Source organism: Mesorhizobium sp. B2-4-6, from assembly GCF_006442775.1.
Classification (GTDB): Bacteria; Pseudomonadota; Alphaproteobacteria; order Rhizobiales; family Rhizobiaceae; genus Mesorhizobium.
Map to the genome: position 1 here is coordinate 1 of NZ_VFVI01000006.1, position 57671 is coordinate 57671.

Below are 57671 nucleotides of genomic sequence, written 5' to 3' on the forward strand. Positions count from 1 at the left end.
CCCATGCAGAACCTGGCCCATAGCGCATCCTTTGATTCGGAAGATAAGGATGCCCCATCAAAGCCTGGGATCAAACATCTAGTTGGCAAACAGGCGCTGGAGCTGGAGTTTCTAAAGGGGGCTCTGAAAAGAGCACCACGGCTGAGAAGCGGAACCACATCCGTCATTACCGGCCCGCTGGTATCTCCGTCGCCGAAGGATGCCGGCTGATGGGGATCGCACGCTCTACCTACTATGACGGCCCCGAAAAGCCTGTCGATGACACCTCGATCGTGGAGGCCATGTTTGCCATTTGCGATGAGTTTGAATTTTACGGCTATTGTCGCGTTGGTGCCGCGCTGCGCCAGCAGGGCCTGATCATCAACCATAAGAAGATCAGGCGGTTAATGCGTCAACACGACCTGCATCCGAAGATCCGCCGTAGGTTCGTCGCGACCACAGACAGCAATCATGACGGCCCGATCTTCCCGAACCTGGCCAAGGATATCGTACCGACCGGCCCCCATCAGCTCTGGGTTTGCGACATCACTTACGTCGCGCTGCCAACCCGCTGCGTCTACGTCGCGGTCGTCCTCGATGCCTGGTCACGGTTGATCGTCGGTTATGCCATCAGTCGCAGCATCGACGCGCGTCTGACGGTTGCAGCTTTGAAGGCAGCGATAGAGCGTCGCCGGCCACCACGGGGCTGCGTCCATCATTCCGACCGCGGCTCCCAATACGCAGCTCAGGCATATCGGGATGCACTGGCTGGCGCTGAACTCGTCGGCTCGATGGGCCGCAAAGGCAATCCCTATGACAACGCCAGGGCCGAAAGCCTTATGAAGACGCTGAAGGTCGAAGCGGTCTATCCGATGGCCTATGAAACATTCGAAGACGTCACCGAACACCTTCCCCGCTTCATAGAGGAGGTTTACAACACCCGCAGACTTCATTCAGCGCTCGGTTATCTGAGCCCGCAGCAGTTCGAGGATCAACACATCCGGCAGACTGGCAAACAGCGGCCTGATCATTGTCCACCCCCAGGGGCGCACTCCATTGCTCGAACTAACAATAACCGTCCCATCCAGCGATACGCCCCTTGCAAGGCTGGAACGATATGATCCAGCCGGGTCAAGAAAGCCCAAACCAACCATTCCACCTGCACGGGTCCGTTTGAATGCCTCTTGGTACCCAACTGCATTGACGCTTAACCCAACGATCGTAGCGCCACCTGGGGAGATGCTGTAGGCAACGCTATCTATTCTTGAAGGGTTGAGGCCGCCCAGTAACCTCCATGCCGCCTGAACTCGTCCACCGAAATGCTTCTTCAGAGTTGGTTATTTGGCTAAGCCGACAACGACCGATCCATCCGAAGAAACGTCGTAGGCTCCACTGGCTGGACTGCTCGGATCGAATAAACCCAGTTCAGTCAGACTGGGGTCAGCCCGGGCATGCCCGCACCAAAACAGGGCCGCCGAACAAAGCAGAAATGCGGCAAGGCCAGCATTCATTAAAAATCACCGAAAGGCTCGGTGGGCTGGAAAGGGTCACGATCGCTACATTTGTGCGCAGGCGTTGGATCGCACATCACCCATTTGGGTGATGTGCAGGCTTTCCAGCAGGTCACCAGTGTGTTCAAATATAAGTTGCGGTACACACGCGGAGGGAAGTGGCCGTCGTGCAGATCAACCCCCTTCTCCTCGATGACGCCCTTGATCAGGTGCTTGGGGCGGCCCTCGCGCCGGAGCGTTGGAACTCGGTGCTGGAGAGGATCTGCGAGGCGACAGGGTCGTTCGGCGCGCATATCCTACCCCTACGCGGCAAGTTCTCACCCGGAGTGCCTGCAACGCCGAGCTTGTCCGAGGCGTTTGAGGCCTACTTTCGAGAGGGGTGGCATCTTCAAGACATACGCTTCGGTTGTGTGCCGCACGTTCTGCGAAAGGGCGTCGCGATAGAGCACGATATTTCATCCGAAGACGATTTTCGCAGGTCGAGCTACTATAATGATTTCCTGGGCCGCTTCGGGTTCCGATATTCTGCTATGATAGGCTTCACAACCGGCGACACGCTTTTGTCGTTAGGCCTTCAGCGTACGATGCGGGACATGCCTTTCGATCGCGAGGAAGAGCGTATCCTGACCAGGATGCGCAGCCGACTATCGCTGGCGGCTGACATCATGCGAGGCATTTCTTTCGAGCGGCTCGATGGCATGAGCGACGCCTTCGATATGGCGAATACACCTTGTGCTTTTTACGACAGGCACGGTCGCGTCACCCGTTTGAACAAGCTCTGCGAGAGCCTGCTCGATCAGGACATTCGTCTTGTCCAGGGAGAACTGACATCGCGCTGGGTCGAGGAAGGCGTAGCATTGCGTGGCCACATCAAGGCTGTCGTGCACTCGGTAGCAATCGCCGATAAGCTGGCCTCGACTCCAGTCCGCTTGTCCAGGCCGGGGAAAAGGCCATTGATTGTAAGGGCACAACGTCTACGCGGCATGCCTGCAGAAATCTTTTCCCATTCTATCGCGGTCGCCACTGTCACCAACCTTGAGGATCGTCCCGTACCGGCCGGCAAGATCTTGCAGATCTTATTCGCGCTCACGGCTCAGGAAGCAGTTGTCGCTATCCAGCTTGCTCGGGGTCTCAATCACAAAGAGATCGCTGAGGCGCTTGACCTAGGGTATGAGACAGTCCGGACGCACACAAAATCTATTATGGCAAAAACCGACACCAAGCGTCAGTCCGAGATCGCCGCTCTATTGTCCGGTATCCGGCTGTCCTAGTCTAGTAGAGGGTATCCATCCAAGGCCGAACGCGAATTGCGTCATCGCCACCGGGGAGTTTCTCCAGAAGCTCCGTGGAGGAAACCTGGATATGTTTCCGCCATACGCGCTCCGAGGAAACTCCATCCTCTTCATAAAGGGAGTTGGGCAGGTTCGCGTATTTCTCAACCGTCGTATCGAAAGCGTCGTGTTCGATCTTTATCCTGCTGACGAGCGATTGTATCTCGACCGTCAACCGGTCGAAGCGGCGATACACGCGGGGCAGGGAAGCCGCCAGCATCGTCGCCGATTGAATACGAAATTCCTGTTCGATGATCTCTGATGACTTCGCCCCTGACAGAGATCGCAGTTTCGCGAACTCGCCGGTTCGTATCCCGTCGATGCGGATTTGGACGATAGCCTTCCCGTCTTCCGAAAAGTGATACTGTCCGATCAGGTTACGGATTGCGATGAGCCCCAGCGAACCCCGGATGGCATAGACCTCCAACACGTCGTCGGCGCTTACCGCCGATACGATTGCGCCTCTGTTAGGCATCTCGTCTTCGTGCGGGATGCGTAGCGCCTCGCGCACCGGGCCGCGGGAAACGGCCATCTGAGCGGCGATGTCGGATTCGATCAGACGCGTACCAGCCACCAGAGAGCCGCTGATGATCGCTTTCCTCAGTTCGCTCGCGACTTCGGTAGCCGCATTCAATGGCTGCATGCGTCTGAGATGAACCATCTCCCTTTGGAGGGTTTCCTTCATGCAGGCTTCGCTCTCCGTCTGACCGCTTCCGATGCCGTTGAAAAGAACATGCGCACCGTGCCGGCCTTCCTCAAAAGTGGACGCATAGACGCAACGCGTCCAGCATGGCGGCGTGAACCGAGCGGCTGGCCACGGCATCGCCGATCCGATGCAGCGCGAATCCTGACTCGGACTTCTCCCGCAGAGGATACGGGCCAGCGGCCATGGCGCGGCTGTTCGCGCGCTCACTGGAGCGGCGTTTGAAGCCGATCGGCGTCTTGCCCGCGCAGCTTCCGATCTTGCTAGCGCTCTCGGAAGGGAACGCCCTGTCGCAAAAGGCGCTGGTCGAAGCCGCGTTTGTCGAGCAACCGAGCATGGTGGTCGTCTCAAGCGGATGGAGCGTGATGGTATCGTCGCACGGTCCGCCGATCCGGAGGATTGACGCGGTGTGCTCTACGCGCTGCCTCCAGAGGCGCTTTCGAAGCTCGAAGAGGTCAAGGCGACCATGGCTGAAGGCAATGCCGAGGCAATGGCCGGGTTCACCTATAAGGAACAGGCGATGTTCCTGACGATGCTTCGGCGGGTGGTCGACAATCTGTCCCGAACGCCGAAGGACTGAGCTCATGGCTTCCAGCGCGACGTAGCGAGACAAAAGTGCCGTGCCTTCACGCCAGAAATTTTGCCAGATTGGCAAGAGTCGATCGCAGGCCGATATCGTGATCTTCCTTGCTGATCCCGACCGGCACGTTCTCGCAGATGATCGAGACTTTCGTTCCTTCCGGCACAGGCTCAAGGCCCCACGTCATCCGGATCTCGCCTGCGAAGGCGGGATCGTCAGACTGAAACGTGACGGCGTGAACCACCTTCACGTCGGTCACGAGATCCACAAAGCGCCCTTCGACGACATCGGTGTCATCCGACGACTTGCCGCGGTTGGCGTGTTCGCCGCGATAGGTCAGCGCCATCTTGTAGCGGCCACCCGGACGCGCCTCGAACTTTTCAATGCGGCCGGTCATACCCTCTGGCGGCAACCATCGCTCCCATGCGCTGCCGTCGATAAACGCGGAGTAGATGGCGTGCGGTGACGCAGCGATCACAAGCGACGCGGAATCGACTCGTGGCTCTGTGGTGGATGTGGTCATCCTACGTTTTTCCTCCTCTCCTGGTTTCGAACATCTAGCCAAGTTCGTCGAATGAGATCGGCGATCTATTGCAGGCTGTCGCGATCGTTGGCGAGAATCCTGCGATAGACCGTGTGTGTCATCCAGTGTGTCCTCTTTAAATAATCCTCCCAGCAGCGACGGGTGCGCTCAGGTTCGGCCGCGGGATCACGGTGCAGAACGATCTTCGCCACCTCTTGCCAGTTTGCGCCGTCCCTCTCCGCATCAAGTAGCCGCATATAGGTGACGTAATGAGCTTCGTCGTATGGTGTGATCCTGTCGGACCACGGCACTTCGTCGGCGACTTCAGGGTCCAGCTCTCTCGCCAAGACAAACTCCTCTTGACCGGTCCTCCCCGTTCGGGCGACCGCCCTAAATTGCGAATTCTAAGTCTGCTGTGCGGTCCGTTCCATATCTCCGGCAAGATACCTGGTCAGGCTATCCAGCACCGTGTTCCGCCCGCGCTCGCGGCCTTCCGCGCCGTCATTCGGCGGGATCACGCACATCTGTTCGGCATAGGTCAGTCGCGTTCCGCCGTTCGCATCCTCAAACAGGATCGTCGCCAGCGAAACCGTGTGGACGCGCCCGTTCACGGCCATCGAATAGGCCAGCACGGTACGCTGCCCTTCCTTGATCTCAAAATAGCGGCCCTCGTTGGTATGCTCGCCCATGGCGTCGCGGAAACTGCTCCGCTCGGCGCCGCCGGCAGAGAAATCCATCTCCAACCCCTCGCTTCCGAGCCAGGCTGCTTTCTTCTCCCGGACGCTTCAGGCCGCCCAAACATGCTCCTTGCAATTCGGGTAGAGCCGTTCGAGCGTCAATTCGCGATGATGCTGTGATTGCTCGTTCATCAATTATCTCCATGAGCCAGAAAGGAGCCCAGGCTGTCGAGCCGATGCTCCCATTGCTGTCGGTGCTGGCTGACCCATTCGTCCACCCATTGCAGCGCGTTCGGCACCAGCATGACCGACCGCACACGTCCCTTTTTTCCGACCGGACGAGCCCTGCATTCTCCAACACCTTCATGTGCTTGAGAAAGGACGGGCCTGCCATATCGAACGGCGCGGAAAGCTCGGAGATCGACGCAGGCCCCTCCAATGGATCGCTGCCGGTACCGTATCCGCCATAGCGTCGACCCGATATGATCCCACAAGGACCTGCTTGTGGATCGACCTGCGGGACGGCGCTAGGCTTGTCGACAGCGGTAATGTCATCAGCCTGCGCGGCCGGCTCACCTCGAACGCTGCTCTGGAAACCGCAGCGGCGGCCGAGCGTCATGGCTGGGGCCGAGGTGCACGTGTATGGCGACCAAGCCTACAAGGATGCGGTTAGCGTGGCTGCCATGCTGCGCGGCATCGCGGTCACCAATCACCAACTTTCGCTCAGGGCGAAGGCCGAGCTTGATCGGTTGCTTGCAGAACGTGCAGAGGAACAAATCGCGACCTTGAAGCCGGAGCAGGGTGTGGATCGTCCATACAAACACTCCCCTCGTAAGCGATCGAGCAGCGACATCCATCGGCAGCTCTCAAAGCAAGCTTTCTCAGAGAGTGAAACTCCGTCTGCCAATCCCGACACGGAGAACGTCGCTCCGGTGCTGAAACCGCGCTTTCGCAGGATTGCAGCTTCACAGCAGCTATCACGGGGCACGGTTGCGTAACCCAAATGGGTCATGCGCCTCTTGTACAGTCACAGCATAGTGCCTCGCCCGCCTTGCGAGGGGAAGTTCAAACAGGTGGCCATTCAACCAGGAGCAGGGACGGCGCACGACCACGGAGGAGCGACATGCATTTCCCATCAACTTCCATCAGGGCAGTTATTTCCATTAGTGCAGTTATTCTCGGGGCGACTACGGTTGCCGCCATGGCTGTCAAGCTACCAAAGGGGGCGACCCCGCTCTCGGCAGATGAAGTACGCTTGATCTACAGTGGCAAGACCGGCGTCTACAGGGGCGCTGACACCTACTACGACCCCAACGGCACCACCAGGGGTGTATTCGGCAAACCCAAGGCGGTTGGCACCTTCAAGGGGACGTGGACCGTCAAAGGGAACGAACTATGCGAGTACAACAAGTCGAAGACCGACACCAAGGCCTCCACCAACTGCAACGCATTCTGGCGCGTGGGCAACAAAATTTACGCGTTATGGTCTGTCCATTTCGACGGGTCCAAGCCGGACAAGGTCAACGATTATTGGGTAGGCGAGGTGAAGCAACACAAGAAAGGAGACCTCGTCTCCAAGAAGTACGCCGCGATGGGTGGCGAGTGAGCATGTGCTTGCGCAGGCGCGCCAGCGTCGTGTGAATTCATCGTCAGGGCGGCAGGAGCCTTGGCCTGGCATCTAAAGTCATGAGCCACACCGGATGCATCTGACGCGGCATCGAGGCGCGCCGGTCCAAGTGTCCGCGAAGCGTCGCCTGCACGGATCGTTAGCTGGTCTTCGAGTTCACAGAGGGGGAACTGACCGTGCTCAATGGTTCGCTGCAGCGAGAACTCCCAGCGGCAAGGCATACATAACTCAAATGGGGGATGCCCTACGTGGCTGGATGGCTAGTCTATGGGTACAGGAGGCGTGTCACAGGTGCGCAACGGAGGCTAGGATCAGAATCTTGACCTTAAGGGGCGGGGGCCCCTACGAACCGCTGTGCGATCCCGCCGGCAATTGGTTGGTTTGGGACGCTGTACAAGAGAACGTAGCCGAATTCGATGGCAACATTCTTTTTGGCCTCCAACCGGGAGAGGCGCTGAGGATCTCCACGCTGATGAACGACGGAGTAAGGCTTTCGGCAGGCGTGGGTTCACCCTGCCGAACTGCGCAGCAGGCGTGAGATGCCGAAGCGGGACCGTGCGGGAAAGCGAATGGGCCCTTTGAAAATCACGCTAATACCAACCTAGCGCACGGTGTCAGATGCGGGGAGAACGTCGCATTCGGCCGACGCTGATCGCGCTGGACTTTCTCGGTGCGAATCGTCCTCGCAATTCTCTACCGACCAAGGATACGCGGCAGAAGCAGCGCGTCGCGGATTCCGGCCGTTCGCAGCACCGCCCCTCGGATCGGTGCTAGCGAGGCGGCGCGTTGGCCAACCTGGCGAGGAGGGCAACCAGTTCCGATTGACGGTGGGTCTGGGTCTTTGCGAAGACCGCCTTCAGATGGTTGCGGGCGGTCTCATAACGAATCCCAAGCTCGTCGGCGATGGACTCGAGCTTCCGGCCGGACGAGATATGGCGAGCCAATCCCGCTTCCGCAGCCGTCAGGCCAAAGCAGGACCGCAATATCGCCTCCGGCGGTTGTGGATCGGAGTCGGGGTCAAGGATGACAACCACCGCCTGGCATGGAGCGAGGGCGTTCGGCGAGACCGCGCCGAGGCGCATCGGATACGCTATCAAGGAACGGCCTTCGATGCGGGGGAGCGCAACTGGAGGCATCGTGGCCGACGGAGTTCTGACCCACAGGAGCTCACGTAACGATCGGTCGAGCGCATCCGTAGCGTCCTTGTTCCAGGACACCAGCCGGCCGCAACGGACCTGGAGGCTCAAGCCCAGCAGCGCTTCAGCGGCTGGGTTTACGAGAACTACCTTCCCGCCCCCGTCCAGCAGGACGGCCGCCCTTCCGCTGGCGCCGAAGGCGTCGGAACTGGATTCCGCCCGGGCGAAGCCGAGAGCCCGAGCAACCGCTACAGACGGCCCCAGATGCCTTGACAGCCTTGCCAGTTCTTCGAGTTCGCTGGGTGAGAAGGGACCCTTGTCGATCGACCGTTGCAACGACAGACACCAGAAATCGTCGCCGGCGCCCACTTTCACTCCCGCGTACCAAAGCAGGCCTTGGGACGAAAGAAAATCCTGGTAGTACGGGTGCCTGGTAATCTCGTCGGGCGTAAAAATGTCGAAATCAGTGGCGACCCCGCGCCGTGCAAGGAATGGGAGCAGGCGGTATCGCTCATCCCGGTGGATCCATCCGCCTTTGACATATGTCTCGAATCCTTCCGCAGATCCTTGGCTGTGGGGAATGCGCGGCGAATGTCGTCTCACGTCGAACAGGAGAGCCCCGGCGCTTTCGGTGGCCCTCTCCGCCACCTCCATCGCCGCATCCCACTGCGACGGATCAAGCGCAGCGGCCGAGAAGGCAACGCTAATGGCTCCCAAGTCGAATGTCGTGCCCATCCCAACCCCCGGAATGAGGCAGTAGCTAAGCGCAGGGAGATGGAGAATTCAAGCGATGGAAAGGGATTCAGCCTTTTGGGGCTTTAGCCGCGCTCATCGGCCCTCTGACCCGCTGGGATTGCTTTGCTTACCCACGACGCGCTTAACGCGCCGAGAGCGTCACGGATTGCGGCCGTTCACGGCGACGCTCGTCGGATCGGCGCTAGCGAGGCGGCGCGTTGGCCAACCTGGCAAGGACGGCGACAAGCTCCGACTGGCGGTGAGTCTGGGTCTTTGCGAAGACCGCCTTCAGATGGTTGCGGGCGGTTTCGTAGCGAATGCCAAGTTCGTCGGCGATGGACTCGAGCTTCCGGCCGGACGAGATATGGCGAGCCAATCCCGCCTCAGCGGCCGTGAGGCCAAAGCAGGATCGCAATATCGCCTCCGGCGGTTGCGGATCGGAGTCGGGGTCAAGGATGACAACCACCGCCTGGCAAGGAGCGAGGGCGTTCGGCGAGACCGCGCCGAGGCGCATCGGATACGCTATCAAGGGACGGCCCTCGATGCGGGGGAGCGCAACTGGAGGCATCGTCGCCGAGGGCGCCCTGATCCACAGGAGTTCCTTCAACGACTTCTCTAGCGTATCGGTGGCATCCTTGTTCCATGACGCTAGCCGGCCGCAGTGGACCCGGAGGTTCGACCCCAGCAGCGCCTCCGCAGCCGGGTTCACTAGAAGCACCTTCCCATATCCGTCCAGCATGACGGCCGCGCTTCCGCTGGCGCCAAAGGCTTCGATTCCGGCCTCAGCCCGAGCGAGGCCGAGTGCTCGGGCAACTGCAACCGACGACCCTAGAATTCTGGACAGTTCCTCCAGTTGCGCGATTTCGGGGGGCAAGAATGGACCTCGCTCGATCGAGCGCTGCAGCGAGATGCACCAGCAAGCGTCGCCCGCCGCGATTTTCACGGCGGCGTACCATCGGAGACCCAGAGGCGACAGGAACTCCTGATAGTATGGATGATTCGCGATGTCCTCAGCGGTAAAGAGGTCAAGGTCCGTGGTGACGCCCCGCCGTGACAGGAAGGGGAGCAGGCGGTATCGCTCATCCCGGTGGATCCATCCGCCTTCCACATAGCTTTCGAAGGCCTCCACCGCCGCCTGACTGTGGGGAATGCGCGGGAAATGGCCTTTCAGGTCGAACAGGAGAGCCCCGGCGCTTCCCGTGGCCCTCTCCGCCACCTCCATCGCCGCATCCCACTGGGACGGATCAAGCGCTGCGGCCGAGAAGGCAGCGCTAATGGCTTCCAAGTCGAATGTCGTGCCCATCCCAACCCCCGGAATGAGGCAGTAGCTAAGCGCGGGGAGCTTGATAATTCAAGTGATGGACAAGGGATTGCTACAAGTTCGGCTTTGACCGTGAAATCGCTTCCACAATTGACCCGTAGAGAGGCTGCTTAGGGCTGAGGTCCTGGTTGAACACTCCAGGCCGAGCTCCAGAGTAGGGTTCGACACCTAAAGTCCCTGTTTCGATGGTGTTCATTCGATCAATCGGTGCGAAGAATGTGACCTCCCGCAGCCTCTTAAGCTCGCATAGGAATTTGAAAGCTCGAACGTATCGGTCAGCGACAATGCGATTATTTTCTTCTATCGACCTTGGCCACCAGCCATCACGCTTCGGCTCTCCCCGGATACCGTAGATCTGAGTGAGTTCGGTTATGTGAATGTCGTAGTCCAGGTTCGCAATCCGTTGGAAAAACGGAACCCTGAGTGTCAGGTCTGGGTGCATAAAGCCACCAAGCGCGGCGCCAGTTATCGGCACATTCCGCTTGCGCAGCCGCTCTAGCAAGGACAGATAGTCCTTTGTCTTGCGCTTAAACCACTTCTGCGGGTTAATCTCTGGGCCAAATTCCTGATATATTAGCAGCGCATCCGGCGCTGCCTCATGCGCGGCCTGGAACAGGATGTCGACATACCGCTCTCCCAATGCATTGCTGAAGGGGTCCTTCCGAATGCCGCCTTCGTGGTCAGCCAGGATTTCATCCATGACTTGTATAATGGCATTCCTGCCGCGCAGAGGCCGGCAAGCCTGCTCGGCCCGACGCACGAGCGTCTTCTCAAGCTCCGACTTGCTTTTGGGTGTACCATCGGCGCGCAGATGCGCATTGGCTGGCAATGCCTCGTGCGAATAGACCTGCCTACCGCGAGGCCTAAGCCCAAGATTTTTACAGTTATCCAGAAAGAAGTTCAGATCGCTGAAGGCGGGATCTGCGTCAAACCCGGGATTAGCGTCCCACTCCATCTCCTCGAAAAGATTGGCGGCCAGCGTAAAATTCTCTGCAAATAAGCCTGCTATCTTTGAGTTGGCCAGTTGGGCGACAGTGACAAATCCTCCAACTTCGATACCGCGTGTTTTTGCGGCCTCTCTGATTGTCTGCGCGGCCTGCGCCCAGCCGCGCGGTGGCTGACAGGTCATCGCCGAGGCAATGCCGGCCAGAATGAATTCCCGACGGTTCATTGCTCGGCGTGTGGCCATCTAAATACCCAATCGCCGAGGCGATCAGCCTCTAACCTTTGCCTTGAGCTCGGTGATCGTTTTCACGACGCCGCGGTCTCCCTTGGACAGCTTCGACAGGTTCTCGTCCGACCAGTCGTTCCGCTGGTCTTTCGCCTGGCTCCATAGATCCCACATTTTTCCGTCGGGTCCCCGCATCCACGTGTTGCAGTCGCGCTTCCCCGACTTTCCTGTCTTGCCGGTCTTGACCTCGGTCCATGAGCCGCTGATGCATTGCGTATTGCCGCGAACCGTCCACTTCCCTTCGAAGAACCAACTCTTGTCCTTTGCATGCGAGTAGTACTTACCGTCAGGCGCGTGATAGCCGCGAATGGTGTCCCAGTCAGCCGTCATGCCCGAGTAGATCTTCGCTACCTCGGCCTTGGTCAGCTGGACTGATCCCTTCGGCAAGGGCCACGCAAAACTGGTGGACGTGAAGGCCGCAAAAGCCGCAAAAGCCACGGTGCCATACCATGCTCGCGAAAGAAAACGTATCATCTCAATCTCCTGCGAATGTGCCCAAACTTCATTGGACTAGCGGGTTGAGATTCCATCATTGATGGCTTTACCGCATGACCCAGATGGGTCATGCGGTTCTCAAGCGGGCCGAGGGTGGTCTACGCCAAGGCGCCCTTCGCTGGGCCGGAAGCGGTGCTGGCCTACCTGTCGCGCTACATGCACCGAGTGGCGATCTCGAACAGCCGCCTCAGCCGCGCGGACCGCCGGACGGTCCCCGTCGACCGCCGTCGACCGGGAGCGGCGCGCCATGACCCGGCATGGAATGGTTCAGCCTTCAGCTGCGAGCCCTCACCCTCCTGCAACGGATCGACGCACGTCTATGGTGACTGTGGCCCGGGGGTTCCTTCCTCTGGGACTTTCGTACGCCTGCCGGCGCCCGAAACTCTTCACGGAAGCTGACTCTTCGTTTTCGGGAAGAGTGTGTTAGATGGCAGATCTTGAAATCGTTTAGCCGGAGCGCCGCCCATCTCAATCGACCCCTTCGCCCCTCTGCGCCAACGCTTCCTCATCCGCTGCGCCGATCAGCTCGCCGAGCTGAAGGCCATCGCGCTTCAAGCTGCTCCCCTGCCCGGCAACGACCCGCTGATCCGCCTCGCCCATTCACTGGCCGGCGCGGCCGGCACGTTCGGCTTCGCTGAGATCAGCACGTGGGCTTCGGCGCTGGAGACGCTGCTCATCGAGCAGGCGGAGGACGGGGCTGTGCGCGCGGCGCTCGATGCCTTGATCGCGGAGATCGAGCGGACGTTGGCCTGACGGCCCCCCTTACCCTGAGTCCGCCGACCACGCCTATTTCTTGGCGCCGCCGAGGCCGGTCCTGGTCATCTCGCCCCAGCCCTGGTTGCCGCGTAAAAATTGCCACCAGCCTTTCACGCGCCAGAAATTGTTGAGCTGGCGGTAGCCGAAATTCTCGATCACGGCGGCGGCCGTCAGCACGGCAAGGTCCCTGGCGCGGGGGAAGCGCTGCAGCTCGGCCTCCTCCAGGATCAGCGAGCAGACGCTGACGCAGACGCCATAGGTGAAAATGAGCGCGGTGAAGGCGAGGAGGTATTCGGCCGACAGGATGCCGAGCAGCCAGAAGGCCGGGATCAGGATATAGCCCAGCACTTCGGCCACCGGTCCCAGCACGTCGACGATCAGGATGTGGCCAAAACCGAGGAAGCCGACGCGGCCATAGCGCGGGTTGAAGAGCATCGAGCGGTAGCGGAAGAAGCATTCGAGCGCGCCGCGCTGCCAGCGCGAGCGCTGGCGGCCGAGCACGCTCAGCGTTTCCGGCGCCTCGGTCCAGCACACCGGCTCGGGAATGAACTGGATGCGGTATTTGCGCTTCCTGTCGCGCATATGGCGGTGCAGCTTGATGACGATGTCGAGGTCCTCGCCCATCGAGCCCTTGGTGAAGCCGCCCACCGCAACCGCTTCTGCGCGGCGGAACATGCCGAAGGCGCCGGACACCAGCATCAGCGTGTTGATGCTGCTCCAGGCCAGCCTGGCCATCAGGAAAGCGCGCAGGTATTCCACCACCTGGAACAAAGGCAGCAGGCGGCGCGGCAGGTGGATCTCGCGCACCCTGCCCGCCTCGATCCTCGAACCGTTGGCGATGCGGATCGTGCCGCCCACGGCGATGGTGCGCTCGGGGTCGTCGATGAAGGGCTGGGCGGCGCGCATCAGCGCATCGGGATCGAGGATGGAATCGCCGTCGATGACGCAGAAGAGCGGCGCGCGGCAGACATTGATGCCGGCGTTCTGGGCATCGGCCTTGCCGCCGTTTTCCTTGTCGACCACGAACAGCCGTTCGGTCACCGGCGAGGAATAGAGGCCGCGGATCGGCTGGTGCGCCAGCGCCTCCTCATAGGGTCTGTGGAACTTCACCAGCTTGAAAGCCTCGATGAGGCGCAGCAAGGTGTCGTCCTTCGAGCCGTCATTGATGACGACCACCTCGAAATTCGGATATTCGAGCGCCAGCATCGACTGGACGCTCTCGACCACGTTCAGCGCCTCGTTATAGGCGGGCACCAGCAGCGCGATCGGCGGCGCGATATCGCCATAGCGCTGCCACAGCAGCGCCGAGCGCGCCACCGGCGGACGCTTGGACAGCGCGTAGCCGGCGACGACGAGCTGCAAGAGATAGATCGTCGTCTGCGCCAGCCCCGCCCCGATGATGAACCAGGACAGGATGGTGGCGGCAAGCACGACCTCGTGACTCCAGTCGGCGATCATAGGGCCGGTCCCTCGGCAAGGATGAGCGAGGCGGTGCGCTGGCTGCGCGACACCTCGGCGGAAGCGATCTCGCGCAGCAGCCGCTCTCCCGGCTGGCCGAACGAGCGCAGCGCGTTGGCGGCGGCATAGCGCACGGTCCAGACCTCGTCGTCCATCAGCGTGGACAGGGGCGCTGCGAGCTCGGGCAGGCCGAGGCGGCCCGCGGACTCGGCGGCGGCGGCGCGTACGTCCCAGTCGTCGTTTTCCATGGCGCGCTTGAGGATGGCCGGCGCCTGGGCGTGCCCCGTCAGGCCCAGCGCCCGCAGCGCGGCGGCGGCAACCTCGGGCGCGGCATCACCGGCGAGGCCCGCGAAGAAATCGGCGAAGCCGAAGCCGCCGGCCCGCGCCAGCGCGTCGATCGCAGCCGCTCTGATGAGGGGCGAGGCGTCGATGCGCGACGCGTGGACCGCAAGCTCGTTGAAGCGCGAGCGCGGAAAGCGCCTGAACAGCTCGATCAGGCGCCGCGAGCGCTGCCCCGCCACGCCGATAAAGTCCAGCGCGGTGCCGAGCAGCGGCAGGCTGCCGAGATCGCAGAGCGCGATGGCCGCGGCGATCCTGACTTCGCGCGAACGGTCCTGGGCAAGCGCGGAAAGCAGGCTTGCCGACGCATCGTCCGAAGCCAGCGCCGCCAGCATCTCGGCGGCGTGGATGCGGTCGGCGACGTTGCCTTTCCGCAGTTGCCTGGCGACACGGGCCGGCAGGCCGCATTCGTTGAAGGCGACAAGCACGTCGTCCCTCTCCTCGCCGCGCAGCAGCGAAATGAACTCGAAGCCGGCGTCGATCGCGATGCCGGCCGGCACGCCAAGCACCGCGGTCTTCAAGGCCTCGCGATCGCGGTTTTCGCTGAAGGTGATCAGCGCGGTCAGAATCTGGCGCCGCTGGTCGGCCGTCGCCCTGCCGCGGCGTTCCTGCAGCATGCGGCGCGCGATCAGGAACAGCATGATCACCAGGGAAAGCGCGCTGAGCAGTATCGACAGGTCCCAGATGTACCACATGGTCAGAACCGCGCCGTCAGGCCGAGGCCGAATATGTTGCGGTCGAAGGTCGGGCGTTCTTCATGCGCGACGCTGGCGCGCAGCGTCAGCGGATCGCTGACGTCGAAGGAAATGCCGCCGAACACGCTGCGCGTCGGGATCAAAGCGCCGTCGTCGATCTCGGGGGCGTCGGCATAGCCGGCGAAGACGTTGAAACGCTCCGTCACCGCAAGGTCGGCGCGAAGCACGTAGCCGTCGGCGCGCGAGCCGATATCGTCCTGCGCATGCACCCAGCGGGCGGAAAACCCCAGGCGGCCGTCGAGGACATAGGCCTGGATCCAGGGCTGGATGCTGGTGACGCCGGTGTCGACGAAGTCGTCGTAGCGGGCATCGATGTTGAGCGAGAGCGGGCCGAACGCCTTTGCCGGCGCCACGACCTGCCAGGACGCGCCGGCGCCGATCGAATAGCGCGCCAGGAAATCGGCGTCCGGCGTCGCTGCCGCGAGCGCATAGGCGGAGAAGGCCGGCGTAAAGGCCTGGTCGATGCGGCCCTCGATCTGGACGTCGGTGCGGCCGAAGCGCGTCGCCAGCCGGGTGTGGCCGGAAATCGTCGTGCGCGGCGACAGCCGATAGGCAAGGCCGGCCGAACTGTCGGTCCAGTCGCCCAGCCCATTGGTGAGATCGCTCACCTCGCTGCCGAGATCGAGCCGCCATTTGCGCGGCGGCGGCACGGCCAGCCTCTGCTCGATGTCGGCGGAGCCCGGCTCGATGGCGAGCGCTTGGGTGTAGGCTTCCCGCGCGGCCTCGTCGTCGCCCTCGGCGCGGCGCACGTCGCCGATCCCGACCAGCGCCTCGGCATTCTTCGGCTCAAGCGCAAGCACGCGCTGGAACGATTGCCCGGCCCGCCTTTGGTCGCCCTCGATAAGGGCGATCCTGCCATCGAGGTCGAGCGCCTCGGCATTGACCGGCGCGCTCGCCAGCGCCTCGTCGATCAGCGCACGGGCGCGCGGCGTATCGCCCTGCCAGATCGCCAGGCGCACCTTGCCCAGCCTGGCATCGAGAAGGCCGGGCTCGATCGCCAGCGCGCGGTCGAAGAAATGCCCAGCTTCGTCGAAGCGCTGGCTGGAGCCGACGACAAGGCCAAGCGCGACCAGGATGTCGGTGTTTTTCGGTGAAAGCTTCAGGGCGCGGCGATAGACCTTTTCCGCCTCTGGCAGCTTGCCTGCCTGGCGCAGGCGCCTGCCTTCTTCCATCAGACCGGGGACGGGATCGGGCCGGCGATAGGGTTTCCTCACCGGCGCGGCAGCCGTGGCAGCCGGTTTCAGCTTGCTGACCGCCGGCTGTTTCGCCTTGCGGATGTTCTCGACAAGCGTTGCGGCGTCGGCATTGGCCGGGTCGGCCTTGGCGACGGCTTCGGCGAGCGGTAGTGCTGCGTCCAGATTGCCGGAGCGGAACTCGACCTCGGCCATGCCGAAAGAGGCATCCCGGTAAGTCGGGGCGATCGAAAGGGCCTTGGAAAAGGCGTCACGCGCCGCCTGAAGGTCGTTGCGGCCGAGCTCGGCGAAGCCAAGCTGGACCAGCGCATCGGCATTGTCGGGCTTGAGCGCCAGCGCGCGCTTCAAGAGATCTGCGGCCTCGTCGAAATGCTGCGCTTGCCTCGCCTTCACGGCCGAGGCGTAGAGCTCGTCGACCGTCTGCGCCAGCGCCGCGCGCGGAGCGGCGGCGACGGCCAGGATCAGGCATGCGGCAAGGCTCAAGCGCCGGCCGCGCCGCATCAGCGCTTCCCGCCCTTGCGCGCGATCAGCCGCGCGAGCCTGGCCAGCAGTTCCTCGGGGATGAATGGCTTCACCAGATAGTCGTCAGCCCCCTTGTCCAAGGCCGAGACAATGTCCTTTTCGCCCTTGCGGGCAGTCAGCATGACCACCGGCGTTTCGGACAGGGCCGGGTCGCCCTTGATGCGGGCCAGCACCTCCAGACCGTCAGCCTTCGGCATCATCGCGTCGAGCACGACGACGTCGGGAGCGTCCCGCCGCACCTTCTCGAGCGCCTCCGCCCCGTCGACGGCCTTGACGACCTCGTATCCCTTCGCCCTCAACCTGAATTCCATCAGCTCGAGCAACAAGGGATCATCGTCGCAGATCAGAATTCTCGCCTTCGCTCCATCCACCAGTCATGCTCCGGTTTACGCCTCGTTGCCCCCCGGAGTAACCGACCCATGAACCGACATCCGCCAACGCGGTCCATGAACCAAGCCCGCGCGGCCACCCGCGCCGGCCAATGCCGCCCAAATCATAGACAAGCCGATTCGCGACGGCCGCATTTCGATGCAATCAGTAGATGAATATCGGCGCATGGTATAGGAGGCGTAAACACCAGGCCGGTGCTTGCCGACAAGCGTCTCGCCGCTGCACGCGCTCTCCCGGCTAGGCCGCCGAGCCGCCGGCGCGCGACGCAAGCAGCCTCTTCACCTCGCCGGCAAGCGCAAGCGGGTCGAAGGGCTTCGCGATAACCCCAACCGCTCCCATGGCGAGATAGCGCTCGACCTCGTGCGTCTGGGTGCGCGCCGTGATGAACACCACGGGTATCGTCGCCGTCGGCTGCGATTCGGCCAAGCGCTTCAGCGTCTCCGGCCCGTCCATGTCCGGCATCATCACGTCGAGCAGGATGAGGTCGGGCAGCCATGCCGCCGCGTCGACCAGCGCCGCCACGCCCGAAGCGCAGGACCGCACTTCGAATTCCGGCTCGAGCTCGAGCGACATCTGAGCGATTTCGCGGATGTCGTCCTCGTCATCGACATAAAGGATCCTTGACGGCATAAAGGTCACTCCCTGGCTTGCGCGGAGGCGTCGCGGGTCGAAACCAGCATGTTCCTGACCAGCCTTGCGACATCGATCTCCGACGCCTTGGTCTTGGTCATGATCGCCTGCACGCGATCGCCCAGCTTGTCGTCCAGCTCGGCTGCGGAAAACACGATGACCCCTGTTTCGAGCGGCAGATCGGTCAGCAGGTCCAGTCCCGATCCGTCGGGGAGCGCGATGTCCAGGATGACAAGATCGAAACGATGGTTCGCGATCGCCTGCTGCGCGTCCTTCAGCGTTTTCGCCGAGGTGATCGAGACCCCCGAACCCAGGCCCTCCGACATCACCGCAAGCACGCCCTCGTCATCCTCGACATGCAGGATCTGCGGTTTCGGCTCGACCCTGCGGCCGACGATCTTGGCCAGAGCCGCGTGCAGCCGCTTCGAATCCACCGGCTTTTCCAGCCAGTCGACGATGCCGACAGCGGTGCCGTTCAGCGAGCGCCTGGCTTCGTCGGCGACGGCGGAGATGACGATGACCGAAATGTCGGAATTCACCGGTGACGCCCTGATGTCGTGGAAGAGCTTGATGCCGGACTCCCCCGCCAGCTTGATGTCGAGCGTCAGCGCCACGTAGTCGCGCGAGCTCAGCAGCGCCTTGGCGGTATCGATGTCGGGGGCGACATCGCTGGAAAAGCCTTCGGCATCGAGAAGTGCGGCGATCACCGTGGCTACATCCGACTCGTCCTCGCAAATCAGGACACGCAGCCGCCCATCGCGCTTGCGCGACCGGCGCTCGACCAGAACAGGCCTCTCCTCCTGCCTATGCGCTTCGGCAAGGTCGACGTGAAACGACGTCCCCTTGCCTTCCTCCGTTTCGAAGGAAACGGTGCCGCCCAGCTTTTCAGCGATGGTCTTGACGATGCTCAAGCCCAGGCCCGTGCCGCCCTTCCTGCGCGTGCTGGACGCGTCGGCCTGCTCGAACTTGCCGAATATGCGGCTGCGGAACGCTTCGGGAATGCCCGCGCCCTGATCGATCACGGAGATGCGCAGCATGCCGCCGTCGCGGCGCTGCAGCTTCACCATCACGGTGCCGCCGTGATCTGAGAACTTGATCGCATTCGACAGAAGATTCGCCATCACCTGGTGCAAGCGGTCCGGGTCGATATTGGCCTCGGCGCGCGGGGCATCGTCGACAAGGACGATGCGGATCCTGCTCTCGGCCATATAGTTGGAACTGGCGGCGATGGCCTGCTCCAGGACCGGGCGCACAGGCATCTGCTTGATCTTGAAGCTGATGACGCCCGATTCGATCTTCTCCATGTCGAGGATATCGTTGATGAGAAGAACCAGCCTCTCGCTGTTGTTGTGGGCGATGTTGACGAGATTGGCGGCCTTGGCCGGCAATTCGCCCGCGACGCCCGCCGCGATCAGGCCGAGCGAGCCGCGGATCGACGTCAGCGGCGTGCGCAGCTCATGGCTGACCGTCGAGATGAAATCGTTCTTGAGCTGGGCGTTGCGCTTCTGCTCGGTGATGTCGCGGTTATAGGTGATGACGCCGACGATCTTGCCGGTCTCGTCGCGAAAGGGAGCCTTCAAGGTGTAGAGCCAGCCCTGGCTGCCATCCGGGAAAAGCGCGGGCTGGTCGAGGCGTGATGTCAGCCCGGTCTCCAGCGCGCCCAGTTCATCCTGCCTGAAACGCTCGGCCACGTCCTTCGGATAGAAATCGAAATCCGTCCTGCCGATAAGATTCTCCGCCGAGGCGGCGCGCATCATTTCGGCGGTGGCCGGGTTTGCAACGACAAAGCGGCCGGCTGCATCCTTCACGTTGAGGCAATCCGGCAGCTCGCGGACCATGGCGCGGTAGATCATGTTGGACATGGCGAGATCGCGGCGCCGCTGCTGCCGGTCGAGCAGCACGCCGATGATGAAGGTGCCGAGGAATCGGAATACCAAGGACGGAAGCGTGCTCTGCTGAACGAAGCCGGCGAGGACCTGCTGGGGAATGACCACAAGCGTAATCAGCCCGGCGAGCGCGACCGTCACGCCCAGACCGAGTATATCGAGCATGGTGCGCGAGCGGACCGCGACGACGTGGTGCCATGCCAGTCCGACAACGGCCGTGATCAGGATGCTCATGACGCCGACACTCGCGCCCTGCCCGCCAAGATAGGCGCGATAGGCAATGGAGCCGGCGGTTGCGATGAACATCGCCGGCCATCCGCCGAAGAAGGCGGCCGCGCCGATAAAGGCGGCACGCAGGTCGACCGCGAAACCGGAGACGTTCAGGGCCGTCGCCATGGAAATGATCGAACCCGCGCACATGACCGCGCCCAAAAACAGCGATTGTATCAGCCGCGGGAGGCGCCCCGTGAAATCCGCCACGAGGTCCCAGGCGACGACCAGGATCGAGACGAGGGCAAGATTGCCCAGGAGTGAGCGCCAGATCTCGGTCATGACTTTCCAGCTCCTTTTTCCCGATAGATACCGGCAAAACCTGTCCGAGGTCTAAACAGGCAGCGCACTGGCCATCAGCTGGATAGTTAATTTCATCCGGCTGGGAAACGATCGCCCGCGAGTTCCGTAGAAGAAGCGCGCCGCCGAGGACCGAGGCTGCCCGGCCGGTTCAGCCAGCTGCGACGACGATGCGCACACTTGTGCTCCCTTATGGGCGAATGTTGGAGGGGTGGAAATGGTCACCGGCATTCCTGTCGATGTTCACCCTACCCACCGGCCTGTTTGATCCACAGAGGTGGATAAGTCCGCTCGACCGCTTTTGGTGCATGGACGCGATCGGGAGCGACCGGCTTTGGGCGCGCAGCCGGCAGGAGCATTTTGGGTCCGAAAACGAACTTCAGCTTCCAGTGCAACCCGCAGAGAAAGTTGTCATTCAGCTTCAATTCCTCATAGATCCAGTTCGCCCCTTCTTCCCCGCAACACTCAGAACCCGGGTTGATGGGGACGAAGCGGTTGTGCCGCGAAACTGAAAAGCAAGCGATGGCCGCTCACACGCAGGGGATAAAATCCTCAATCTCCGCAAGAGAGTCACGAAACCGCTGTAGATCTATTTTGGCGCAGCGCGACCGATTTCCGGTCAGATGTGGACTCGTGGCGCATTAGAAAATGCTCAACAGAACGGATGACCGCGATCAACAGCAGATTAATAACAAGATAGAGCACTCCAGCAATGGCGAAGATCTCGAAGATCGCGAAGGTCTGGCTCATCAGCCGCTTGGCATAGCCGGTGATTTCAAGCACCGTGATTGTCGAGGCAAGGCTGGTGCCTTTGACGATTAGGATAAGCTCGTTGCCATAGGCCGGCAGCGCCTGGCGGATGGCGAGCGGGAACTCGATACGCCGGAACAGCAAGATGCGCGACATGCCGCACGCCTGGGCCGCCTCGACAAGCCCGACCGGAACCGACATCAATCCGCCACGCAGAATTTCGGATGTATAGGCGGCCGTGTTCAGCGCCAGCGCCAGCACGGCGCAGCGCGCGCCGTCGCTGATCACCCACCACAGAGCCGCGTTGTCCTTGATCAGGGGAAGCTGGCCGAGCCCGTAGTAGAACAGGAAAATCTGTACCAGCAGCGGCGTCCCGCGAAAGACATTGCTGTAGTATTTGGCGAAGCCCGACAGCAGGCGGTTGGAGGACAGGCGCATCAGCGCCAGGCCGAGACCCAGATTGAAGCCGATCAGCACCGAAACGAGAGTCAGCGCCGCCGTGACCCACAGGCCCTTGAGCAGAACGGGAACCGCAAGCTGGATGAGGTCCATCATGCTACTTTCTTGTCCGCAGCCTGAGCAGGCGTTCGACCCCGTCGAACCCGGCCTGACTTGCAAGCGTGATGACCAGATAAACCACCGCCGCGATCAGATAGAAGATGAACGGATGGCGTGTGGAATTGGCGCCGATGAATGAAATGCGCATCAATTCCTGAAGGCCGACCACCGAAACCAGGGCCGTGTCCTTGATGGTGGTCTGCCAGACATTGTTGATGCCAGGAACCGCGATGCGCAGCATCTGTGGCGCGATGATGCGGCGGAAGATCCGGCCACCTGATAGCCCAAGCGCGCGAGCGGCCTCGATATGCCCATTGGGGATGGCGCCGAGCGCCCCGCGCACGACCTCGGTCGAATAGGCGCCGGAAATCGCGCCGATGGCTATAACCGCAATGACGAACGCATAGCCGCTCTCCGCGACGCCGGCATAGCCGAAAGCGGTCACGACCTTGGTCACGAATTCAACCGAACTGAAAAACAGGAGGTAGATGATCAGCAGTTCGGGCACGCCACGCACCAGCGACGTATAGGCATCGACCAGCACCGAAAGCGGAAATATCCGGGCCCATTTGATCAGGCCGCAGACAATGCCGATCGCCAGCCCCGCCGCCATGCTGACGAGACCGACGAGGATGGTTATCGATGCGCCGCGCAAGATCGCGGTCACCCATCCCCCTTCCCAAACCTGCCAGAGACCGAATTCCATGTGAGTTGCCCTAGTCTGCCACGCGAAGCTGGATGCATGCGCCCGGCCGCCCGGGCGCATGCGGTAGACACACGGCGTTAGTTGCAGGGCCGGGAAATGTCGGTCTTGAACCATTTCTGGCTGGCCTTGCCGACCGAACCATCGGCGACCAGCTCGCAAAGCGCCTTGTCGATCTTCGCCTTGAGCTCGGTATTGTCCTGCGCGATACCGACGCCGATGCCCTCGCCGAGTGTCGGATCATATGTGCTCTTGATCTCGACGCCGACCAGCTGGAAGTTCTTGCCATCCGGCTTGTCCAGAAAGTCCTGCAAGGCCGATTGATCGGCGAACGCGGTGTCGATACGGCCACTCGCAAGATCGATCTGCATCTGGTCGAGCGTGTCGTAGGTTTTCAGGTCGGCATTCGGCGCGCGCTTCTCGAGGAAATGCGCGTGCGTCGTGCCGGCCTGCACGCCGACTTTCTTGCCGTCGAGCGATTTCAGCAGCGTGTCGACGTCGGTGATGGCGGCCAGATCGGAACCCTTGGCCGCGACGAACATGTTGGCCAGTTCGGCGTAGCCGACACTGAAATTGATCTCCTTCTTGCGATCGGCGGTGATCGACATGCCCGAGATGATGACGTCGAAGCGCTTGGCCTTCAGCGCCGGGATCAACCCGTCGAAAGCCTGCACGACGAAGTGGCACTTCACTTGGAGCTTGGTGCAGAGTAGGGCGCCGACATCGGCGTCGAAACCGGTGACATTGCCGTTGGCGTCGGACATGCTCCATGGCGGGTAGGCGCCTTCGGTCCCGATGGACAACTCGCCTTCGGTGGCCAATGCGCTGCCCATGCTTCCCGCGAGAAAAGCGAGCAGCGTCAAGACTTTCAGTTTCATTGTCAGTTCCCCTTGTTGTTGATCTCATTGCCGTTGTCCGGTGCGAACCGAACGCTTCGAGGGTGCGGTTTTTCCTCACAGCGTGCGCGCCAGGAATTGACGCAGACGCTCAGAGCGCGGGCTGCCGAACAGCTCCGCGGGCGCACCCTCTTCCTCCACCTTTCCCTGGTGGAGAAACAGGACCTTGTGGGAGACCTCGCGCGCGAACTGCATCTCATGCGTCACGAGGATCATGGTGTTGCCTTCCTCGGCCAGCTGACGGATCACCCGCAGCACCTCGCCGACCAGCTCGGGATCGAGCGCCGATGTCGGTTCGTCGAAGAGGATGACCTTGGGCCGCATCGCAAGCGTTCGCGCGATCGCGGCCCGCTGCTGCTGGCCGCCGGACAACTGGCCCGGATAATGGGCATGCTTGTCGGCGAGCCCGACCTTCTTCAACAGGGCGTGGGCATGTTCGGTCGCCTTCTCGCGGGGCTCCTTCAGCACATGCCGGGGCGCTTCGACGATGTTCTCGACCACCGTCATGTGCGGCCAGAGATTGAAGTTCTGGAAGACCATCCCGACGCGGGCGCGGATCCGTTCGACCTGCGCCATGTCGGCCGGCCCGACACGGCCGTTCGGCAACGGCTTCATCTTGATGAGTTCGCCGTCGATGGCGACCTTGCCGCCATCCGGCTGTTCCAGGAGGTTGATGCAGCGCAGGAACGTGCTCTTACCGGATCCGGACGAGCCGATCATGGAAATCACCTCGCCGGCATGCGCCGTGAGATTGACGCCCTTCAACACCAGAAGGGAGCCGAAACTTTTGTGAAGTTCGTCGATCTGCACGGCTGGTGTGCCGGTCTTCGGTTCGTGGGCGGGAGCCTGGCCGGCCACACCGGCGCGAACGGTTGGCGACGTTTGTTCGCTCCCAACGGCCTCGTCCTGGCCTATCTCGACAGCCCGCAGGTCCGCCAGCGCACGATCGAAATAACGCAGGCTGCTGGAAAGGCAGACCCGCTGCCAATCCGCATCGTCCGGAATGAAGGCCGAGCGCAGCGTTTCCCGGATCCGCTTGCCCAGCGGCGAATCGAGCTTGCCGTGCAGATGCAGCCAGTTGTCGGCTTGCACCGCTTCCATGACCGCTGGGCCGTCCAGCGTGCCGCATTCGACGACAAGCGGCAGCACGCGCGCGTTCGGCATTTGCTTGCGGACGGCGTCGGAGACATAACCTGTCGCGGTGGCCGCGATGCCGGTGCCGATCTTGGCGCCCGGACCTGTCAGGACTGTAGCAAGCGCTGGCCCGAAGATGGATTTGCCCCAGGCAAGGCCGGCATGCTCGGAACTCGCCACCGAAAGCAGGGCCGGGTAGCCGTAGGGCCCAGCGCCGGTATGCAGGTCGAAGACGATGACCTGGCGCGCCTCGCCGGCAAAAGTCTTCAGGATTTCGTGCAAGGTGCGGTTCGACCAGACGGGACCGCCGCCGCCGTAATACAGCCCGTCGGCGAACTCATACTGGCCGGCCTCGACGATCGCCGCCAGCCCGGCATGCCCGAGCTTCTGGCGCGCCGCGGCGAGCTTCTCGTCGGCCGCTATGCGATCCGGTCCTTCCCACTCGCGGTAGGCAAGCGCGTCGTGCAAGCCGGCATAGCCGTTGTTGACGGGAACACCCGTCGCCCAGTCGATGAAGTTTCTGTTGAGGTCGACATTGTCTTCATTGACGCGCCGCGACCACGCCGTGCCCCAGGGATTGATGAGGTGGATGGCGAGGATCGCCGTGTCGTCGGGCAAGCGCCGCAGGTTCTTCTGGCAGAGCCACGCGGTCTGGCAGGTCGAGCCGAACGGCCCTTCGACCCCATGCGTTCCGGAGATGAGCACGATCAGTTTCGGCGCATCGCGGCGGCCAAGCAGTGCCACATCGGTCGCCAGGGCCTCGCCATCCGGCCCGTTCAGCGGATGAGGATATTTGGATAGTTCCGCGCCCGCCCGCTCGGCCGCCTCGCGAAATCCCTTGCGCAGGGCCGCAAAATCCGAGGCATAGGGCGACACCTTCTCATCTTGGCGCGTCATCGGTCCCGCTGGGCGACTGGTAGCTGCGGTCAATCCGTTCATTCCCTGTCGTTCCGCTAGGTGGCTATTCATCGTTGAGATCGCTCGCGTTCTTAAGGGGCAATCGGCGCTCGTTGCCGGTGGGGAGCGGGCTGCGGGACCGGACGAACCAGGCGTCGCAGGGAAGCACCTTTTCGGGGTTCATGATCGACTGATTGTCCAGTGCTCGTTTCACCCGCTCCATCGCGGCGAGCTTCGTCGGGTCGGCTGTCGCCAGCAGGGAATGAATGCGCTTCGACCCAACGCCATGCTCGGCGGAAAAGGAACCGCCAATCTCCCGGAGCTGTCGATACAGGACGTCCTCGACCGCCTTCGCGATGTGAGGAGCCAGCGGACCCCGGCGGTTGAGCACGATATGCAGGTTGCCATCGGCCAGATGCCCGAAGACATAGGGCGCGAGACCCGGCTCGATCGCGGCAAGGCCGGGTATGATCCTTTCGAGATAGGCCGAAATCTCCGACAATGGCACGGATACGTCGAAGGAAGGCGCATTGGGATGAGCGCGGTAGAGCACGCCGGTGTCCTCGCGCAGCCGCCACAAATCGTCCTCCTGTCGCCGTGAGCCGGCAATGATGCCGGTCGCTTCGGGATGACGCTCCATCGCCTCCGAATAAATCCGCTCGAAATCCTCGCGCAGCGCATCCTCGCGGGCCCCGCCAAGCGACAGCAGCAGGAACAAAGGCTGCCCGGGCGCCACGCCGGCTTCGGACCATCCATGCGCGGCGGCGGCCAGCCTGAAATACGAGTTCCACATCGCCTCCGCCGCGCGCAGATGCCCGACATCCGATTCCAGCGCCGTGCGGATGATCTGCAAAGCCGCGTCGACCGACGGCAGGCCGAAAAGCGCGGTGGCGGTGGCTCGCGGCGAAGGGTCGAGCTTGACAACCACGCGGGTGACGATGCCGAGCGTTCCCTCGGCACCGATGAAGAGATGCTTCAGGTCGTAGCCGGCGGAATTCTTCACCACCCGGGTCAGATCGGAATAGATCGATCCGTCTGCCAGCACGGCCTCGAGACCAAGCACGCGATGGCGCATGACGCCGTTGCGAAAGGCCATCACCCCACCGGCATTGGTGGACACCATACCGCCGATCGTCGCCGAGCCGCGCGCTGCAAGGTCTATGCCCGGTTCCAGCCGGTGTTCGAGCGCGGCCTGCTGCAGGGCTTCCAGAGTGACGCCGGCGCCGACCACCGCCACGCGATCGATCGGATCGAGCCGATCGATGCGGTTCATGCGCGCCGTCGATAGGACGATCTCGCCCGGCCGCGAAATACTGCCCCCGACCAGGCCGGTTCGTCCGCCTTGCGGCACGATGGAAACCTCGTTGCGGCGGCAGATGCGCACGACCGCCGCGACCTCCTCCGTCGACGAAGGCGTGACAACAATGCCGGCACCGCAATCCGTGCCGTTCAACCCAAGGTCGGTCGCCCCGGCATCGTCGCCGGTCCGCACGTTTGGGGCGCCGACGACACCGCGGATGCTGTCGACGACAGGCAATGGCACCGCCTGGTCGATCCAGTTCAGTTGTCCTGGAGAAGCGACGCCGCTCATTGTCCCGTCAATCCCCGGAGCGCAGTGATCAGCCGGCCGTTGTCCGCCGGGGAGCCGATGGTGACGCGCAGAAAGCGTTCATAGCCGGCCTCACGCCACGCCTTGACGATAATCCCCTGCTCCAGGAGACCAGCCGCGAGGCTTGAACTGTCGCCCTTGCCCCCGAAGAACAGGAAGTTTGTTTGCGACGGCGCAACCTGGAAGCCAAAACCGGCGAGCGCGGCGGCGACACGGGCACGCTCGCCCCTGATGCGCCCCACCGACGCCTTCATCCAATCTTCGTCGGCAAGGGCGGCAATAGCGGCTGTCTGTGCCGCGGCGTTGACGTTGAACGGCGTCTTTGCGGCAGCAATCACTCTCGCCAGTTCAAGACCGGAACAGACGGCATAACCGGCGCGCAGTCCGGCCAGGCCATAAGCCTTCGAAAAGGTCCGCAGCACGACGTAATCGATGGAACTGTCGCGCAGAACCTCGATGCCGTCCGCCGCGCCGGGATCGGCAAACTCGAAATACGCCTCGTCGAGGACGAGAAGCGTGCCGGGCCGAACGGCACCGATCAGCCGTCGCAAGCTGGAGCGGTCGAGACCGGGGCCGACCGGGTTCCAGGGCGAGGATATGAAGATCACTCGCGGCCCGGAGGCGATTGCTGTTTCGAGCGCGGCAAGGTCGAAGTCCATCTCCGGCGTCATGGCGATCTTGACGACGTCAGCACCCGCCGCCAGCGGCTCTATCTCATGCAAGCCGAAGCTCGGCACTGTCGTTACCACCGAGGCGCCCGGCACCAGGACGGCACGCGAGATGGCGGCGATCATCTCCTCGGAGCCATTGCCGACGACAATCAGGTTGGGGTCGACTCTCAGTCTATCGCCAAGTGTCGCCCGCAACGCCGTGCAGGCCGGATCGGCATAACGCCATGGCTCAAAGGACGAGGAGGCCAGCGCGGCGGTGACGGCGGGAGAACAACCGTCGGGGTTTTCGTTGCTGGCAAGCCTGGCGATGTCGTGGTGCCCGCTCAGCGCCCGCGCCATCGCGATGTTCATGCCGGCATTGTAGGGCGGCAATGCCGCGACATGCGGATTGAGTGGCAAGCTTGACGCTGGTTTGACCGACTGTTCCAAATCCCGACTTCCGTTTCCCCCGGCCACGCGCGGCACGACGATCTTGTCAAATATCCAGGACGACTGATCCGTGCGGCTTCGAGCAGCACAGCAGCACTTCGCCTGCCCTGAGTTCGTCCAGCGGTTCTTCGAAATAGGCGACCTCTCCCGAGACAAGCCGCGACTTGCAGGTGCCGCAGATGCCGACCCGGCAGCTGAATTCCGGTGTCAGGCCTTGATCCTCGGCGAAGTCGAGCAGCGATGCGGCCGAGCCGTCCCAGACCGCCTTGAGGCCCGATTTTCGGAATTCCACGGTTGTCGCCTCGCCGGTCGCCTCGATCCTTGCCGGCTGCACGGGAACCGGGGGAGCTCGCACCGCATCCGGCTCGAGCACCGTCGCCGGGCCGAAAAATTCGTAGGCGATACGATGCTTCGGCACGCCAAGCCCGCGCAACAGGCCGTAGATTGCCTGCATGAACGGCGGTGGCCCGCAAAGATAGAAATCATAGTCATCGATCGGCAGCAGGCGCTGCAACACGTCTCGCGAAATCATGCCCTCGCTGTGGAAGCGCCGCTCGGTCCTGTCGAGCTCGGACGGCGATCGGTAGCAGTAATGAGCGATCAGCCCGGGCCGCGTTGCGACAAGGCCCGCCACCTCGTCGCGCAGCGCATGCACGTCGCCGTTCTCGCAGGCATGAATGAAGGTGGCACGGCGATCCGCAATCGTCGCCAGCGCATGCAGCATCGACACCATCGGCGTCAGCCCGACGCCGCCGCTGAGCAGCACGACCGGACGGGGGCTGGTCCTGTCGAGCACGAAATCGCCGCGCGGCCCTTCTGCCTGGAGCACATCGCCAACGTCGACCTGATCTTGCAGGAAGCACGAGCTTATCCCGCCGGGAAGCCCTGGCGCGGGCGCGGCTTCGCGCTTGACGCTGATCCGGTAGAGGCCCTCGCTGGCGGGCGAACAGGAGACGCTGTAGTTGCGCAGCACGTATCCCCTTTCGCCGGCGGCACTCCCGGGCACCGGAATGCGGAACACCAGGAACTGGCCTGGCTCGAAAGCGCGCCAGTCGCGTGGATTGACCGGCTCGAAATGAAACGACGTGATGACGGCGCTCTCCTTCACCTTCGCGACCAGTTTCAGGTCGCGAAACCCGCTGCTTGCGATAGTGTCGCGGGCGGTGAATGCGTTCATTCGGCGGCCGCCAATTCCTGGCTCTCGCCGGCGATCAGCTTGGCGAGGTTGCGGCGGAAGCGCAGCGGACCGACATCGATCTTGAGATCGAGATTGGGTGTGCGCTTGTTGGCCATGCCCTTGTGCACGGCATTGAGCACGACGCGGTCCTCGTCGAAGGCACCACGGACGGATGTGGCGAACTGGCGCGAAACCTCCAGGTCGTCGGGCGCGAAATTGCGCATCTGGAACCAGTAGTATTTCGTCTGGTTCTCATCGACCGGCGTCATGAAGTTGTAGCTGTCCATGAGGAACACGTCCTCGTGCAGCGGCTTGCCCTCGCCGCCCGTGCGGGCCGGCACGAAGATCGCCTTGATGATCGCGTTGGAGGGGTAACGCACCTCATAGTGCTGCTTGCGGTCGCATTTGCCGGTGAATTTGAGGAAGGGCGCATAGAAAGGCGCCGGCTCGGCATCGACCACCCAGCGCCACACGGTCACACCGTCCGCGCCCACGGTGGTTTCGAGCGGCGCATCCTCCATGGCCTGAACGCCGCCAAAGGAGGATTGGTGGACCCACGACACATGCGAGGGATCGAGCAAATTATCGGTCATGTAGAGATAATTGCAATCCAGCGACATCGACTCGCCGCGGTTGACGCCCCATGCCGGATCGCCCCAGTGGTCGACCTCGAAAATCAAAGCGGGATCGGCCTTGGCCGCCTCGCCCATCCATATCCAGAGCAGCCCGTAGCGTTCCGCGATCGGATAGGAGCGGACGCATGCGACATGCGGTATCTTTTCCGCGCCCGGCACGCGGGTGCAGGCTCCCGTGCTGTCGAAGGTCAGGCCGTGATAGCCGCATTCGACCGTGTCGCCCTTGATGCGGCCCATGGACAAAGGCAGCTTGCGATGCGGACAGGCGTCTTCGAGCGCCGCCACAGCGCCATCGGTCCGCCTGTAGAGGACAATGTCCTCGCCAAGGATTCGGCTTGGCACCAGCTGGTCGGCAACTTCATGGTCCCACGCGGCTACGTACCAGCAGTTTCGAAGAAACATGGCGTCCTCCCCAGCTTGTGAACACCGAAACGAATATCCCGCGAGCCCGAGACGACATAGGGCTTGCATCTGCGTTCTATTTTAGAAAAACTAAATCAAGCTGACCCCAGGATCGTTGCCCAGGTGAAGAAAACACCGCCACTCCGTGCGATACAGGCCTTCGAGGCTTTCGGCAGGCGCGGCAGCGTGACGGCCGCGGCGGACGAGCTTGGAGTCTCCGTCGGCGCGGTCAGCCAGCAGATACGAAAGGCCGAAGATGTCCTGGAGGCCAGATTGCTGGAACGGCGTGGCAGGAGTGTCGCCCTGACCGCGCTGGGGCGCGTTTATCACGCGGCCGTTTCACTCGGGTTCGATCAAATTCGCGAGGCTCAGGACATCATCGAACGTGCTCAGTCCGCTGACACGCTGACGATCTCCTGCCTGCCGTCGCTGGCCAGCAAGTGGATCGGCCCGCAATTGCTGGATTGGCAGATCGGCCACCCGGGAGCGAGCGTACTCCTGATCGGTGCTGAGACAGAACCCCGGCTGGATATCGAAGAGGTCGACTTCCGGATTTCCTACGGTGACAAATATCGTAATTTCGATCACTACACCGAACTGTTCACGGACTGGGTGGTGCCGGCATGCTCGCCGGCGCTGCTCGCCAGGCACCCGGTGCGCGAACCCGCCGACATTCTCGACCTGCCGCTTCTCAGCATAGAGTGGGCTCGCGACCACCGCTCGCCGCCAGGTTGGGCGGAATGGGCCGCAAGCATCGGGGCATCGTACCGAAAGGTTTCGGGCGAAGTCGCCTTCTCCTTGTCGAGCGCCGCGATCGATGCCGCGACAAACGGAAGGGGCATTGTGCTGGCCCAACTTTCGATGGCCGCCGAGGATATTGCATCCGGCCGGCTCATTGTCCCTTTCGATCAGCGGCTAAAATTGTCCCAGGCCTATTTCCTTGCTTGGGACCGTGCGGCCTTGCAAAAGCCTTTCGGTCCGGAATTGCGCGCATGGATCGTTTCGATTTCTAAGCGGATGGGCGCAGTGTTAACGGTTGGCTGATGTCCTCTGTCGTTCATGGGATGCCCACTTCGCCTATAGGCGGCGATCCACTTCTCCGGCAACCTGCCTCAAATCGAGTTTTGCACCTTTCGGTGCAGGACTCGATTAGGGGACCTCGGCATCGAATTCGACACCAAACCCGGCATCTATCGCGGCTCGCGCTATCTGGTTGCCGAGTTCCCAATCTGTCATCTCGCAAAGCGGAAACGCCTTTCTCACGGCGCGGATCACCTCCGATATCGAAATGCTCGGATTGTCGACATTGTCGAACAGGTAGCGCACTATCGCCAAGCGATAGTCCGATAAAGCAGGCATCGGCGCGAGCGCGGGCATCTCGGCTCCTATGAATAAAGCCGCGTCTTCGCCCTCTCGGCCGTTGCGACATCGAAAGAGACCGGGACATTGTGAACGACGCATGCCGCCGCCAGCATTTCCTCCAACTCGCGGTCGGAAGCCTTGCAGGCTGGCATCAATGTTCGGATGGCTTGGATTGCCTGTGCGATGAAGAGGAACCGGGCCTTCCCTTTGGAGCGAACATAGGTCTCGGCCGCTTCTTCAACCGTGATGGCGTGAAAAGCGTTGGTCATCAAGAAGGCCTCCCTGAACCCAATACCGGCATTATTTAAGGCCAACGTTCAGCGGCCTTCAAGACCCTTTTACGTCTGGTTTCGGACAATCAGGCTGACGCTTGGCCGAAGTGGCGTTGCTCCTCCTCGCAGGCTCCATGTGAGAGTTTTATCATACCAAGGCGGTCGACAATTGTGATCTCACCGCGCTTGGCAGCCCCTCGGTATTCAAGCACCTGGAGGGCGGTGGCAACGACGGGACGCCGAGCACCAAGCGACATTTCATTGCGCGAATGCCGGAATCTGGCGATTCCGACATGTTAGGGGCGCCCCTTCTTTCAAAAGGGCCGCTCTCCGGGGCTTTCGGGGCCAATGGAAGGTACAATAGTCGTTCCGCCTTGCGGTCTGCGCGTCAACTCATTGGCGGGACCGGCAACGATGCTGGCCCCGCCAGAAAGTCTCGGCCCGATGCGGGTGGCCTACTTGGCCGGCTGGATGCTCGAGGCCGTCAGTTTGCCGGCCTTTGTCGAATAGGTGACGGTGACCTTCTCGCCGACCTTCAGCGTCTCGGCTTCGATGCCTTCCGGCAAGGTGAACGTCTTGCCGTCGGACATGGTGATCGAATCGCCTTTCTTGTCGATGCTGGCGATGGTGCCGGTGGCAGCCTTGGCGTAGGCGCCGGTGGAGGATGCGATCGCCAGGATCGTGGCAGCAGCGATGACTGATTTCTTCTTCATCTTTGTTTCCTTTCTGGTTTCAGGGCATTGCCCCGGATCGATCCGGACTTGCCGGATACCTGCTCCCGGCCGCAGCGGGAGCGGAGCCACCTTAGGCCTTGCAGTTTTCGACTGGTTGGCCGTGGCCTTACAAATGCATAAAGCCGCCGCCGTCACAGGTCGCGCAACTGCTCGGCAACCGGCTCCGCCGAAGGCCGGGCCGAAAGCACCGCCGCGGCGACCGACGCGACGACCAGGCCAAGCACGATCGCCAGATGCAGCCATGGTACCGAAAGCGTCTCCGGCGGCGGATCGAATACGCCTGTCAGCAATTTCACCAGCATCCATGCGGTAAGGATGCCCGATAGCAGGCCAAAGACCAGTCCGCCGAAGATGATGACGAGGCCTTCGCTCCACAGGAAGGCGGCCAATTGCGACGGCCTGGCGCCGATGGCGCCAAGTATGGCAAAGGGCCGCCGACGTTCGGCGAAGCCCAGCGCCAGCACGAGGCCGGCGGCTGCGGCGCCCATCACGACGGAAAAGCCGAGTTCGATCCGCGTCAGCCCGGCAAGGTCGACCGCGGTCAGGCTCGACCCGATGAGATGCGTCGCTTGACCGATATCGGTGACCTTCAGCGCGGGATCGAAGGAGAGCACTGAATGGGCCTGCCGCGCCAGCGCGGCCGGATCGCCCTTTGCCCGCATCAGGACATACTCGGATGCATTCGAGCCGGTCATACGCGCCACATAGGCGGCATTGGCGACGAGGAAGGAATCCTTCGGCGCCGTTGGGAATTCACGCGCGACACCGATGAACTTGAATGCGACCGGATGGTACTGATGGTCTCTCGCATCGATCAGCCGCAGATTGATCGTATCGCCTTGCTGAAGCTGGAAATCGTTCACAGTTTCTTCCGACACCAGCACGCCGTCGGGCGTGGCGGCGAGCCGGTCGAGAGTGGCGGCGGCGCCGGCGCCGCTGAAATAGGCGTCGGAGAGGTTGGTGGCGCGCCCGATATTTGCGGGGTCGATGCCGTAGAGATCCTGCAGATCGGCGCCCACATAGGCGAAACGATGCTGCATGGGCTCCACGGCAGCCGCAGCGGTCAGTGCGGTCAGCGCCGCGATATGTGCTCCGGCCGGCTTGTCGGATGTACCGAACACGGTGACGTCGGAACCGTTGGTCAGTTCGGCGTCGATGCGGGCCTGGGCATTGTAGGTCGTGTTGAAGATTGCCGTCGACGTGGCGAAGGAGATGGCCAGCGCCGTCATGGCGATGCCGACCGTGAGCCGCCCCGGCTGCCTCGACAAGGCGGCCGAAACCACCGGCGCCAGCGGCCCCGACACCGGGGCCACGATCGCCCGCAACAGCCTGCCGTTGCGTGCGATCACCATGCCCGACAGCCTGATCGTCAACAGCGCCATGCCTAGCCACAACAGAGCGGGCGCGATGAAAGCCTTGTAGTCGACCGAGGTCGCGGCGATGCCTTCGGGCGCCAGCACGATCTGATATCCGGTGCTGGCCGACTGCCAAAAAAGGAACCCTGAGCAGCCGAGCAGCAGCACGTCCAGCCACAGCCGCTGCCAGAGCGGCGCGGCGCCGCGCCCGACGGTGTGCCGCGCCGCCGCGACGGTGGTCAGGCGCGCATCGCGCCAGGCCGGAAACAGCAAGGCTGCAAAGCCCAGCGCCACCCCGACCAGCGCCACGAAAAGCAACGGCCGATCGCTCACCGCCGAAATCGGCTGCGGACCTGGCGAGCCGGCAGGTCCAAAGAGCCATGCCCCGGCAAGGCCAAGGGCGGTTCCGGCGACGGCTACCAGCGCCGCCTCGACAGCCGAGAAGAACAGGATCGCTTGCGTGGTGGCGCCGCGCACGCGCAGCAGGGCCTGTTCCATCCGCCGCCGCACTGCGCCGGAGGAGATCACCGCGAAGGTAAGCGCCATGGCCAGCGCGATGCCGGGCAACCCCAGGAAGAGGAACAGGACCGAGGCGTAGAGCGAGTCCTCGCGGACCGCTCCGAGGCGCGAACCGAGATTGTCGGCAACGAGAGCCTGGCCAACGGTTCTTGCCTCGAGGTTCCGTTGCGCGCCGGTGACGAAAGTGTAGGCCGGGACGGGGTCGGCCGGCAGCACGTCATGGGCGAGCCGCGCATGCCATTGCAGCCGGATGGTGTCGGAGCGCAGCTTCATCTGCGGTTCGAAGAGCCGTTGCCAGTCTTGCCGCGGCAGCACCAGGACATTGTCGGGAGGCGCTTGCGGCGCGGCCTGGGCCGGCAGACCGACGGCCTGGAAGAGCGAATCCGCGTCGGGAAGATCGACCACGCCCGCGATCCTGACCGTCGCCGGCGGCAGACCTGTCGGTTTGATCGAAACGGTATCGCCTGGTTGGACATGCAGGTTGGCCGCCGTCTGCTGCGCGACCAGGACGCCATCCCTGCTGCCTGACAGCAAGCGGATTTCGGCTGGAAAATCGGCGAAATAGCCGTTGTCGAAGGCAACAACCTGGCCTGGTCCGGTGGTTTGCGTCGTGCCGCCGGTGGAGGCTTCGAAGCCCGCCACGTCGGCATAGCTTACGCCAAGGACGGCCTTGACCGGCGTAGCGTCTGCTATCGCCTTGCGGATGGATTCCGGATCGGCGCCGGAAATCACCTGCACCTGCCAATCGATCGGCACCGCGCCGATGGCGCGGGAGGTCATCGAAGCGCTTGCCTGCACCAGGAAAAGCGTCATCGCCGCGAGCAGGGCGACGGTCAACGCAACACCCGCAGTGGCGCCCGCGACGCGCAGAAAACGCCTTGCCAGAATGCCGCGTATCCAGACCCACGCCACCATCATGCCGCCTCGTGTCTTGGCCATTCGGAGACAAGCCGGCCATGATCCATCGTCCATCTGGTTGCCATCCGGGCGGCTACCGCCTCGTCGTGGGTCGCCACGACAAGCGCCGTGTCAGTGCCTTCCAGCTGTTCCAGGACGGTATCGAAGAAGAATTGCGCCGTGACGCTGTCGAGCTGACCGGTGGGTTCGTCGGCGAGAACCAGCTTCGGCCGCATGACGAGTGCTCGGGCCATGGCTATGCGCTGTGACTGTCCGCCGGACAATTCCTCGGGCAATTTGTCGGCAAGTTCGCCGAGGCCGAAGGACTCCAGCAGCGCCGTGGTATTGGCGCCGGCGGCCACCTGTTCGCCGGCCAGCACCAGCGGCAGGGCTACGTTCTGGGCGGCGGTCAGGGCGGGGAACAGGCTCGGTGACTGGAACACCAATCCGATCTGGCGCGGCCTCAGTTTGTCGAACGGTCCAAATCCGGGCCATTCGATGCTGCCAGCCGTCGGCCGGTCCAGTCCGCCGATAATATGCAGCAAGGTCGTCTTGCCGCTTCCGGACGGGCCGACCAGCGCAATGCGTGCGCCGGCCGAAATCCTGCAGTGGACATCGCGCAGCGCCACGACCCCGCGCTGAAAATCGCGGCCGATTCCGCGGCCGACAACGATCGGGTCACTCATCGTCGATCCTCCCGTCCTTCAGGGTGATGATGCGGTCGGCCTTGAAGGCAAGCGCCTTGCTATGGGTGGCGATGAGCGTTGCCAGCCCGGCCCGGCGGCGCGCCTCGAAATGCGCGATCAGGCGGGTCTCGGTGTCGCGGTCGACCTCAGCGGTCGGCTCGTCGGCAACCAGGATCGGCGGATCAGCCGCGAGCGCCACCGCAAGGCCGGCACGCGCCACCTCGCCGCCGGAAAGCTCGGTCGGGAGAGCCCAGGCCCGATGCAGGAGATCGGCGGTTTCGAGGAGCATGGCGATTCGCTTCTCGTCCGATCTTCCTGCCAGCAGCATTTGCAGGCGTAGGTTCTGCTCCACAGTGAGATGGCCGAACAGATTCCCGGATTGCAGGAGAATGCCGAAACTGGCGGCGCGAATGCGCGTGCGCTCGGTCTCCGGTCTGCGGGTCAGGCGTGAGCCGCCGACCTCGACATAGCCGCCATCCGGCTCGTCCAGTCCCGTCACGCAGGACAGCAGCGTTGATTTTCCACTTCCGGAGGGTCCCACAAGAGCGACGATCTCGCCGGCCGACAGATGAAAGCTGACGCCGCGCAGCGCGGCGGTCTCGTCGTCGCCTATGTGGAAGAACCGGTAGAGTTCGTGCGCTTCCAGCACGTGCATGTCATTTCCACTGGAATGAGTTGGACATCAGTTGCCATTGATCGACATTGTCGGCACCCTTGGGCGCGTAGAGCTCCAGCGTGACGAGCTTGCCGTTCTTGAAATAGAGGTAGCGTTCGTCTTCGAGACGAACCTGCCTGTTGGTCACGGCGTTCGGTTCGGAGTTGGAGGTATAGACGATGCGGATCGCTGGACCGGCGGGCAGATTGACCTGCTTGACCGCGGTCACCCGTACCGCCCGTTCGCCGGCTTGCAGCTTCGGAACGTAGTCCGCCTTGGCGCTTTCAATGGTGGGCGCGGTATCCGCCTTGGCCACCGAGACGACGACACCGTCGAGCTTGTCTATGAAGCTCGCGCCATCGGCGCGGTCGGACCGCGCCCATCCCTCCGGCACCTTCATGGTGAAACCCTCCGGAGACGTATAGTCGATGAACACCTGCGTATCGGGAATATCGCCAGGAGGGTTCTTTTCGGCGGGAACAGCCTTTTCGGCGGCGGCTGCCGGGCCGACCGCGAGGCCGGGGAGCGGGCCTCCGGCGGCCAGGCATGCGGCGAGCGACAGGGCGGGCAGAAATCGGGTAATTTTCTGATGAAAAGCGATCATGTCATACGGCCTTTCGATGGATCGACATGCGCATCACTATGCCGCGCCAAACTTACGGTAAGGTCGCCTCAATCATACGGATTGGTAAGCTGCAAAACGCCTTGCTTCAGGCGCCTGGCGGTCTCGCCGCCGGGAAGCTGACCACGACCGCCAGGCCAGGATGTCGGTCATCGAGCGAAATGGTCGCGCCATGCAGGTCAGCTACCGCCCGCACAAGGCTCAAGCCGAGGCCGCTGCCTGGCGAGCGAGGCGCTCATCAGTTGATAGACGATCGCGCCGGACAGGATGAAGGCCAGCAGGAACAGGAAGGCGAAGGTCAGCGCCAGCCTGAACGGCGTGCTGCGCAGCAGGCTGGAGCGTGTCTCGCTCATGCGATGGCGAGCGCGGTTGGCCACCCTGTGGACGCAAGATCAGGCCGGAACATGCAGGCTGTAGCCGGTGTTGCGCACGGTGTGGATCAGCGGCACGTCGAAGGGCCTGTCGACCTTGGCCCGCAGCCGGCTGATATGCGTCTCGACGACGCTGGTCTTGGGGTCGAAATGAAAATCCCAGACGCGCTCCAGAAGCATGGTGCGGGTGATGACGCGGCCCTCGCCGCGCATCAGCACCTCGAGCAGGCTGAATTCGCGCGGCTGCAGGTCGATCGGCTGGCCCTGCCGGGTCACGCGGCGCTAGATCAGGTCCATTTCGAGGTCGGCGACGCGCAAAGCGGTCTTCTGCTCCTGCGCCGCCGGCCGGCGGCCAAGCGCATGGATGCGGGCAAGCAGCTCGGAAAAGGCGAAGGGCTTGACCAGATAGTCGTCGCCGCCCGCCTCCAGGCCCTCGACTCGGTCGTCGACGCCGCCGATGGAGGTCAGGAAAATGGCCGGCGTGCGGACGCCGGCGGCGCGCACCGCCTTGATCATCGACAGGCCGTCGAGGCCGGGAACCATGCGGTCGGCGACGATCACGTCATAGGCGTTGCGGGTCGCGGCGAAGAGCCCGTCATGGCCGTCGCGCAGCAGATCGCAGACATGGCCGGCCTCGGTCAGTCCCCTGACCACGTAGTCGGCGGTTCTCGGATCGTCTTCAACAAGCAGAAGTCGCATCTTTGCGTGTGCCTACAACTATATCGGCAAGACATGCTTTCCCGGAAGGCCTACGAATCGAAAAAACCCAGTGCCGGTTCTATGTTCTCGAAACTCTGGTCCATTTCGTACGCGCCGATGATCGGAACGGCGACATGACCAAAACGGATCGAGAGCTGCGCTTCTGACTTCTTCTCGCCGGTGTGCGCAATCGCCGCCATGTAGAGCGCCGCCGCCAAGCCGCTCCTGTCGGATCCCGCCTGGCAATGGATCAGCAACGGCTTGGGCGCCGATTTCATCAACGCAATCAGGGCAAACGACTGCTGTCGCGTCAATGTCGTGCGCGCCGACATGGCGAAGTCGATATGGCGGATGCCGAGTTCCTTCGCCGCGCGCAGCTCGGCATCGTACCATTTCTGGCCGGGAGCCGCGCCGCGCAGATTGATGATCGCCGCAATATGCTGGTCATGGTGATAGACGGCGATCTCATCGGCCGTCGGCTGGGCCGAACGATAGGCCTGGCCCTCGACAATGGCATGGAAATTATCGCTCAGATGGGTGGTCGCAAGCGCCCAGCCGCCCCATACGAACACGCCAAGTGCCGCTGCCGTCCAGACCGTAATGCGCCGAGATACCCTCACCGGCGGATTCCTCGCTGTTGCCTGGAAGTCTGAAATGGGGCCGGCAGCTGACGGGCAGCTTTTCAGCGGTGATAGTCAAAACCAGACCTTCAGGCATTTCTTCGACGTGAACGTCCCGCGGGTAGATCGTTGACCGGATCTTTCATTTCGTAGGCGACGACAGCAACTGCGGGACGAACTCCTCCGATGTGTCGTCAAATAGGGGCGGTTCTTCTTCAGCCTCCTGCTTGGGCTCGACCATCAGGAGACCAACGACGGTGAGCGCCAGAGAGACCCAGGTGAGCGCCGGTATCGCCTCACCCAGCAAAAGCATGCTCCAGCCTATGCCGGCTGCGGTGACTGCGTAGGCGTTCTGGCTTGCAAAAACAGCGCCTGTGCTGGAGATCAGCGCGATGAAAAGCAGCATCGCCAAATTGCCGGCAACGGCCATTAGAACGACGATCATGCCAAGCCGTCCGGTCAGTAGATCAAAAGGGATGAAATCCCGATAGAAAGCTACCAGCGGCATCAGCATCAAAACCGAAGCAACAAGGGTGATGCCGAACAGAGCGACGCTATCGATGGCAGCAGGCTTGTACTCCGAGAGGTAAATATCCTCGGTCGCGTAAGTGATCGGGATGACGAGTGCAATGGCAAGCCACAACCAACTGGTCGCCATTTCCGCCGGCTCTCCATAGAGAAGTATGATGAAGATACCGGCGAGACCCAGTCCAAGTCCCAAAAACCGCTTCAGATTGGGCGCCTCCGTCCGCATCAAGGAAGCGAACAGGAATACGGCGAATCCCTCGAGGACAATGACAATAGAGACGATGAAGGCGGGAAGCTTGCTTGCCAGCCAATAGACCAGCACCTGATTGATCACCGAGCTGATGAATGCAAGGATGAGAATGAACTTCCAATCCGAGCGCGTAAGATCAGCAAAGCGGGGCATTGTCTGCCGCTTCATGCTTATACCGATGCAGAACACAGCCCCAATCACGTCAATAAGGAGCGCCAGTCCGATCGGATGAGCTTCGACGAGTGAAGCCATCTTCGATAGTGGCACGACAAGGCCCCATAATCCTCCGCAAGCCAGCAGCAGCAGTGCGCCACGGAATGTGCGGATATTCTGCCGCATTTTGCGCTCGCGCTCATAGACCTTCTGGGCCATTGTGGCGAAAACCGTAGCGAGCTTGCCCAGACCATCCGGGCGGCCTGCCACATCGCGGATGCCGAGCTTTGAAGGATTGAACCTCCCGCTTTCCAAGGTCGCGGCCGCCTTCGTCAGCTTTGTCACCTGCCGCAGATATTCTTTCTCGATGTCGCGCAGCCTCTTCTTCTCGATGCAGGTGGAAACCCGTGCCTTGAGAAGTGCGAGTTCGAAGTCCTTGGGCAGGAAATCCTCGGCCCCCAATTCGATCGCCTTGACGACGCTGCTCATCTCATCGTCGAGCGCGGAAATCACAATAACCGGAACATCCCGCGTTCTGAACGATACCTTGAGATTCTTCAGCACCTCGAAGCCGTCCATTACCGGCATGATGATGTCGAGAAGGATGAGATCGAAATTTTCGGTGGCGAGCAGATCGAGCGCCGCCCGGCCGCTGTCTACCGCCGCGGCTTGGTGGCCGAGAGCCTCGACCGATTTCTTGAGCTTGATCCTTATGGTCCGGGAGTCGTCAACGATGAGAATCCTGCCAGGGTTGCTCAAATTATTCTCCCAGATTGAAGATCATTCGAAGCTCCGTCACGGCGGCGTCGAACGCGCGCTGTGCATTGTCGATTTCCGCCAAATCCGTCGGCCCGCCACTTGCGCATCGCGCCTCGACCCGGGCGCAGATTTGGCTGAGTTCGGCCGCACCCATGTCCCGCGCGTTGGATTTCAGGGAGTGGGCAGCCCGCCGGATGGCGGTCAGGTCGGAAGCCGGACCCGGCCGCATGTCTTGCATGATGGATGCCCCCTCCTCGAGGAAAGACTCCACGAGCTCTACAAGGTCGGCTTCTTCGCCACCGATAAGCTCGCGCAGTTTATCAAGTGCCCCTATATCGATCGCCACGATGTCCCCTCGATTTCGACCGAGAATTTCTATCGGCGCTGGCGATGTACGATCGAAATCGACCGCCCTGCTTGAATTTGTCAGCGTTCCCTCGCGCTGAAAAGGTAGACTATCGTGGGCGCGCTAAATTAGCGATAGCGCATAGTTTTCGATCAATGCTGCAACGGCTGGTGGCGATTGCGCCAAGATCCGACCTTTGCATTTCAGAGCCTTGGCACGCTGGGCTCCTGGAAATCTCTCCCTGCACAGGCAGGTCTCTGCCCGCCAGCCAGCACCGCCTTGTTCAGCGAGGCGATGAGGTCTTCCACGCGCAGCGGCTTACTGAGGTAATCATCCATCCCTGCATCCAGATATCTCTCGCGATCACCGGCCATTGCGTTGGCGGTCAGGGCGATGATGAACGGCTGACGCGCATGTTGGCTGCCGGACGCGCGGATCAATCTTGTCGCTTCGAGACCGTCCATGTCAGGCATTTCAATATCCATTAGGATAACGCCATGGCTGCCCTGGGTATATGCAGTGACTGCCGACTGCCCGTCGACTGCCAGTTGCGGCTTGTACCCCAGGCGCTCGAGCACCTTGGAGCCAAGTTTCCGGTTGGTGGCATTGTCGTCGACCAGGAGGATGCGAAGCGGAAATTTCTCCGCCATCGTACTGTCGAGTGCCGGCGCCTTCAGCTGATCGGATCGGATGGAGCGTATCGGAGTTCCGGCAAAGATCGACAGCAATGCATTGAGCAACGGTGATGGCTTGATTGGCTTGGAAAGCATGGCCGCAAACTTGATACTTTCCATCTCTTTTTTCTTGTCTTCCGGTATCGGCACCATTGAACTGAGCAGCACCAACGGAACGCTGCCGTTGCCTTCGAGCGCGCGTATTTGCCTGGCCAGTTCGATCCCATCCATGCCGGGCATGTTCATGTCGAGAACGATGACATCGAAAACTTCACCTCCCGCAAGCCGTCGAAGCGCGTCGGCGGGATGTTCGATTGCTGATGCAGCCATGTCCCAAGCCTGTGCCTGCAAGGATACGATGCGCCGATTTGTTGCGTTATCGTCGACGATCAGCAGCCGCTTGCCAGCCAGTTCATCCTTCGTCGGCAGCAGTTGTGTCGCTCTTTGGCTCGAGGCAACCGGAGCGCGGATGGTGAAAAAGAATGTCGTGCCTTTTCCTTCGGCGCTCTCCACCCAAATCTCACCGCCCATCAATTCCACCAGACGCCTGCTGATCGCCAGACCGAGCCCGGTTCCGCCATAGCGTCTCGTCGTGGAAGCATCGACCTGGCTGAATGATTTGAACAGGCGATCCATCCGGTCCTTGGCTATGCCGATACCGGTATCGCGCACCGCGAACTGGAGCGTACACGTTTTGCGCTCGCCCTCGCCCTGCGGACTGGTGCCCGCGGCTCCGGACGGCACCTCCGTCACGGAAAGCACGACCTCTCCCCGCTCGGTGAATTTGACGGCATTGTTGAGCAGGTTGATCAGAACCTGCCTTAGACGGTTATTGTCGGCGACAATAGTTTCCGGCGTGCCGGGCTCAACGACATAGCCGAGGTCCAATCCCTTCTCTGCTGTCCTTGGCGCAATCAAATCGATCGCGCTTTCGAGGCACTCGCGTAATTCGAACTGCCGGGGATCGAGATCAAGCTTGCCCGCCTCGACCTTGGAAAAGTCGAGTATGTCGTTGATGATGGTCAGCAGCGCTTCCGCGCTGTTGTTTATCGTCTCGCCGATTTCCCGCTGCTCGTCGTCAAGTTTGGTAGCCAGCATCAGGTTGGCCATGCCGATAACGCCGTTCATCGGCGTGCGGATTTCATGGCTCATGGTAGCAAGGAACGTGCTCTTGGCTTCGTTGGCAGCCTCCGCCGCCTCCTTTGCCTCTGTCAACGCCGGCGAAAGCTCCTTGAGCTCGGTGAACAGTTGTGCGTTGTGAAGCGCCGCACCCGCATTGGCGGCGATGGTCGAAAGCAGCCGCAGCGAATTTTCGTTGAACATACCCTCTCGTGTCGTACTCTGCACACTGATCACTCCGACATTGCCCTGAGCGGTCTTGATCGGAACACCAAGATACGAAAGTGCATCCTTGCCAACCGGAGTTGCTCCGATTTCCGCGCCGCGTTCCGCGACATCCTGGTTGATGAGCAACGGCTCGCCGGTTTCCAGGATCTTGCTTGTAAGGCCCTCGCCGAGCTTGAGTGTGGTGAAGGCTTCGCCGAACTGATAAGGAAAATGGATCAGCTTTGTGTCCGGATCGAGCAGAGCGACGTAGACTATATCGGCGCTGAAAATCTCCTGCATCTGATCGCCGATCAGCTGGATTGTGTTGCCAAGTTCGGCTTCGCCGATGAGTGCCTGACTGACCTTGCTGATCGCACCCAGTTCAGCGGCTCGGTGCTCCGTTTCCTTTAGAAGCCTCTGGGTCTCATCGAAGAACCGGGCGTTGGCAATCGCGACACCCATATTGGAAGCTATCGTCTGCAACAATCGTACGTGATTCTCATCGAAGGCATTCTTTTCGTAGCTTTGAACACTAACCACTCCGAGCGTTCTCTCGCCCGAATTGATCGGCACGCCAATGTATGAAGAGGTCCTGTCATCTTCGTCCGGGAAATAGGCGCCGCGCGTTTTTCCTTCCTCCAAGGTGCTGAAAACCAGCGGCTTTCCCGTGGAAATAATTTCCGACGTAAGTCCTATCCCCATCGGGAACGGCTCGATGGTTTTGTAACCTCTGTAGTAAGCGTAAGGAACCCGTACTAAACCGGATTGGCTGTCGTGCAACAGAATCTCGCTGACCTCGGTGCCGAAGGCCTCCCTGACCTTATCGCCCACTAGCCGAATAATTGTGTCGACGTTCAGCGACTTCGTCATCGCTTCGCCTACGCTGTTGAGAATGGCAAGTTCCTTGGCCCGATCTTGCGCCACTTTCAGGAGCCGCTGCGTCTCGTCGAAGAGATACGCGTTGGCAATAGCAATGCCCATGCTAGACGACAGCCCTTGCAGCAGGCGCATATGATCTTCGTTGAAGGCGTTTTTTCTGTAGCTCTGCACACTAACCACGCCCAGCGTTCTGTCACCGGCAATAATAGGCACACCGAGATAAGTTTCAGTCTCGTCCTCTTCCTTGGGCATTAGGGCGCCCAACCCGATGGCTTCATCGAAGGTCCCCAGGAGTAGTGGCTTACCCGACAATATAACTCTCGAGGTAAGTCCTTCGCCCATCGCAAAAGGTTCAGGATACTGGTAATTGCCGTCGAATGCATAGGAGACGTTGATCAGATTGGACGTCTCGTCGTGCAGCAGGATTTCCGTCAAATCCGCGCCGAACATCTCGCGAACCTTGTCGCCAACGATACGGGTCACTGTTTCGACATTCAGCGTCTTGGCAGTCGCTTCGCCGACGCTGTTGAGGATGGCCAATTCCTTGGTGCGTTCCTCGGTGAATTGAATCAATCGCTTGTTTTCGGCGGAAAGACGGTCAAGTTCGATTGCCGCAGCTGCCTCGGCCTTTTCCAGCTCTGCAATACGCCGGTTTGCGGATTCAAGGCAGCTGGAAAGGTCGTTTTCGACTGAGCCCTGCATGTCGGCTTCTCCCAAAAGGGACATTCCGCCAAGTTCGAGCGGAACGCTTCCCTCAACCCATCGTATATTAGCAAGCAATGTTACATGCCAGATCCCCGATTGACAGTACCTGCGAAGCTTGGCCTGAGGGGACAAGCTAGACTCCCGATGCAGACTACATGTCTGCTTTCAGCGGGTGGCAAGATTGCCTTCAGCGGCCGACATGAGGCGCAAAGCTGCCAATGGCTCACGGCAGGTGCCAAAGCCCAATTGTCACTTCAAGGTTTAGGCCCGACGCTACCATGTCACAAATGGTCGGCAACGAGCCAGACGTTACCCATTGCGGTGCTGCCCGCGTTACGTCGCGGCAGGGTATACGCCCTGGTGACGTAACGCGGGCAGTGCCGGTCTGCGTAACATTTAGGTCGACATCGCACCATTGGGACAATGTTGGGCTGGCCTAAACCTCAAAGTGACATCAACGCTTCGACAGGTTCGAGCAGCGCCAACGCCTAGCCTAGTCGCAGGACCGCCAAGTTTTTCCGATGGCTCTTGCGGAGTTTTGGGAGACCATATCAACTAAGCGACGTTATCAACTAAGCGACGTTTTGCCGGAGTGCGGTTGTGGCTGAAGAAACCATCGTTTCTGCCGACCCACTTTATCTGAGTGCCCTTGCCTGCCTCGGGGCAAGCGCCCCGGCAGGTCTGAAGACCGAAGTTCCTCATAACAGTATCGCCGTCCTGCCTTTCGTGAACATCAGTGGCGAGCCCGCGGAGGACCAATTCACCGACGGCCTAACCGAAGACATCATAACCGACCTTTCAAACGTCTCGGGCTTTCTCGTCATCGCACGAATTCAACGTTCGCCTACAAAGGCAAATCCGCTGATGTTCGTGAGATCGCCCGCGACCTAGGTGTCAAATACATACTTGAAGGTAGCGCCCGGCGACCCGACAAACGCCTTCGGATCAATGTGCAGCTTATCGACGGTGCAGACAAAGGCACCCCTGAGGGAGTCGAACCGGCCCGATTGGCCAGCAAATGATCGGTGCTTGGTGACGACTCATAAGCAGGCCCTCGATTCTATCTTTAGAGTATGCTAAATTAGCGTAAATTCTAAGGGAGGTTTTACCGATGCGCAAATTTCAAATTTTCCTCGCAGCTGGCGTCGTTGCTAGTCTGACTAGCGGGCCGGTATTGGCTGGCAAATTACCGAAAGACGCAGTCCCCCTATCGGCAGACGAGGTCAAGGCTATATACTCCGGTAAGACAGGGCTCTATGGAACCTCGACGGAATATTATGCGCCGGACGGAACGACGAGAGGGTTCGTCGGAAAGTCAAAAATTACGACTACTTTTAAGGGAACCTGGAGCGTAAACGGAAACGAGATCTGTGCAAAAAATAAGCCAAAAGGGGAAAGCAAGATCTATACGGACTGCAATAAATACTGGCACTCTGGGAAGAAGATTTTTGACCTTTGGGCAACCCACTACGACGGTTCCACACCTGATATGAAGAACGGCTATGCGACGGACACCGCAAAGAAACTCAAAAGCGGCGATTTGGTATCGGCCAAATATGCTGCGGCTGGCGGAGAATAGCGAAAACAGAATCTCTAGCTAATCGTTAGCCCAATCCAGCTTGACATCGACTATTTACAGCAAGGTAGCGTCGAGCCTCAAAACCTTGAGGTGACAGGCTATGGCTCGCATTGGTTACGCTCAGCACTGCTGACCAAGACCTCGAAACGCAGCTCTCCAAGTTGAAAGCCGAGGGCTGCGAGGTCGTTCGGTCAGAGAAGGTGTGGGGCGGCAGCCGCGACGGGCCGTCACACATTTGCCAGCCGGATGTCGAAGGCCTATGCTGTCGAAATCGGCCGCCAGTGTTTCCGGATGCCGCCGACAGTAAGAGGTTCGTGCTCTTGCCCGTTAGGGAGGAGAGCCATGCCTCAGTCCATCCTTCGCAATCACGTTTTGAAAACCCTCGCTCCAGAGGACTTTTCGCTTTTGCAACCTTCGATGCATCGTGTCGAACTCCCCATCAAAGCTTGGCTGGAGGAGCCCTATCGACCGATAGGGCACGTGTATTTTCCAGAGATGGGTATTGCATCGGTGGTCGCCACCATGGCCGGAGGACGGCAGAGCGAAGTCGGCATCATCGGCCATGACGGTATGACTGGAGTTGCGGTCATTCTCGGGCAAGACAGATCTCCCAACGAAACCTATATCCAAGTGGCCAGCAACGGCTGGTGTCTGCCGGTTGAAACTCTTCGTGCTGCTATTGCAGAAAGCCAGAGCCTTCGTGAGGCGCTGCTTCGCTACGCCCACGCATTCCTGCTGCAATCATCCCGAACGGCGCTGGTCAACGGCCATTCGAAAATCGAGGAAAGGCTGGCCCGGTGGTTGCTGATGGTCCACGACCGGACTGAGGGAAAAATCCACCTGACGCATGAATTTCTGGCGACCATGCTTGGCGCTCGGCGACCCGGCGTTACCTCCGCCCTCCAAATGCTTGAATACCGGGGATTGATCCACGCCAAGCGCGGTGAGATTACAATTGTTGACCGGGCCGGAATGATAAAACTCACCCACGGAGCCTATGGCGAGGAGGAGCAACGTCATTTCGGCATAACATCCGACTGATTGTCCGGAAACAGACAGAGCCTTGAAAGCTGTCGCCTGTTGCCCGTAAATCGTTTTGGTTTGGGTTTCAGGGAGGCTTTCTTGATGACCAACACGTTTCACGCCATCACGGTCGAAGGAGCGGCCGAGGCCTATGTCCTTTCCAGAGGCAAGGCGCGTTTCCTTTCCATCGCACAGGCCATGCGCGCAATCCGAACGCTCATGCCCGCGTGCAAGGCCACCGATCGTGAATTGGAAGAAATGCTGGCCGCAGCATGTATCGTCCAGGGTGTCCCCGTCGCTTTCGAAGTTGCAACGGCCGACAGCTCCGAAACGAAATCCTCCTCATAGGAACCCGCGATGCCTGCGCTCGCGCCGATGCCTGTTTTGTCGGACTATCGCTTGGCGATAGTGCGCTACCTGATTGACAACGTAGACCACCCAAGCGTCTCGATATCCGAGGTCATCCGCGCCGTGCGGGAGTTGTTTCCGCTTTGTGACCTGACGAATTGGGAACTTGGCGATTACATTGCACGAAGCGCAATCGATGCGGGATTTGTCGTCGAATTCGACGCGGAAGTTCCCTGAACGGATCGAGTTAACTGGAGACCTTCGTGGAACGCTAATGTTCCCATTGCGCGCCACGGCTGTTTGAAGGACCAGAAACTCAAAAGCTTCCTAAGGCGGTGGTTCCGGAGGCTGCAGCTTGTCCTTGATGGCTTTCGCCTCTCGAAGCAGCGAGGACCAATTTGCGCCGAGCAGCGAGATCAACTCCAGCGCCTGCTCCTCGGTTATGCCGGTCTCTTCCAGCAACCTTTGCACAAGGCTTCGATCCGATTCCTGCGCCACAAGACCACTCCCTAAGGTCCACCCCAACCTTATCATTTGATATTGGTTCCACGGTATCCCATTGATTTTTAACGAGATGGCTTTCCTATTTTTGCCCATCCCGGCACGTCCACCATGGGCTGGCGGACTGCTGAAGCGCCGCGCACCCGGATTGAAATCACCTCGGTTGGCGCCTCGATCCAGCTTGACATCGACTATTTGCGCCGGGGTAGCGTCGGGCCTAAACCTTGGTCGTTCGGTCTGAAAAGGTGTCGGGCGGCAGCCGCGACGGTCGCGCCGAACTGGCAACGGTTTTAGACTTCCTCCGTCCCGGTGATGAACTGGTGGTGACACGCCTCGACCGGCTCGGCCGCGACACCCGCGACGTGCTCAACCTGATCCACGAATGTGAACAGAAGAGTGCCTTTGTGACCGTGCTCGACCCGCATGTTTTCGACGCGGGGCGAGATGGGCCACATCGTTCTGACGGTGCTTGGCATGGTGGCTCAAATGGAGCGGCGTTTTATTAAGGAAAGGCAGCGCGAAGGCATTCAGCAAGCGAAGCGCGACGGGGTCTAGACGGGGTCTATAAGGGTGGTAAGCAGCGGCTTGACAGACAGTGGGTGATGGCGCTCCGGGCTGACGGCCTCGGCCCGGCTGGAATCGCGAACGTTGTGGGCTGCTCTAGGATGCAGGTTTATCGAATTCTCAATGAACACGCGGCGGATCGGCAGAACGGCAGGGAGTAACGGTCAACCGGTTACGAAGGCGCAAGCCGTGGAGCGTTGATGAAAGTCTTGTCTGCCACCGCGCTTAAATCACCCTTCTTCGGGCACGGTCATTCATCTCGCCGGATTACATGCCGTTCCCATTGGACTCCGTTCAGGCGGCGATGGACTTGCGCTCATGGAGCGGGCCGAGCAGGTGGAAAGAGGAGTTGCCCGTGACCGTCGAACCGCCCTATGGTTCAAGGCGGTGGGGGTGGGCTCCGATGGCGCCAAGGTTCATAGCGAAACAGCTTTCTTGGCCGACCGGAATCGGCGGCTGGCTCGTTCGAGCCGAAATGAATCGCGGCAATGCCCGGCTGAACAGCTACGCTCTCGATCAATTACAGCTGGTTCCGGAAGATCGTGCCGTAGAGGTCGGATTCGGCGGCGGGGCGGCACTGCCACGACTTCTCCGGGGCGCAGCATTCGCCTGCGGAGTTGATCGCTCACAGGATGTCGTGGACGTCGCCGCCCGCCGGCTCGCCAATGCAGTACGCGCCGGGCGAGCTGAGTTTCGCGTCGGGACGGTCGAAAACCTACCGTTGCCGGATGCCACATTCGACAAGGCTCTCAGCGTCCACACAGTGTACTTCTGGCAAAGCCTTGGTGCTGGATCCGCGGAGCTCGCACGCGTTCTCAAGTCTGGCGGGCGAGTCGTGCTGGGCTTCCTTCCGAAGGCGCATATGGACCGAATGAACATGCCCGCCGACATCTTCCCCCCGCGCGAGCCGGACGAGGTCATTGCTGTCTTGCAAGATGCCAGATTCAGCGACATCGAGATGCGCAGACCTGGCCCGGAAACCGCGTGGCTCGTTGCGACAGGTGTGCGAAGATGAGTGAGCACACGCAGAGCACGGTCGAAAGCATGTAGTTGAACTACTCAGCGAGTGGGCAATAGAGCTGACAATTTCGCCCGCAAGTGCGGCCTGACGAAGCGGTCGGCTGCTCAGGAACGCAGGTCTACCGCATTCTCCAAACGAACGGCCTGCCGGGCGGCAACTAAATTCTGCGTGAATTTGCGTTTGCGTCCTACAGTCGCCGGATTGAGACGCTCGAGCGCAAGAAGAGCAATGGTGACGCCGGGCCGCCTGCGCCGGGCATTACGGAAACGAGTTCCTCGAAATTGAGCTCCGCTCATTGCGTGCGTAGCGGAACCATTCCCACCCCGAAAGCTTCCTGAGTATGGATGATCTGGCTAATGATCTCAGCTGACAACTTGAAAGGGCAAGCTGCGCTTGTGGGCAACGTCAGGCGCCAGCTAGGCTCCAGGGCGACGAGGCGCTTCGCGCAGTCGTTGCCGAGCTTGCGGATCCATCCTGACATCCCGGATCATTTCAAAAGACTACTCAAGCAACTTGAGCATGAAGAAAAACGGCTTAAGTGAACATTGCTCAGCTCATGATCCTCTTCCCGAAACCAAATAAGGCGCGGACGTATGGTCGCCATTTGGTTGAACGACATGTTGAACGACATAGTGACTTCGGGATCGTAGCTGGTTTGCCGCTTGCCTAGTGACGGGCGCGATCCATGTAGCGGGCCCTTGGCCCCAATCTTGCGCGGATTGTTACGGCTGCACTGGCTTTTCTTAGCGAAGCCGCTAAGAGTGGATTATTCGTCAGGAGACATTGCATGCCAAGAGAGATTGGGAACACCCGGGGCCAATTGATCGAACTGACCGCGGACATTGTGTCGGCCTATGTCAGCAATAACCCGGTGCCGGTTGCGTCTCTTTCGGAGTTGATCGCAAGTGTAAATTCATCGCTCGCGAAGGTCGGACAACCGGTCGAACCCGAGAAGCCAATTTATGCTCCAGCGGTGAACCCGAAGCGGTCGGTATTTCCCGACTACATCATTTGCCTTGAGGACGGAAAGAGGTTCAAATCCTTGAAGCGCCACCTCGGCGTGCACTACGGCCTGACGCCTGATGAGTATCGGGAGAAATGGAGCTTGGCGCGCGACTATCCTATGGTGGCACCCAACTACGCTGCGCAGCGCTCTGCTCTGGCAAAGTCAAGCGGGCTCGGTCGAAAGGTAGGCACCAAGCCGACGAAAAAAATTTCAGCCAAGCGCCGGACGAAATGAAGGCACTCTCCGTCGCACTACTTCAGTTGGTAGGTGGCTCCCTCATAGCTGCCGCTTTCCTTCAATGGGTCACATATGAGTACCCCGACATTAATCCATTGGCACCGGCCGCGATCTTCGCACCCGGGATGCTATCGCAGCCGTTCAATTGGATACTCGTCTGCCTCCTCGGCACCACCGGCGTAGTTCTGATCGGCTTTGCTCGCAGCTGGCGGCAGAGGCAATACACGTAGCCGCTCATCGTTCATCCCGCCAACTACGTCTTGCCAATCGGATTTCCTTTAGGCGAAGGCAGCGGATTGTGAGAGACTCCTAGCCGGGCTTCCGGCGTTAGCGTGATCCTTGCGGACTATCGAGGACGTCGCCGGATTCGAAATCGGCAATTCGCATCATCCCAGCGGGATGCCCTCGCCCTTGGCCGCAGCCCTAGGTTCTTGGAATACGCCATGCCTAGAAATGAAATCTTCAGGATAGTTTGACAGGCTCGCGCCTTGCGGAACCCTGGAAGGGGTTCGAATGGATGATCAGGAGAAAGCGTAAGGCCTATCTGTGTCAGACCTCATGCACCTCGATGTGCAGGATGACCCTGCCTTAACCGCCGAAGTTGACCGACTGCTGGCGCGCCGAACGCGCGATATCCGCCTCAAAGGTGAAATCAAGCGTCTGTTTCGCGCACGAGTCTGGGCGCAAACGGCGAAGATCATCCGAGCCTGGATGATTTGGGTGGCCTTGTTGGATGTGCTGACGCTGGCGCTCAACACGCTGATGCTCCCAAGCGCAATCGCGCAGTCCATGCTCCTGCCTGGAGCCATCATCCCGCCTGTCGTCATCGCAGTAGTTCTCGCATGGCGAAAACCGCGCCCCTCCTGGCTCGAAGCGACTTCGCTGATTGTAGGTATGTTCCTGATCCTATTATCGGTTGCCTTGGTCGGCGTAAGCGCTGGCGGCGAGTTCTATGAACGGCAATTGAACGTCATGCTGTTCGTGGCCATTACCGCCATCATCATCTTCGGTATCCCGCTGGCCTGGACGGTCACCATTGCCGCGGAGGCGCTCGGATTGTATCTCGTGTTTCAGCTGCAGAACCCGGCCATCGAGCACGGGAGCGCCGTCGCTGGAACGCTGTTCTTCGCCAGCGGTATCTTCGCGACCGTCGCAGCACGGCGCATCATGACAATTCTCGCTCAGAAGACTTTCCTGTTTGAGCTGCGCGACCGGCGCAGGGTCGCTGAATTGGCTAAAGCGAACGATCGGCTGGAACTGCTGGCGAAGACCGATCCGCTCACGGGCATCGCCAACCGGCGCTGGATGACTGAAACACTCGACCAGCTGTGGGGAAATGACAAGCGTTGCCTCGACGGTGCCGCAATGCTGATGTGCGACATTGATCACTTCAAGAAGCTAAACGATCATCTGGGCCATGCCGAGGGCGATCGCTGTCTGGTGACGGTCGCCAGAATTATCCAGGAAAACATCAGGCGCGATCGCGATCACTTGGCGCGCTACGGTGGCGAAGAGTTCCTCGTGCTCCTGCCTGGAGTGACAGAGGAAGAGGCTGTCTCTGTGGCTGAGCGGATTCGTAAGTGCATTGAGGCCGCCGCTTTGCGTAACCCCGGATCCCGCGTCTCGCGCAGCGTCACCCTCAGCATTGGAGTTGCAGTTCAGACTGCTGACGAGGCCATTTCACCGGAGCAGTTACAGGGTAAAGCCGACGCCGCACTCTATCTGGCCAAGCAAACGGGCCGGAACCGGGTGCTGCTCCACAGACCGGACCCGGCGGGGCGCAAACATATTCACTCGACGCGGTGATGCCTCGAGGATCGATCGGCGCCTTGAACGCGCTTGGAGGAACCTGCGTTGCCAAACAAGGAACATCGGCAGCGTGTTCTCAAGGGCGCGACGATCATCACCCGCATTACGAACTCGGACACCACGTGCACGATTCGCAATCAACAAGCGACTGGAGCAGAATTGAAAGTGCCGGTTGAAACTAGGGTCCCGGCAGAATTTCTACTCTACGTCCCCGTCGATGGGATCGCTTACCGGTGCGTTATGCGCGGGCGGAAGAACGACAGGATAGGCGTTCAATTTACCGGCACCGAAACCAAGCCGAAGCTTCACTATTGCTGACGGATTGGCAATATTTCGCTTGGCATCTGACCGGATATTCGAAATGAACAAAGCCATCGTATGGGTATGTGGGGTCGGGGTGGCGTTTGATCCTTTTGTATGTCCTCCAGCACAATGGGCTGATCAGATTCTAAGTCGCGCCGGTCACGGTCAGTAGCTGGCCGCTGCCAGATCCAAAAGGAACATTGGCGAGCGAATCTCGTTGGTGAACGCGGCGCATAGGTAGGACTGGAACATTACTTGGCGCGCCGCCGTTGGGGATGACCTGACCAGCCCGCCCGAGATCGTTGTTCGGGCGGGCCAGCGTTTCACTTCGTCCCTGCCCCAAAAACCAGCGAGGTGCTCCTTGAACAAAACGGCATCACGGCAGGTTGGCGCTCCGGGCCAGCCGCTAGAGCAATAGAGCTTGAGCGAGGTCGAAGGGCGCGCACGGGAGGACGACCTCGAGATGCTGGTCAACAACGCCGGATTCCAGACCTATATGCCCTTCGTCGAGCTGGATCCGGCTGTCGGCGAGGCTGAAATCTCGGTTCAGGTGACAGCCGTCATGCGCCTCAGCCGGGCGGTCCTGCCGGCGATGTTTGGGCGCCGGTCGGGCGCGATCATCAACGTATCCTCAATGCTGGCATTTAGTGCTGGGCTGGACAGCGCGTTTCTGCCCAAACGGGCCGTCTATGCGGCGACGAAGGCGTTCGTCAACTCCTTCAGCGAGACCCTTGCGAGCGAACTCGCCGGGACCGAAGTGAAGGTGCAAGCCCTGGTCCCGGGCGTCGTCCGCACCGAATTTCATGACGTCGATGGCAAGCCAATCCTGCGACCTAACGTGCCGATCATGGAGCCGGAGGCCGTCGTTCAGGCTTCTCTGGCCGGCCTTGAGCTCGATGAGGTCGTCTGCGTTCCGGCATTGGACGAGCGTGGCCTGCTGGACGATGAACTGGAGGCTCGAAGGACCCTCTTCGGCAACGGACGCGGCAGCGAGCTTTCGCCCGGCTACCGAAAGGGCGGCTGAAACACCTTGCGGCGCAGCGACTCGAAAGCCCATGCTCTCCCGGTCTGATGTTCGGGAGCGCCGTAGAGGTCGGCGACGTACCCAACGCTGCGTCGGGATGGGTCGCGCATCGATCACACTGGGAAGCCGGGAAGGCGCACGCTCTAGGCGAACTGGAGTCAGAGGGCCGGCCAAGTGACAGTGAGCACGTCCGCGCGGTGGTGTCGTGCTTGCCGACAGCGCTGTCGGGAGCAAATGGGTGCTCGACGCCGAGATGGTGCCGTGACTGGCGGCAGCGGCTGCTGCTCGATGAACTGATCTAACGCGAGAGCTGGGGGAGACCTTGGGCGGGGCTTTCCTGCTTAGTTGATCTCCGTCGAACATTATTGGCGAAATTGAAGTCTCCGCGATCGCGACCCTGCCAGCCAAGCCTGCAGCGTCGCTTTCGATGACCGGCGACGTCGCGTTGAATGACAGGATTGAGGCGCGAAGCTGGCGGACAGCCTTGGGCCGAAGAACGACCCGCTTGCAACCTCGGCGCGGGGTCCCGATGATGTGTGCTTTGGGATGTAGACGGATGCCACCCTGGAAATTGTCCGCCTATCTCGAAGAGGCGCGAAATCACTCGCCTGACCACAGTGCAACCTGAGTCCCTGCCAGGCCAACAAAATTTATTTTCTGCATCAATGTTGTTGACGGAGTGAGACACCGCCAACACGAGTCCTTCGGCGTTCAAAGGATCACTATTGCGGCGTCTCGGCAGGCTATTGTGGCCCTCTCGTCGATGCCCCAGCCTCGTATGCATGAATGGGGCATGCGGGCAGACAGGCGAGGATGGAGCGGCGGCTTTTTAGGCCGCCTTCGCCGCCGCGGGCGTTACCCGCAGCGCCCGCCTTGCCGACGAGCGCGAGCAGAAGCGTCGTCGGAAAGCACGCCAGCGCAGGGAGATGCCGAAGGGCCTGACCGAGGCAGCTCAGCGGACATGGCGGCTCAAGGAATTGCGATCGGCGTCGGCCCACAGACGCGTGGCGACACCGTGTTTCACGCCGTGCTGCCGTTGGCACTCCTGACCGGCATGCTCGCCGCCTGGAAGCTACGGCGACGTTGAGATGCGGATCATAGTGCGCTCTGCGATGAAAAGGGCGAACTGGTAGCCTCGCACCTTCTGATCCTCAGTACACCGAGATGACAGCGCAAGCCATGGAGCATCCCCTTCTCCCGCCGGGTGGTGGCGTTTCGTTCGCTCCTCCGATGGCGCGGGCATTCGGTCTGGGACGCTCTGCGTCGATTGCCACCGCAAGAGCAGCGTCAGCCGGCGGCCATCTCGTCTTTGCCTCGTTGCGAGATCCCGAAGGGGAGATGTCGGGGGCACGGTCGGTTTGTAAAGTCGGCGTCGCGGCGGTCGGCGTTGAATTCGAGGCCGTGTCACAGGACGTCGTGCGAATTTTCGTCGAAGCGGTGCAGCGTGTGCATTTGCACATGTTCACCTTGCAGCCGGACGGCCATTATCGGGTATCGGTCGAGCCCTGGGACGATCCGCCAGCGCGAGACATCAAGCTTCGTCCACTCTATGACTATGCGCTGCTGCGGTTCGAGGCCTTATGTCGCCGCGCGGGCTTACCGGAGGTCACGACCAAACTTGTCCTGGCAGGCTTCCCCGCTGATCGCATCGCGGGGATACGATCATTGCCCTGGGTCACGCTTTCATATCTGGGCCAGGACTCTCCTCCACACTGGATACCTGTCGCCCAGAGGCAAGCTCTCCTTGAAGCGCTCTCGTTGCTCGATCGGCTTCGACTATTGATTGATCTGCTAGGCGGAGTTCGTCCTCCGGCCTCGCTTGCGGCCGACATGACCCCGTTCATCTTGCGAGCCGCGAATTCGGCGCAACTCACTTGAAGCCTGCTCGGACGGAGAAGCTCCGCTTCGCTCCTTTCGAAACACCTGTTTCTTCGCGCGGTTGCCGCATGTGCCCATATCGCACCAGCGACGAGAACCGTTTTTTGTGCGATCGATAAAGAGCCAATGACAGTCATCAGGCGGACATTGCTTCAGCCGAGGCAGTTCATCGCCACGAAGAAGATCGAGTGCGGACCAGGCGACGGCTCCAACAATCTTGTCGATACCTTGGAATGCAAAGGTTACGGGCGCTCCTGAAATTTCGGATGCCTGAAGCGCTCCGGCCGCGAGATCGCGGATAACATCCAACGCGGATGCGGGAGCGTCCTTGTGATGGGCAATCGCCGACCCTGCTTCAGTGATGGCTGACCGCAAGGCCATTGTGCGGTTCACCAAAGCGCCGCGTTCGTGCGCTGGGATGGCAAAGCGGCTGTCGATCAAACCAGCTTCCTTGGCCCAGGCCACGATATCGTCCACCGTCGTGAGATGGTCTGTCTCGCGGTCTGTTCCGCGCCAACTGATGGTGTTGGCGAGGTCCAGCGCGATGTTCCCGGAAATGCGATGGGGGAAGGACATCGATCCCTATTTCTGGTTCGTCCGCCGGTCTCCCGACGGGTCTTTGTGCGACAGTGCTATGCCGGCCGCCGTCAGCAACAAAACCGTGCCGCCGATTTCGGCAACGCCGATCGTCTCTCCGAAGAGCCACGCCCCCGCTGCGAGCGCGATGATCGGCGAAATAAACGCATAGAGGCCCGCTCTGGCGGTGCCCCACGCCTCCAGAAGCCGCAGATAGAGTGTATAGGCGACAATGGTGCCCAGGACAGACAAGTAGAGCAAGCTGCCGGCCACCGTCCAACTCGCCAAGCTGTTCAAGGCCCTCGGCTGAATCTCACCGGCAGCAAACGAGATCGCCATCAATGCGGCGCCCCCGATGATGGCGTGCAGCATTGTCAATGTCAGCGGTTTCACAGATCCAACGAGCGGCCGCGCGATGACGCTTCCGATGCAATAGCAACAGGTGCCCGCTACGATGGCGGCAAGCCCCATGCCGTTTCCCGCATCCTGCTCGGCCAGACGACTCCAGAAAAGGCCGACGAGACCGGCGCAACCCACGCCAAGCGCGAGCCCGTGACGCCATGTCGGCCGATCCTCGCCAACCAAAACGGCCAGGGCAAACAGCAACACGGGGATCAGCGAGAGATTGACCAGCCCCGACAGACCGGAGGGTACGGTCTGCATTCCCCAGAACAGGAGGCCGTAGGTGCCTGCATTCGTGAGCAGCGCTGACGCGATGATCCGGCCGGATCGCCCCTCCGAAAAAGCAGATCGGAGCTCCCTGATGATGGGCAGAAGGATGAACGTGGTGAGCATGTAGCGCAATCCTGCCAGGAGGATCGGCGGGGCGCCGGCATCAAGCCCGAACTTGATAGCTGCCCACGTCAGTCCCCAGATCAGCGCCATGAGGCCGAAGAGGATGAGATTGTGCACGCCGCTTCACCGTCAGCGCAGGTTCTGATCATCGATGAGGATGCGGTGAATTTCGATACGCTCGGGCAACTCGATCAGCAGTTCGGTATCGCGGTCGAGATGATGCACCTTGGTTGGCTCGCCTTTGGTGAACGCAGTCATCGCATCGATGTTCGGCCAATATGAAATGGTCGTGAACCACGTCTCCTGGTCCCGGTCCTCACGGAAGAGCTGAACGCCGAGCGCGACTTTCTGAAGCGGTGGAATTCCTTCGGCCCGCATATAGGGCT

53 protein-coding genes and 7 pseudogenes (1 of these 60 running past the window's edge) are annotated in these 57671 nt (G+C 61.1%); 21 read left to right on the top strand and 39 right to left on the bottom strand.

Annotated features, from left to right (window positions below; all coding sequences use genetic code 11):
- The 3 genes and pseudogenes from FJ957_RS32250 to FJ957_RS16675 form a co-directional block, all read left to right on the top strand.
- Positions 1-210, top strand: a pseudogene (locus tag FJ957_RS32250) (hypothetical protein); the annotation flags it as partial.
- Positions 183-1100: an IS3 family transposase gene (locus FJ957_RS16670; RefSeq protein WP_246685872.1), complete on the top strand. Its 918-nt coding sequence runs from the start codon at positions 183-185 to the stop codon at positions 1098-1100. The pseudogene FJ957_RS32250 and the gene FJ957_RS16670, both read left to right, overlap by 28 nt.
- Before the next feature lie 548 nt (positions 1101-1648).
- Positions 1649-2761 carry a helix-turn-helix transcriptional regulator gene (locus FJ957_RS16675; protein WP_246685861.1) on the top strand — a complete coding sequence of 371 codons (1113 nt, stop codon included), beginning with the start codon at positions 1649-1651 and terminating at the stop codon, positions 2759-2761.
- 1 nt (position 2762) lies between these two features.
- On the opposite strand, the gene FJ957_RS16680 is transcribed toward FJ957_RS16675, so the two are convergent.
- Positions 2763-3506 (bottom strand): GntR family transcriptional regulator, encoded by a 744-nt coding sequence (locus tag FJ957_RS16680; protein WP_181180589.1) that lies wholly within the window; start codon positions 3504-3506, stop codon positions 2763-2765.
- 427 nt (positions 3507-3933) lie between these two features.
- Between FJ957_RS16680 and FJ957_RS32070 the strand changes: the two genes are divergently transcribed.
- Positions 3934-4104, top strand: a complete 171-nt coding sequence (locus tag FJ957_RS32070; protein WP_210243245.1) for a hypothetical protein — start codon at positions 3934-3936, stop codon at positions 4102-4104.
- Between the two features lie 46 nt (positions 4105-4150).
- Here FJ957_RS32070 and FJ957_RS16690 read toward each other — a convergent pair whose 3' ends face one another.
- The 3 genes and pseudogenes from FJ957_RS16690 to FJ957_RS16700 all read right to left on the bottom strand — a co-directional run.
- Positions 4151-4627 (bottom strand): SRPBCC domain-containing protein, encoded by a 477-nt coding sequence (locus FJ957_RS16690; protein WP_140833133.1) that lies wholly within the window; start codon positions 4625-4627, stop codon positions 4151-4153.
- Positions 4628-4692: 65 nt separating this feature from the next.
- A complete protein-coding gene (locus tag FJ957_RS16695) occupies positions 4693-4974 on the bottom strand; it encodes a DUF2285 domain-containing protein (RefSeq protein ID WP_140833135.1) in 282 nt (93 codons plus the stop codon).
- Positions 4975-5031: 57 nt separating this feature from the next.
- Positions 5032-5391: pseudogene (locus FJ957_RS16700) on the bottom strand (SRPBCC domain-containing protein); the annotation flags it as partial.
- A gap of 530 nt (positions 5392-5921) precedes the next feature.
- Between FJ957_RS16700 and FJ957_RS16710 the strand changes: the two are divergent.
- Both FJ957_RS16710 and FJ957_RS16715 read left to right on the top strand, forming a co-directional pair.
- Positions 5922-6302 (top strand): hypothetical protein, encoded by a 381-nt coding sequence (locus FJ957_RS16710; protein WP_140833139.1) that lies wholly within the window; start codon positions 5922-5924, stop codon positions 6300-6302.
- A gap of 125 nt (positions 6303-6427) precedes the next feature.
- Entirely contained in the window at positions 6428-6910 is a 483-nt protein-coding gene (locus FJ957_RS16715; protein ID WP_181180590.1) for a DUF995 domain-containing protein, read from the top strand.
- 791 nt (positions 6911-7701) lie between these two features.
- On the opposite strand, the gene FJ957_RS16720 is transcribed toward FJ957_RS16715, so the two are convergent.
- From FJ957_RS16720 to FJ957_RS16735, 4 genes are all read right to left on the bottom strand, one after another.
- The gene (locus FJ957_RS16720; RefSeq protein ID WP_140833143.1) at positions 7702-8802 is read right to left on the bottom strand and encodes a helix-turn-helix transcriptional regulator; all 1101 of its coding nucleotides are present in this window, start codon (positions 8800-8802) and stop codon (positions 7702-7704) included.
- A 202-nt stretch (positions 8803-9004) separates the two neighbouring features.
- Positions 9005-10105: a helix-turn-helix transcriptional regulator gene (locus FJ957_RS16725; RefSeq protein WP_140833145.1), complete on the bottom strand. Its 1101-nt coding sequence runs from the start codon at positions 10103-10105 to the stop codon at positions 9005-9007.
- A 70-nt stretch (positions 10106-10175) separates the two neighbouring features.
- Complete coding sequence (locus tag FJ957_RS16730; RefSeq protein ID WP_140833147.1) at positions 10176-11312, bottom strand: endo-1,4-beta-xylanase; 1137 nt, start codon at positions 11310-11312, stop codon at positions 10176-10178.
- Between the two features lie 24 nt (positions 11313-11336).
- Positions 11337-11828, bottom strand: coding sequence for a DUF995 domain-containing protein (locus FJ957_RS16735; RefSeq protein ID WP_140833149.1), 492 nt, complete (start codon positions 11826-11828; stop codon positions 11337-11339).
- 98 nt (positions 11829-11926) lie between these two features.
- Between FJ957_RS16735 and FJ957_RS16740 the strand changes: the two are divergent.
- Both FJ957_RS16740 and FJ957_RS16745 read left to right on the top strand, forming a co-directional pair.
- Positions 11927-12038, top strand: a pseudogene (locus FJ957_RS16740) (transposase); the annotation flags it as partial.
- 300 nt (positions 12039-12338) lie between these two features.
- A complete protein-coding gene (locus FJ957_RS16745; RefSeq protein ID WP_281407682.1) occupies positions 12339-12602 on the top strand; it encodes an Hpt domain-containing protein in 264 nt (87 codons plus the stop codon).
- A 33-nt stretch (positions 12603-12635) separates the two neighbouring features.
- Here FJ957_RS16745 and FJ957_RS16750 read toward each other — a convergent pair whose 3' ends face one another.
- The 14 genes from FJ957_RS16750 to FJ957_RS16815 form a co-directional block, all read right to left on the bottom strand.
- The gene (locus FJ957_RS16750) at positions 12636-14063 is read right to left on the bottom strand and encodes a glycosyltransferase (RefSeq protein WP_181180591.1); all 1428 of its coding nucleotides are present in this window, start codon (positions 14061-14063) and stop codon (positions 12636-12638) included.
- Complete coding sequence (locus FJ957_RS16755; protein WP_140833151.1) at positions 14060-15097, bottom strand: HEAT repeat domain-containing protein; 1038 nt, start codon at positions 15095-15097, stop codon at positions 14060-14062. Before FJ957_RS16755 ends, FJ957_RS16750 begins: the two co-directional genes overlap by 4 nt.
- Before the next feature lie 2 nt (positions 15098-15099).
- Complete coding sequence (locus FJ957_RS16760; protein WP_140833153.1) at positions 15100-16851, bottom strand: YaiO family outer membrane beta-barrel protein; 1752 nt, start codon at positions 16849-16851, stop codon at positions 15100-15102.
- The gene (locus tag FJ957_RS16765) at positions 16851-17243 is read right to left on the bottom strand and encodes a response regulator (RefSeq protein WP_140833155.1); all 393 of its coding nucleotides are present in this window, start codon (positions 17241-17243) and stop codon (positions 16851-16853) included. Before FJ957_RS16765 ends, FJ957_RS16760 begins: the two co-directional genes overlap by 1 nt.
- Before the next feature lie 256 nt (positions 17244-17499).
- A complete protein-coding gene (locus FJ957_RS16770; protein WP_140833157.1) occupies positions 17500-17892 on the bottom strand; it encodes a response regulator in 393 nt (130 codons plus the stop codon).
- Between the two features lie 5 nt (positions 17893-17897).
- Positions 17898-20330 (bottom strand): ATP-binding protein, encoded by a 2433-nt coding sequence (locus tag FJ957_RS16775; RefSeq protein WP_140833158.1) that lies wholly within the window; start codon positions 20328-20330, stop codon positions 17898-17900.
- Positions 20331-20918: 588 nt separating this feature from the next.
- Positions 20919-21650 (bottom strand): ABC transporter permease, encoded by a 732-nt coding sequence (locus tag FJ957_RS16780; RefSeq protein ID WP_181180609.1) that lies wholly within the window; start codon positions 21648-21650, stop codon positions 20919-20921.
- Positions 21651-21654: 4 nt separating this feature from the next.
- Positions 21655-22362: an ABC transporter permease subunit gene (locus tag FJ957_RS16785; protein ID WP_181180592.1), complete on the bottom strand. Its 708-nt coding sequence runs from the start codon at positions 22360-22362 to the stop codon at positions 21655-21657.
- Positions 22363-22439: 77 nt separating this feature from the next.
- Positions 22440-23237, bottom strand: coding sequence for a transporter substrate-binding domain-containing protein (locus FJ957_RS16790; protein ID WP_140833164.1), 798 nt, complete (start codon positions 23235-23237; stop codon positions 22440-22442).
- Positions 23238-23312: 75 nt separating this feature from the next.
- A complete protein-coding gene (locus FJ957_RS32450) occupies positions 23313-25286 on the bottom strand; it encodes a DUF2817 domain-containing protein (RefSeq protein WP_281407681.1) in 1974 nt (657 codons plus the stop codon).
- A 64-nt stretch (positions 25287-25350) separates the two neighbouring features.
- Entirely contained in the window at positions 25351-26877 is a 1527-nt protein-coding gene (locus FJ957_RS16800) for an FAD-binding oxidoreductase (protein WP_140833168.1), read from the bottom strand.
- The gene (gene hisC, locus FJ957_RS16805) at positions 26874-27995 is read right to left on the bottom strand and encodes a histidinol-phosphate transaminase (RefSeq protein ID WP_140833170.1); all 1122 of its coding nucleotides are present in this window, start codon (positions 27993-27995) and stop codon (positions 26874-26876) included. Before hisC ends, FJ957_RS16800 begins: the two co-directional genes overlap by 4 nt.
- A 46-nt stretch (positions 27996-28041) precedes the next feature.
- Positions 28042-29172 (bottom strand): 2Fe-2S iron-sulfur cluster-binding protein, encoded by a 1131-nt coding sequence (locus FJ957_RS16810; protein ID WP_140833172.1) that lies wholly within the window; start codon positions 29170-29172, stop codon positions 28042-28044.
- On the bottom strand, positions 29169-30209 hold the full coding sequence (locus FJ957_RS16815; RefSeq protein ID WP_140833174.1) for an aromatic ring-hydroxylating dioxygenase subunit alpha: 1041 nt from the start codon (positions 30207-30209) through the stop codon (positions 29169-29171). Before FJ957_RS16815 ends, FJ957_RS16810 begins: the two co-directional genes overlap by 4 nt.
- A gap of 123 nt (positions 30210-30332) precedes the next feature.
- Between FJ957_RS16815 and FJ957_RS16820 the strand changes: the two genes are divergently transcribed.
- On the top strand, positions 30333-31253 hold the full coding sequence (locus tag FJ957_RS16820; protein WP_140833680.1) for a LysR substrate-binding domain-containing protein: 921 nt from the start codon (positions 30333-30335) through the stop codon (positions 31251-31253).
- A gap of 105 nt (positions 31254-31358) precedes the next feature.
- On the opposite strand, the gene FJ957_RS16825 is transcribed toward FJ957_RS16820, so the two are convergent.
- The 13 genes and pseudogenes from FJ957_RS16825 to FJ957_RS16885 form a co-directional block, all read right to left on the bottom strand.
- Entirely contained in the window at positions 31359-31586 is a 228-nt protein-coding gene (locus FJ957_RS16825; RefSeq protein ID WP_140833176.1) for a hypothetical protein, read from the bottom strand.
- A gap of 8 nt (positions 31587-31594) precedes the next feature.
- Complete coding sequence (locus FJ957_RS16830) at positions 31595-31840, bottom strand: hypothetical protein (RefSeq protein WP_140833178.1); 246 nt, start codon at positions 31838-31840, stop codon at positions 31595-31597.
- A gap of 458 nt (positions 31841-32298) precedes the next feature.
- The gene (locus FJ957_RS16840) at positions 32299-32556 is read right to left on the bottom strand and encodes a DUF1344 domain-containing protein (RefSeq protein ID WP_140833180.1); all 258 of its coding nucleotides are present in this window, start codon (positions 32554-32556) and stop codon (positions 32299-32301) included.
- A gap of 152 nt (positions 32557-32708) precedes the next feature.
- Positions 32709-35390 carry an ABC transporter permease gene (locus tag FJ957_RS16845; protein ID WP_246685862.1) on the bottom strand — a complete coding sequence of 894 codons (2682 nt, stop codon included), beginning with the start codon at positions 35388-35390 and terminating at the stop codon, positions 32709-32711.
- Positions 35366-36034, bottom strand: coding sequence for an ABC transporter ATP-binding protein (locus tag FJ957_RS16850; RefSeq protein WP_140833182.1), 669 nt, complete (start codon positions 36032-36034; stop codon positions 35366-35368). Before FJ957_RS16850 ends, FJ957_RS16845 begins: the two co-directional genes overlap by 25 nt.
- On the bottom strand, positions 36027-36689 hold the full coding sequence (locus FJ957_RS16855; RefSeq protein WP_140833184.1) for an ABC transporter ATP-binding protein: 663 nt from the start codon (positions 36687-36689) through the stop codon (positions 36027-36029). Before FJ957_RS16855 ends, FJ957_RS16850 begins: the two co-directional genes overlap by 8 nt.
- 1 nt (position 36690) lies before the next feature.
- A complete protein-coding gene (locus FJ957_RS16860; RefSeq protein WP_140833186.1) occupies positions 36691-37293 on the bottom strand; it encodes a hypothetical protein in 603 nt (200 codons plus the stop codon).
- A gap of 197 nt (positions 37294-37490) precedes the next feature.
- Entirely contained in the window at positions 37491-37664 is a 174-nt protein-coding gene (locus tag FJ957_RS31835; protein WP_246685881.1) for a hypothetical protein, read from the bottom strand.
- A gap of 39 nt (positions 37665-37703) precedes the next feature.
- Positions 37704-38381: pseudogene (locus FJ957_RS16865) on the bottom strand (winged helix-turn-helix domain-containing protein).
- Positions 38382-38431: 50 nt separating this feature from the next.
- Positions 38432-39001 carry a tyrosine-protein phosphatase gene (locus tag FJ957_RS16870; RefSeq protein WP_181180593.1) on the bottom strand — a complete coding sequence of 190 codons (570 nt, stop codon included), beginning with the start codon at positions 38999-39001 and terminating at the stop codon, positions 38432-38434.
- A 142-nt stretch (positions 39002-39143) separates the two neighbouring features.
- Positions 39144-40691 carry a response regulator gene (locus FJ957_RS16875; RefSeq protein ID WP_140833190.1) on the bottom strand — a complete coding sequence of 516 codons (1548 nt, stop codon included), beginning with the start codon at positions 40689-40691 and terminating at the stop codon, positions 39144-39146.
- A 1-nt stretch (position 40692) separates the two neighbouring features.
- Positions 40693-41037 carry an Hpt domain-containing protein gene (locus FJ957_RS16880; protein WP_140833192.1) on the bottom strand — a complete coding sequence of 115 codons (345 nt, stop codon included), beginning with the start codon at positions 41035-41037 and terminating at the stop codon, positions 40693-40695.
- Positions 41038-41240: 203 nt separating this feature from the next.
- Entirely contained in the window at positions 41241-44618 is a 3378-nt protein-coding gene (locus tag FJ957_RS16885) for a GAF domain-containing protein (RefSeq protein WP_181180594.1), read from the bottom strand.
- A 708-nt stretch (positions 44619-45326) separates the two neighbouring features.
- Here FJ957_RS16885 and FJ957_RS16890 point away from each other — a divergent pair.
- The 6 genes and pseudogenes from FJ957_RS16890 to FJ957_RS16915 all read left to right on the top strand — a co-directional run.
- Positions 45327-45586 (top strand): annotated as a pseudogene (locus FJ957_RS16890) (adenylate cyclase); the annotation flags it as partial.
- Between the two features lie 146 nt (positions 45587-45732).
- A complete protein-coding gene (locus tag FJ957_RS16895) occupies positions 45733-46200 on the top strand; it encodes a DUF995 domain-containing protein (RefSeq protein WP_140833196.1) in 468 nt (155 codons plus the stop codon).
- 100 nt (positions 46201-46300) lie between these two features.
- Positions 46301-46436: pseudogene (locus tag FJ957_RS32265) on the top strand (recombinase family protein); the annotation flags it as partial.
- Positions 46437-46542: 106 nt separating this feature from the next.
- On the top strand, positions 46543-47241 hold the full coding sequence (locus tag FJ957_RS16905; protein WP_140833198.1) for a Crp/Fnr family transcriptional regulator: 699 nt from the start codon (positions 46543-46545) through the stop codon (positions 47239-47241).
- Positions 47242-47325: 84 nt separating this feature from the next.
- Positions 47326-47571: a hypothetical protein gene (locus FJ957_RS16910; protein ID WP_140833200.1), complete on the top strand. Its 246-nt coding sequence runs from the start codon at positions 47326-47328 to the stop codon at positions 47569-47571.
- A 9-nt stretch (positions 47572-47580) separates the two neighbouring features.
- Positions 47581-47808 (top strand): hypothetical protein, encoded by a 228-nt coding sequence (locus tag FJ957_RS16915; RefSeq protein ID WP_140833202.1) that lies wholly within the window; start codon positions 47581-47583, stop codon positions 47806-47808.
- 90 nt (positions 47809-47898) lie between these two features.
- On the opposite strand, the gene FJ957_RS31840 is transcribed toward FJ957_RS16915, so the two are convergent.
- Positions 47899-48069 carry a hypothetical protein gene (locus FJ957_RS31840; RefSeq protein ID WP_181180595.1) on the bottom strand — a complete coding sequence of 57 codons (171 nt, stop codon included), beginning with the start codon at positions 48067-48069 and terminating at the stop codon, positions 47899-47901.
- A gap of 230 nt (positions 48070-48299) precedes the next feature.
- On the opposite strand from FJ957_RS31840, the pseudogene FJ957_RS16920 reads away from it, so the two are divergent.
- The 6 genes and pseudogenes from FJ957_RS16920 to FJ957_RS16950 form a co-directional block, all read left to right on the top strand.
- Positions 48300-48797, top strand: a pseudogene (locus tag FJ957_RS16920) (recombinase family protein); the annotation flags it as partial.
- A 242-nt stretch (positions 48798-49039) separates the two neighbouring features.
- Positions 49040-49651 carry a class I SAM-dependent methyltransferase gene (locus tag FJ957_RS16925; RefSeq protein ID WP_181180596.1) on the top strand — a complete coding sequence of 204 codons (612 nt, stop codon included), beginning with the start codon at positions 49040-49042 and terminating at the stop codon, positions 49649-49651.
- A 793-nt stretch (positions 49652-50444) separates the two neighbouring features.
- Entirely contained in the window at positions 50445-50897 is a 453-nt protein-coding gene (locus tag FJ957_RS16935) for a MucR family transcriptional regulator (RefSeq protein WP_140833208.1), read from the top strand.
- A gap of 561 nt (positions 50898-51458) precedes the next feature.
- Positions 51459-52706, top strand: coding sequence for a GGDEF domain-containing protein (locus FJ957_RS16940; RefSeq protein WP_140833210.1), 1248 nt, complete (start codon positions 51459-51461; stop codon positions 52704-52706).
- A gap of 33 nt (positions 52707-52739) precedes the next feature.
- Entirely contained in the window at positions 52740-53027 is a 288-nt protein-coding gene (locus FJ957_RS32270; protein ID WP_140833212.1) for a PilZ domain-containing protein, read from the top strand.
- Positions 53028-53433: 406 nt separating this feature from the next.
- A complete protein-coding gene (locus FJ957_RS16950) occupies positions 53434-54036 on the top strand; it encodes an SDR family NAD(P)-dependent oxidoreductase (protein WP_140833214.1) in 603 nt (200 codons plus the stop codon).
- A gap of 1791 nt (positions 54037-55827) precedes the next feature.
- Here FJ957_RS16950 and FJ957_RS16955 read toward each other — a convergent pair.
- The 3 genes in view from FJ957_RS16955 to FJ957_RS16965 are tightly spaced (at most 12 nt apart) and all read right to left on the bottom strand, a layout consistent with a single transcriptional unit that may run on beyond the window.
- Positions 55828-56490 carry a CGNR zinc finger domain-containing protein gene (locus tag FJ957_RS16955; protein ID WP_140833216.1) on the bottom strand — a complete coding sequence of 221 codons (663 nt, stop codon included), beginning with the start codon at positions 56488-56490 and terminating at the stop codon, positions 55828-55830.
- 6 nt (positions 56491-56496) lie between these two features.
- Positions 56497-57402 (bottom strand): EamA family transporter, encoded by a 906-nt coding sequence (locus tag FJ957_RS16960; protein WP_140833218.1) that lies wholly within the window; start codon positions 57400-57402, stop codon positions 56497-56499.
- Between the two features lie 12 nt (positions 57403-57414).
- Positions 57415-57671, bottom strand: the 3' portion of a protein-coding gene (locus tag FJ957_RS16965; protein ID WP_140833220.1) for a hypothetical protein. The gene runs 70 nt beyond the window's last position; only the last 257 of its 327 coding nucleotides appear in the window; its start codon lies beyond the right edge, outside the window; it ends in the stop codon at positions 57415-57417.

Bases quoted from the DNA above. Each gene is read 5' to 3' on its own strand.
- FJ957_RS16720 (WP_140833143.1), bottom strand. From the start codon at position 8,802: ATGGGCACGACATTCGACTTGGGAGCCATTAGCGTTGCCTTCTCGGCC.
- FJ957_RS16840 (WP_140833180.1), bottom strand. From the start codon at position 32,556: ATGAAGAAGAAATCAGTCATCGCTGCTGCCACGATCCTGGCGATCGCA.
- FJ957_RS16845 (WP_246685862.1), bottom strand. From the start codon at position 35,390: ATGGCCAAGACACGAGGCGGCATGATGGTGGCGTGGGTCTGGATACGC.
- FJ957_RS16830 (WP_140833178.1), bottom strand. From the start codon at position 31,840: ATGACCAACGCTTTTCACGCCATCACGGTTGAAGAAGCGGCCGAGACC.
- FJ957_RS16730 (WP_140833147.1), bottom strand. From the start codon at position 11,312: ATGGCCACACGCCGAGCAATGAACCGTCGGGAATTCATTCTGGCCGGC.
- FJ957_RS16735 (WP_140833149.1), bottom strand. From the start codon at position 11,828: ATGATACGTTTTCTTTCGCGAGCATGGTATGGCACCGTGGCTTTTGCG.
- FJ957_RS16770 (WP_140833157.1), bottom strand. From the start codon at position 17,892: ATGCCGTCAAGGATCCTTTATGTCGATGACGAGGACGACATCCGCGAA.
- FJ957_RS16940 (WP_140833210.1), top strand. From the start codon at position 51,459: ATGCACCTCGATGTGCAGGATGACCCTGCCTTAACCGCCGAAGTTGAC.
- FJ957_RS16775 (WP_140833158.1), bottom strand. From the start codon at position 20,330: ATGACCGAGATCTGGCGCTCACTCCTGGGCAATCTTGCCCTCGTCTCG.
- FJ957_RS16955 (WP_140833216.1), bottom strand. From the start codon at position 56,490: ATGTCCTTCCCCCATCGCATTTCCGGGAACATCGCGCTGGACCTCGCC.
- FJ957_RS16680 (WP_181180589.1), bottom strand. From the start codon at position 3,506: ATGAAGGAAACCCTCCAAAGGGAGATGGTTCATCTCAGACGCATGCAG.
- FJ957_RS31835 (WP_246685881.1), bottom strand. From the start codon at position 37,664: ATGAGCGAGACACGCTCCAGCCTGCTGCGCAGCACGCCGTTCAGGCTG.
- FJ957_RS16905 (WP_140833198.1), top strand. From the start codon at position 46,543: ATGCCTCAGTCCATCCTTCGCAATCACGTTTTGAAAACCCTCGCTCCA.
- FJ957_RS16725 (WP_140833145.1), bottom strand. From the start codon at position 10,105: ATGGGCACGACATTCGACTTGGAAGCCATTAGCGCTGCCTTCTCGGCC.
- FJ957_RS16780 (WP_181180609.1), bottom strand. From the start codon at position 21,650: ATGGACCTCATCCAGCTTGCGGTTCCCGTTCTGCTCAAGGGCCTGTGG.
- FJ957_RS16915 (WP_140833202.1), top strand. From the start codon at position 47,581: ATGCCTGCGCTCGCGCCGATGCCTGTTTTGTCGGACTATCGCTTGGCG.
- FJ957_RS16750 (WP_181180591.1), bottom strand. From the start codon at position 14,063: ATGATCGCCGACTGGAGTCACGAGGTCGTGCTTGCCGCCACCATCCTG.
- FJ957_RS16885 (WP_181180594.1), bottom strand. From the start codon at position 44,618: ATGCAGGGCTCAGTCGAAAACGACCTTTCCAGCTGCCTTGAATCCGCA.
- FJ957_RS16895 (WP_140833196.1), top strand. From the start codon at position 45,733: ATGCGCAAATTTCAAATTTTCCTCGCAGCTGGCGTCGTTGCTAGTCTG.
- FJ957_RS16715 (WP_181180590.1), top strand. From the start codon at position 6,428: ATGCATTTCCCATCAACTTCCATCAGGGCAGTTATTTCCATTAGTGCA.
- FJ957_RS16825 (WP_140833176.1), bottom strand. From the start codon at position 31,586: ATGCCCGCGCTCGCGCCGATGCCTGCTTTATCGGACTATCGCTTGGCG.
- FJ957_RS16810 (WP_140833172.1), bottom strand. From the start codon at position 29,172: ATGAACGCATTCACCGCCCGCGACACTATCGCAAGCAGCGGGTTTCGC.
- FJ957_RS16815 (WP_140833174.1), bottom strand. From the start codon at position 30,209: ATGTTTCTTCGAAACTGCTGGTACGTAGCCGCGTGGGACCATGAAGTT.
- FJ957_RS16850 (WP_140833182.1), bottom strand. From the start codon at position 36,034: ATGAGTGACCCGATCGTTGTCGGCCGCGGAATCGGCCGCGATTTTCAG.
- FJ957_RS16690 (WP_140833133.1), bottom strand. From the start codon at position 4,627: ATGACCACATCCACCACAGAGCCACGAGTCGATTCCGCGTCGCTTGTG.
- FJ957_RS16760 (WP_140833153.1), bottom strand. From the start codon at position 16,851: ATGCGGCGCGGCCGGCGCTTGAGCCTTGCCGCATGCCTGATCCTGGCC.
- FJ957_RS16790 (WP_140833164.1), bottom strand. From the start codon at position 23,237: ATGAAACTGAAAGTCTTGACGCTGCTCGCTTTTCTCGCGGGAAGCATG.
- FJ957_RS16710 (WP_140833139.1), top strand. From the start codon at position 5,922: ATGGCTGGGGCCGAGGTGCACGTGTATGGCGACCAAGCCTACAAGGAT.
- FJ957_RS16935 (WP_140833208.1), top strand. From the start codon at position 50,445: ATGCCAAGAGAGATTGGGAACACCCGGGGCCAATTGATCGAACTGACC.
- FJ957_RS16785 (WP_181180592.1), bottom strand. From the start codon at position 22,362: ATGGAATTCGGTCTCTGGCAGGTTTGGGAAGGGGGATGGGTGACCGCG.
- FJ957_RS16855 (WP_140833184.1), bottom strand. From the start codon at position 36,689: ATGCACGTGCTGGAAGCGCACGAACTCTACCGGTTCTTCCACATAGGC.
- FJ957_RS16925 (WP_181180596.1), top strand. From the start codon at position 49,040: ATGGCGCCAAGGTTCATAGCGAAACAGCTTTCTTGGCCGACCGGAATC.
- FJ957_RS16860 (WP_140833186.1), bottom strand. From the start codon at position 37,293: ATGATCGCTTTTCATCAGAAAATTACCCGATTTCTGCCCGCCCTGTCG.
- FJ957_RS16910 (WP_140833200.1), top strand. From the start codon at position 47,326: ATGACCAACACGTTTCACGCCATCACGGTCGAAGGAGCGGCCGAGGCC.
- FJ957_RS16755 (WP_140833151.1), bottom strand. From the start codon at position 15,097: ATGTGGTACATCTGGGACCTGTCGATACTGCTCAGCGCGCTTTCCCTG.
- FJ957_RS16800 (WP_140833168.1), bottom strand. From the start codon at position 26,877: ATGAGCGGCGTCGCTTCTCCAGGACAACTGAACTGGATCGACCAGGCG.
- FJ957_RS32450 (WP_281407681.1), bottom strand. From the start codon at position 25,286: ATGACGCGCCAAGATGAGAAGGTGTCGCCCTATGCCTCGGATTTTGCG.